A 56,056-nucleotide genomic window follows, 5' to 3' on the forward strand; every position below is an offset into this window, starting at 1 on the left:
AAGCGCCAGCCCAGCTTCATGGACCAATACAAAATCAACCCCGACGGCAGCATCGACTTCACGCCGGAACAACTCCACGAAATCCTCGGCCCACCCCCACCGCCCGTGCCGCCCTGGCACCAGCCCTTCGTCCCCTCCTTCAATGTGAAAAAAATGTGGCGCAAAGGTCCATGATTTCGCACGCCCAAATCGTTACGATAACGTAACAAATATACCGAAAAACAAGAGAAGTCCCTCTTTTTTAAAAAAGAACGGTGTCTTTCTTGGTTTATTTGGTGACTGCATCGGATGCGCGTGCGTCCAATCGCGTTGCTTTGCGGCTGGATGCGCGCACGTTCGCTCACGGGATATCGGCGTGTTACGGAGAGATACATAAAAATGCCGCAATTCCAGGTGGTTATGGCGAAATAATCAGAAATATTGATTGATTTCTTAACCAAAGCTTCACGGTATAGTGTGCGCTGCAACGAAAGACAGGTTTGGGCCCGGGTTTGTGCGGGTCGGTGGTGGGTTTGGCATTTTTTGGAAGCTGGTTGGGTATGGATGGTGGTTTGAGCGGCATGATGGGGCGGTCGGCTAGTCCGTGGGATGGCGGGGCGGCTTGGTCCGGGCGGGGGGTGCGGCGCGGGTTGCGTTCGGCGATCGCTTGTCATGGCGTGGGGCTGCATAGCGGGGCGGCGGTGAGTTTGCAGCTGGTGCCGGTGGCGCCGGGCGCGGGCATTGCGGTGCGGCGGGTCGATTTGCCTGGGGCGCCGGTGGTGCCGGCTTTGTGGAATTATGTCGCGGATACGCGGATGTGTACGGTGCTGGCCGATCCGGCGCGGCCGGAGGTGCGGGTTGGCACGGTCGAGCATGTGATGGCGGCGCTGGCGGGGCTGGGCATCGATGATGCGATGATCGAGGTGGATGGGCCGGAGTGCCCGATTCTCGATGGCTCGGCGGCGGAGTTTGCGTTTCTGATCGGGTGTGCGGGGATTGCGGAGAGCGCGGTGGCGCGCGAGGCAATCGAGATTCTGCGGCCGGTGCGGGTGGTGGATGGTGCGGCGTATGCGGCGCTGGAGCCGGCAGGGCCGCGCGCGGGGGCGTTTGCGATGGCGCTGGAGATCGAGTTCGCCGCCGCGGCGATCGGGCGGCAGCGTTATGCGTGTGATCTGACGCCGGGCGGGTTTATCGCGGAATTGTCGCGGGCGCGGACGTTCACGTTTGCCGATGAGGTCGAGGCATTGCAGGCGGCCGGGCTGGCGCGGGGCGGCAGCCTTGCGAATGCGGTGGTGGTGGATGACGCGCGGGTGATGAATCCGGAGGGGCTGCGGTTCGGCGATGAATTCGTGCGCCACAAGCTGCTCGATGTGGTGGGTGATCTGGCGTTGGCCGGGGCGCCGATGCTCGGGCGGTTCGAGGGGTCGCGGACGGGGCACCGGATCAATAACATGGTGCTGCGGGCGTTGTTCGCCGATGCGGCGAATTATCGGATGGTCGGGGCGGTGAGCGAGCTGGCGGCGGTGGCTTAGGCGGTTGCGCCGGTTCAGATAAACCGCCGGGGCATGCGGAACGGTAGCATCGCCTGCACCACGGGCATTGTGAAACGATCGAGATCGAGGGTTTCGTGCACGCCATCGAGGCGCTCGCCGTCAATGGTGGTGGCGATGCGGGCGCGGGCGTAGAAGGGCGTATCCTCGAAGGCGCGCAGCAGGCGGGGTTCGGCATCGGCGTCGCAGCGGGTTGCGCGGTTGATGCGCCACCAGGTGATGGGCAGCGGGGCTTCGGGCGGGGCGTGCAGCGGTGCGGCGCCGCCGGCGGCGGTGAAGCCGAGGGACAGGGCCGTGGTGCCGCCATCGCGGCGGTTGGCGTGGTAGAACACGCGGGCCCCCTGGCGGCTTGGCGCGCGGGACCAGTTCCAGGTGGAGAACGCGGTGTGCATCGGGGCGTCGCCCTCGTTGCGGTCGAAATAGGCGTCGCCTTCCCAGGACAGCGCGGGTTTTTCGAAGGTGACGCTGATGCGTGCGCAGGGCGCGATCGGCTGCCACCGGTGGGCGGCTGCGGCATCGAGTGGGTAGATGCTGGGTTCCAGCGCTTTGGGGTGCAGGGTGATGGTGCCGCGCATGGGTTGCGGGATGGGGGTGGTGAGTTCGGTGATGCGGGCGGTGAGGCGGTTGCCGTTCCAATCGAGCCGGCTGGGGCCGATGCCGAGCGTGCCGGGTTCGCGGATCAGGCTGCGGCGGCGGCGTTCGGTCATCGCCCAGAGGGTGCGGCGCGGGCCGTAGAGGGCGAGGTTGATCGCGACGTAATCCTCGGGGTCGGCGCCGCCCGGGGTGCGGCGGTTGGCGGCGGCGTAATAGGGCGAGAAGACCGAGCCGATGAAGGCGATCAGGGTGAGGGCGTGCAGGCCGTCATCGCTCAGGGCATCGACGTACCACCAGGCGTAGCCGCCGCGGGGGATGGGGTGATCGAACCGGATCATCGGCGGTCCGCGGTGAGGGCGGTGGCGGCGAAATGGCCCGACAGGGCGGCCATCGGCAGGCCTGGTCCGGGATGGGCGGAGCCGCCGGCGAGGTAGAGGCCGGGCAGCGATGTGCGGGCGGCGGGGCGTTGGAACGGGTCGCGCCAGCCGGCAAGGTCGCGGCCGTAGAGCGCGCCGCCGGCGCCGGGGAATTTTTCGTGGAACTCGACCGGGCCGGTCATGCCGGCATCGATGTCGGTGAGGGTGAGGCCGGCGGCGGCGAGGCGGGCGGTGACGCGCTGCCAGAGGGCGGCGATGGCGGCGGCATCCGGCGTGCCGCGATCGCCGGTGGCGGGGGCGTTGACCAGGATGAGCAGGCGTTCGGGCGTGGTGGGCGGCGATTCGGTGCGGTCGCCGGTGCGGTCTTGCGCGCAGAGGTAAATGGTGGGGTCGGTGGGCAGGCGGGCGCGGGCGATTTCGGCGAATTCGGCGGCGTAGTCGGCCGAGAAGAAGACGTTGTGATGGCTGAGCGGAAAGCCGCTGACCCGGGCGGTGACCTGCCAGGTGACGGCGGAGAGCGAGCGTTTGGCGTCGCGCAGCCTGGGCGGGATGGCGGCGCGTGCGGCAGCGCCGAGGGCGCCTGCGCTGATCGCGCCGAGTTCGGTGTTCGCGATGACGGCGGAGGCGGCGAGGGTGGTGCCGTCTTGCAGGCGGATGCCGCTGACGCGGCCGTGTTCGACCAGAATTTCAGCCACCTTGGTGTTGTAGTGGAAGACCGCGCCGAGGCTGGTGGCGCGGCCGGCGATCGCCTCGGCGAGGCGGCGCATACCGCCCGCGATGCGCCAGACGCCGGCCTGTTCGGCATGGGCGATCAGCATGAGTGTGGCCGGGGCGGCGAAGGGTGAGGCGCCGGAATAGGTGGCATAGCGGGCGAAGAGCTGGTGCAGATGCGGGTCGGCAAAGCAGGTGCCGAGGGCATCCCACAGCGAGGCGAAGGGCGAGGCCGCGCGGAAGGCGGCGAGGCCGGTGAGGCCGGCATTGCGCGTCACGCCGATCAGGCTGGGGGCGGGGTTGTGCATGAAACTGGCATCGAGCGTGCGGTAGATGGCTTCGCTGCGGGCGCGGAAACGGCGGAATGCGGCAGCGGCGGGCGCGCCGATGGCGTGGCTGATGGCGGCTTCGCTCGCGGCGGGATCGGCCAGCAGATCGAGTTGTGTGCCATCGCGCCAGTGATGCCGGGCGAGGATGGCGAGCGGGATGAGGGTGACGTGATCGTCGAGCCTGGTGCCGGCGCGGGTGAACAGAGCGTCGAAGATTTCGCGCATGGTGATGACGGTGGGCCCGGCGTCGATCTCGGCGGCACCGATGCTGACGGTGCGCAATTTGCCGCCGGGGGCGGCGGCTTGTTCCAGCACGACGACGCGATGGCCGGAGGCGGCGAGTTCGAGCGCGGCGGCGAGCCCGCCGATGCCGGCGCCGATGATGATGACCGGGTGGTTTGGGGTGGTGGGAATCGGGCGCGGCCTTCTGCGGGGGATCGGGAGCGAAATTGCTTGACGAACTGTCAATCAAATAGCACAGTCGCGAGTGACAATCAAAGTTGACACATGCGGCTCGGTCCGCATGAGCGCCGGGAGGCTTCTGATGGATGCCGTAGCACTAATCGAGTCCACCCTTACCACCGCGATGCTCCGCGCTGAAGCGGGTGACGCGCCGCCGAAACTGGCGGCCGCGATGCGCCATGCGGTGTTTCCGCGCGGGGCGCGGGTGCGGCCGCGGCTGTGCCTGGCGGTGGCTACGGCATGCGGGGCGCGGGATTTCGATGCGGCGGCGGCGGCGGGTGCGGCGCTCGAATTTCTGCACTGTGCTTCGCTGGTGCACGATGATCTGCCCTGTTTCGATGATGCGCCGATCCGGCGTGGCAAAGCCTCGGTCCATGCCGCGTTCGGCGCGCCGCTGGCGGTGCTGGCGGGTGATGCGTTGATCGTGCTGGCGTTTCAGACCCTGGCGCTCGGCTGTGCCGGGCAGCCGGGGGCGCTGGCCGGGTTGGTCGGCATTGTCGCGCAATCGGTCGGCATGCCGGGCGGCATTGTCGCCGGGCAGGCGTGGGAGAGCGAGGATGATGTCGATCTGGCGCGGTATCAGCGCGCCAAGACCAGCGCCTTGTTTGCTGCTGCCGCGATGGCGGGGGCGGTGAGTGCGGGTTACGCGCCGGCGGCGTGGCGGGCGCTGGGCGAGAATTTGGGCGATGCGTATCAGATTGCGGATGATCTGTGCGATGCGGCCGGCGATGCGGCGGTGTGCGGCAAGCCGATCGGCCAGGACAATGCGTTGCACCGGCCCAGCGCGGTCGCGCAATACGGGATCGACGGGGCGCTCGATCGGCTCGATGCGATCGCCGAGGCGGCGGCGGCATCGATTCCGGATTGTCCCGGGGCGGTGCCGTTGCGCGCGTTGATCGTGCAGGAAGCCAAGCGCCTGGTGCCGAAGGCGCTGGTGCGCGTGGCGGCATGACCGTCGCCGCCGTGGTCGGTGCGGCCCCGCTGGGTTGGCGCGACCGGTTGCACGCGATGCGTAACCGGTTGTTGGCGAGCCCGCGGTTTCAGCACTGGGCGGCGGCGTTTCCGCTGACCCGGCCGATCGCGCGGCGCGAGGCGGCGGCGCTGTTCGATCTATGCGCCGGATTTGTCTATGCGCAGACGCTTTCGGCCTGCGTGAGCCTCGATCTGTTCGAGCGACTCGCGGCGGCACCGGTTGCGATCGGCACGCTGGCGGGTGAGGCCGGCATGGCGCCGGAAGCGATGCTGCGGCTGGTCCGCGCGGGTGCGGCGCTGCGCCTGCTCGAGACCGATGGCAGCAGCGCGCAGCTGGGGCCGCTGGGCGCGGCGCTGCGGGGCAACCCTGGCGTTGCCGCCATGGTGCGGCATCATGCGCTGTTGTATCGCGACCTTGCCGATCCGGTGGCGCTGCTGCGCGGCGAAGCGAGCGCGAGTCTTGCCGCGTTCTGGCCGTATGAGCAGGCAACTGACGAGCGCGCGCTTGCGTATTCGGCATTGATGGCGGCGACGCAGCCGATGATCGCCGGCGAGATTCTGGCGGCCTATGATTTCCGGCGGCACCGGCGGCTGCTCGATCTGGGTGGCGGCGATGGTAGTTTTATCGGCGCGGTCGCCAAGGCGGCGCCGTTGCTGGATGTGATGTTGTTCGACGTGCCGGCGGTTGCCGCACTGGCGGAGCAGCGACTCGCGGCGGCGGGGTTGGCGGCGCGCAGCCGGGTGCTGGCGGGCGACATGCGTTGTGATGTTTTGCCGCGCGATGCCGATATCATCACGCTGGTGCGCGTGCTGCACGATCATGACGATGCGCAGGCGATGGCGATTTTGCGCAATGCGCGGGCGAGTCTGGCATCGGGTGCGACCGTGATGGTTGCTGAGCCGATGGCCGGGACCAAGGGCGCGCAATCGATGGGCGATGCCTATTTCGGCCTGTATCTGTTCGCGATGGGCAGCGGCCGGCCGCGCCGCCCGGCCGAGCTGGTTGCGATGTTTGAAGCTGCTGGCTTCATCGGTACGAAACTGCACGCCACCCGCCAGCCGATGCTGGCGAGCGTGATGACGGCGGTGGTGCCGTGATGCCGCTCGGTTTCTTTGCGGACGAGTGTAAGTTTAGGTTGACAATCAAGACTGTCACGGTATTCTTACACTTGTGTCCCGGCAATCCTCGGGCACAGCACTCCACTGGGAGGACGTGCATTGCTCGATAGTCTCGCCGTCATCATCGAAGAACCGAAACATGTCGCCGTCCGCCGCATCGCGCTCGATGCACCGGGAGCGGGCGATGTGCTGGTCGAGATCGATTACAGCGGTGTGAGCTCCGGTACCGAGAAACTCATCTGGTCGGGCGCGATGCCGCATTTTCCCGGCATGGGCTATCCGCTGGTGCCGGGCTACGAGGCGGTGGGCCGGATCATCGATGCCGGGGCTGAGGCGTCATCGCGGATCGGCGAGCACGTGTTCGTGCCCGGTGCACGCTGTTTTGGTGAGGTGCGCGGCTTGTTCGGCGCCAATGCGAAGCATCTGGTGGTCGGCGCCGATCGGGTTGTGACGGTAGCGCCGGATCTGGGTGATCGCGGCGCGCTGATCGCGCTGGCGGCGACTGCGCAACACGCGCTGGCGGTGGCAGGCGGGGCGCCTGAACTGATCATCGGGCATGGCGTGCTCGGCCGGTTGATCGCGCGGCTCGCGGTGATCGCGGGTGGTGAACCCACCGTGTGGGAGACCAACCCGAATCGGATGGACGCTGGTAATGGCTACAGAATTTGCCATGCGGACGATGATGCGCGGCGCGATTATCGCCGGGTGATCGATGTCAGCGGCGATGCTGCGATTCTCGATACGCTGATCTCGCGCCTGGCACCGCAGGGTTTGATCACGCTGGCCGGGTTCTATGCCGCACCGATGCAGTTTTCCTTCGCACCGGCCTTCATGCGCGAAGCCCGCATCGCCATCGCCGCGCAATGGCAGAAGGCCGACCTTGCCCATGTGACCGATCTGATCGCGACGCGGCGGCTCGACCTCGATGGTCTGATCACGCATCGGGTACCGGCGCATGAGGCGGGCGGTGCTTATCATACCGCTTTCGGAACGGATACTTGCTTGAAACTGCTCATCGATTGGAGAGACGCATCATGAATGCAACCACTGGCCGCATCGCCCCCGATATCGAGGTGGGTGCCAGCGTGGCATCGCCCAAAAAGACCCAGATCATCGCGATCTATGGCAAGGGCGGCATCGGCAAGAGTTTCACGCTTGCCAATCTTTCATACATGATGTCGCAACTTGGCAAGCGGGTGCTGCTGATCGGGTGTGATCCGAAGAGCGACACCACCTCGCTGCTGTTCGGCGGGCGGTCCTGCCCAACTATTATCGAGACCTCGTCGCGCAAGAAGGCGGCGGGTGAGCCCGTGCTGATCGGCGATGTGTGCTTCAAGCGCGATGGCGTGTTCGCGATGGAACTCGGCGGACCGGAGGTCGGTCGCGGCTGCGGCGGGCGGGGCATCATTCACGGGTTCGAACTGCTCGACAAGCTCGGCTTTCATCAATGGGATTTCGACTACGTGCTGCTCGATTTCCTGGGCGATGTGGTGTGCGGCGGGTTCGGTCTGCCGATCGCGCGTGACCTGTGTCAGAAAGTCATCGTGGTCGGTTCGAACGATCTGCAATCGCTCTATGTTGCCAATAACGTTTGCTCAGCGGTCGATTACTTCCGGAATCTGGGTGGTAATGTCGGCGTCGCGGGCCTGGTGATCAACAAGGACGATGGCACCGGCGAGGCGCAGGCGTTTGCCGAAGCCGTCGGTATTCCGGTGCTCGCCGCGATCCCGGCCGATGAGGACATCCGGCGTAAATCGGCGAATTATGAAATCGTCGGCCAGTTGGGCGGTCAATGGGCGCCGCTGTTCGAGGCGCTCGGCGTGCAGGTGGCCGAGGCGCCGCCGATCCGTCCGAAGCCGTTGAGCCATGATGCTCTGCTCGGCCTGTTCAAGGGCGATGCGGTCGGTCGCGGCGTGACGCTCAACCCCGCCAGCCTTGAGGATATGTGCGGCTCGACCGTGTTGAACAAACCTTCGCTCGAAATCGTCTACGAGGGCGCGTGAGCATGAGCCCGCCCGATGGCATCGCAATGCCTGCCAAGCCTGCTGCAACCGGCTGTCACGGTGGTGCGGAAACCATGCAGGATGCGGCGCGTGCGGCCGGGAAATCGGCAATGCTGGATCGGCTTGCGGCCGATTATCCAAAAGGGCCGCATGATCAGCCGCAATCGATGTGTCCGGCGTTCGGCAGCCTGCGCGTTGGCCTGCGGATGCGCCGGGTGGCGACGATTCTGTCAGGCTCGGCCTGCTGCGTTTATGGCTTGACCTTCACCTCGCATTTCTACGGTGCGCGCCGCAGCGTGGGCTATGTGCCGTTCGATTCGGAAACGCTGGTGACCGGGCAGTTGTTCGAGGACATCCGCAAGGCGGTGCGCGAGACCGCACGCCCGGCCGAATATGATGCTGTGGTGGTCATCAATCTTTGCGTGCCCACCGCTTCGGGCGTGCCGCTCGATTTGTTGCCGAAAGAGATCGATGGCGTGCGCATCATCGGCATCGATGTGCCGGGATTCGGTGTGCCGACCCATGCCGAGGCGAAGGATGTGTTGGCCGGCACGATGCTGCGCTACGCCCGCACCGAAGCCGAGGCCGGGGCGGTGGCCAGCCCGCGCACCAAACTCGCCGATGGTCAACGCGTGACCCTGATCGGCGAGTTGTTTCCGGCCGATCCGCCGGTCGTTGCAGCGATGCTGGCGCCGATGGGACTGGCGATCGGGCCGCAGATTCCCGCGCGTGAATGGCGCGATCTGTATGGCGCGCTCGATTGCAGCATCGCGGCCGCGGTGCACCCGTTCTATACCGCCAGCATTCGCGAATTCGCCGCGGCCGGACGGGCCATCGTCGGCTCGGCACCGGTGGGTGAGTCCGCCACCGCCGACTGGCTCGATGCGATCGGCAAGGCGGCCAATATCAGTGCAAAAACCATCGATATCGCCAAGGCGCAGGCGCTCGCGCCGATCCGCGCGGCGATGGCGGCGAACCCGACGACCGCGCGACTGATCGTGTCCGGTTACGAAGGTTCGGAGTTGCTGGTGGCGCGCTTGTTGATGGAAGCCGGTGCGACGGTGCCTTATGTCGGCACCGCGCTGCCGCGCACGGAATGGAGCGAGCCTGATCGCGCCTGGCTCGAAGCGCAGGGAACGCATGTGCAGTACCGCGCCTCGCTCGAACAGGATATTGCCGCGATGCGTGATGTGAAGCCGGATCTGGCGATCGGCACCACGCCGCTGGTACAGGCGGCGAAGGAGCAGGGCACGCCGGCGGTGTATTTCACCAACATGGTCTCGGCCCGGCCGGTGTTTGGCACCGCGGGGGTTGCGGCCTTGCCGGGGATCGTGGCGACGCAATGCAAGGGCCGCGAACGGTTCAGCCGCATGGTCGGGTTTTTCGAAGCGCCGGGTTCGACGAAACCCGCCAAGGCGGAGGTCGTCTGATGCTGGTGCAGGACCACGACCGGGCGGGCGGCTACTGGGGTGCGGTTTACGTGTTCTCGGCGATCAAGGGATTGCGCGTCGTGATCGACGGGCCGGTGGGCTGCGAGAATCTGCCGGTGACCGCGGTGTTGCACTATACCGATGCGCTGCCACCGCATGAATTGCCAATTGTGGTGACCGGGCTTGATGAAGATTCGCTCTCGATGACCGGCACCGAAGGGCCGATGAAGCGCGCCGCCGCGATCGGGGACCAGAAAATTCCGGCCGTGGTGGTGACCGGCAGTATTGCCGAGATGATCGGCGGCGGCGTGACACCCGAGGGCTCGAACCTGCGCCGGTTTCTGCCGCGCACGATCGATGAGGATCAGTGGCAGAGTGCCGATCGTGCGCTGGTCTGGCTGCATAGCGAATTCGGCAATCTCAAGGCGAAGCGCCCTGAGTTGAAGGCTGAAAAACCGCGCGTTAATCTTATCGGGGCGATTTACGGTACGTTCAACATGCCGTCCGATCTGGCGGAAGTGCGGCGCCTGGTCGAAGGGATTGGCTGCGAGGTCAATCTGTCGTTTCCGCTCGGGTCGCATTTGAAGGATACGCCGAGACTCGCCGATGCCAGCGTCAATATCTGTCTGTATCGCGAATTCGGCCGTAAATTATGCGAGGAACTCGGCAAGCCGTACTTGATGGCGCCGTTCGGCATTCACGCCACCACAAATTTCCTGCGAAAGCTCGGCGAACTCACCGGGCTCGATCCGGAACCGTTCATCGCGCGTGAGAAGGAGACCACGATCAAGCCGATCTGGGATCTGTGGCGCAGCGTGACGCAGGATTTTTTCGCGACCGCGAGTTTTGCGGTGGTCGCGACGGAAACCTACACCCGCGGGCTGAAGCGGCTGCTTGAGGAAGATTTAGGCATACCCTGCACATTTTCCTTCGCGCGCAAGCCGGGCGTGAAGCCCGACAACGATGCGGTTCGCGCGGCGATCGCCAAGACGCCGCCGCTGGTTTTGTTCGGCTCGTTCAACGAACGGATGTACGCCGCCGAGCGCGGTGGCCGTTCGATGTATATTCCGGCCTCGTTTCCGGGTGCGATCATCAGGCGCGCCACGGGCACGCCATTCATGGGATATGCAGGGGCAACCTACGTTGTTCAGGAATATTGCAACGCCTTGTTCGACGCGCTGTTCACCATTTTGCCGCTGGGCACCGAGCTCGACAAGATCGATGCGACGCCGGCGAAAGCCGATACCGCCGATCTGTGGGATGCCGGCGCGCTCGCCGCACTCGATCGTCATCTGGCGGATGAGCCTTATCTGATCCGCATTTCTGCGGCCAAGCGCCTGCGCGATCGTGCCGAGCGCTGCGCGCAGCATGATGGATCGCCGCGGGTGACCGAAGCCCATGTTGTCACCGCCTTGCGTGAGAGGGAGCTCGCATGAGCCCCGCGCGCCAACAGATGCCCGCCGTTCTGGCCGGGCCACCCCATCGTTCGCAGTCCCATGGGCTGCGGCCGTCCCCCCGCGCGGGGTCCGCGCGGAACTGGTCTGACCCGGCAACGTGCCAGTCCATATCGAGGATACCTCTATCATGTCCATGACCACACAAGATCGGGAGGGCTCGCTATCGGGTCTGACCGAGCGCGAAGCCAAGGAGTTTCACTCCATCTTCGTGATGAGTTTTATCGGCTTCGTTATCATCGCTGTGATCGCCCACTTCCTGGTATGGCAGTGGCGCCCGTGGATCCCGGGTCCGCATGGCTATGTCACCGGGTTCCTTACCAACGCTCACATCGGGGTGAAAATGCTCACCTCGCATATCGGTTGAGGGAGGACATACCATGTGGCGCATGTGGCTTCTGTTCGATCCGCGCAGGGTTCTCACCGCACTCGGGGTTTTCCTGTTTGCGCTGGCCATCCTGATTCACTTCATCCTGCTCAGCACGCCACGGTTCGACTGGCTCGGCGGAGCACCGGCGATGACGATGCAACAGCAATCGTCGATGCCTGCAAACAAGTAACGGGGGCGACAGCCCTTCGCCAACCCCGGTGACCGCCAGACGATCGGGCGGCGCCGGGGGAAGGGCCCCCAACTGCGAGTTCAAGAGCGACAAGGAACAGCCCGATGGCAATGCTCAGTTTTGAAAGAAAATACCGCGTCCGCGGCGGCACACTGCTCGGCGGCGATCTGTTCGATTTCTGGGTAGGGCCGTTCTACGTCGGTTTCTTCGGGGTCATCGGCGGATTCTTTACCCTGCTCGGGACCGCCCTGATCATCTGGGGTGCCGCGATCGGCCCCACCTGGAATATCTGGCAGATCAATATCGCCCCGCCCGATCTCTCCTACGGGCTCGGCTTCGCCCCACTTGCCCACGGTGGCCTCTGGCAGATCATCACCATCTGCGCGGTCGGCTCCTTTAGCTCCTGGGCGCTGCGCGAGGTCGAGATATCGCGCAAGCTCGGCATCGGTCTGCACGTGCCTGCCGCGTTCAGCGTTGCCATTTTCGCCTATGTCACGCTCGAAGTCATCCGCCCGCTCCTGATGGGCGCCTGGGGTGTCGGGTTTCCCTACGGCATCATGTCGCATCTAGATTGGGTGTCGAACACCGGCTACAACTACATCAATTTCGAATACAACCCGATGCACATGGTCGCGGTGACACTGTTCTTCACCACCACCTTCGCGCTCGCGCTGCACGGCTCGCTCGTGCTGGCCGCGATCAACCCGGCCAAGGGCGAAGTGGTGAAATTCACCGAACATGAAGACACGTTTTTCCGCGATTTCATCGGCTATTCCATCGGCACGCTGGGCATCCACCGGCTCGGCCTGTTCCTGGCCCTCGGCGCGGGGTTTGCCAGCGCCGCCTGCATCCTGATTTCCGGACCGTTCTGGACCCAGGGCTGGCCTTCATGGTGGGGTTGGTGGTTGCATCTGCCGATCTGGCAATTCGGCGGTCACTGAGCACCGTGATGAAAACGCCGTCATCCAATAACATCCCGTCAGTAGGGAGGCTGTAATGCCCGAATACCAGAACATCTTCACCCGGGTGCAAATCCGCGGACCTCTGCACGATGGCGTGCCCGCCCCCAGCGGCATCTGGGGCCGGCAGGGCAAGCCGTTCTTCAGCTACTTCATGGGCCAGATCGGCAATGCCCAGATCGGGCCGATCTACCTCGGAACCCTCGGCATCGCCTCGATCGCGACGTTCGTGATCGCGTTCGAGATCATCGGCCTCAACATGCTGGCCTCGGTGAACTGGAACCCGATCCGCTTCGTGCGCGATCTGCCGTGGCTTGCGCTCGAACCGCCGGCACCTTCCTACGGGCTGCGCCTGCCGCCGCTGCAGCATGGCGGCTGGTGGCTGATGGCCGGGTTTTTCCTGACCACCTCACTTATTCTCTGGTGGGCGCGCATCTATCGCCGCTCGCGCCAGCTTGGCATCGGCACGCATACTGCCTGGGCGTTCGCCTCCGCGATCTGGCTCTATCTGGTGCTCGGCTTCATCCGCCCGCTGCTGATGGGCAGCTGGGGTGAGGCACCGCCGTTCGGCATCTTTCCGCACCTGGACTGGACGGTTTCGTTCTCGCTTCGTTATGGAAATTTGTACTACGACCCGTTCCATATGCTCTCGATCGTGTTTCTGTACGGTTCGGTCCTGCTGTTTGCGATGCACGGTGCGACCATTCTGGCGGTGAGCCGGTTCGGCGGTGAACGTGAAGTGGAACAGACGGTCGATCGTGGCACCGCCTCGGAGCGCGCCGCTCTGTTCTGGCGCTGGACGATGGGGTTCAACGCCACGATGGAATCGATCCATCGCTGGGCCTGGTGGTTCGCGGTGCTGACCACGCTGACCGGCGGCATCGGCATTCTGCTCACCGGCACGGTGGTCGATAACTGGTTCCTCTGGGCCGTGAAGCATCACGTCGCACCGCCCTATCCGCATGTTTACGGCCATGTCGCCAATCCGATCACCTCGGGCACGGGAGCGCAACAATGAGACTGACAATCCCGCTCGTCGCCCTGATCGGCGGCCTGGCGCTCGCCGTCCTCGCGGTGCTCACCCTGCAACGCCCGCCCATCCACGTCGAACAGGATGGCTATCGCGGCACCGGCATTCAGTTGATCTCGAGCCCGGCCGCAACGGCGGCCGCCTTCGCGATCAACCAGGCGCCGGAAGCGCTGCCGCAGAACAACGCGGGTCCGCCGGCCGGCAGCATCTACAAGAACGTGCAGGTGCTGAAAAACGTGCCCGCCGGCGCCTTTGCCCGCATCATGGTGTCGATGACGCAATGGGTCGCCCCGAAGCAGGGCTGCGGCTACTGCCACGTCAGCGGCAACTTCGCCTCCGATGCGAAATATACCAAGCGCGTCGCCCGCCGCATGATCCAGATGACGATCTATACCAACGCCGTCTGGAAATCCCACGTCAAGAACGTGGGCGTGACCTGCTACACCTGCCATCGCGGTAACAACAACCCGCAATATGTCTGGTTCAAATCGGTCGAGCCGCCGCACGCGACCGGGCTGATGGCAACCGAAACCGGCGAGGCGCGGCCCTCACTCGCGGCCGATGGCTCGGCGCTGCCCTATGATCCGTTCACGCCCTTCCTGGTCGGCAAGCCCAAAGGCGGCGTGAATGCCATGATCAACACCGCCGGCACCACCGCCCTGCCGGATGGCAACCGCATGTCGATCCAGCAGACCAACTGGACCTACGCGCTGATGATGAACTTCGCTACCTCACTCGGCGTCAATTGCGAATTCTGCCACGAATCACGCAACTTCGGCTCGTGGTCGGAAAGCACGCCGAAACGCGTGACCGCCTATTACGGGCTGCACATGGTGCGCGGGCTGAACAACAACTACATGGTTCCGTTGACGGCCACCTTCGCGCACAATCTTCTTGGTCCGTCCGGCGATGTCGCCAAGGTGGATTGCTCGACCTGCCACCAGGGGCTCGCCAAGCCGCTGTATGGCGCACAGATGGCCAAAGCCTTCCCCTACCTGCAAGGCCCGGCCACGCTGGCCGATGCCTCGCCGACCTCGCCGGCTGCCAGCGGTGAAGCTGACCCGGCCATGATCACCATGACGAGCGCACCGGCCGCCGCAGCGCCGGCCACCGCTGCTCCCGCACCGGCTCCCGCGGGGCAAGCGGGCAAATAACGCCCAACGCATGGTGTCGAAAAGGCGCGGGCCGCTGGGTCCGCGCCTTTTTTTGTGGCTGATGCCGGGGGGTGGGGAAAGTAAGCAAGGCCAGGGGCTCTCCCTCCGGAGCCATTCCAGCGATGAAGAGCATCGCTGGAACCTTCGGCTCCTCCGCCCCTGGACCCCCTTAAAGGCGGAGCCTTTAAAATCCATTCGTTTTAGGCAAGGGGAGGGCGCTGCCTCGGTGGTTCAACTGATCTGGCCTGGGTCGCCCTCCCCTCGCCTAAAACTAGCGGGTTCTAAGGGCTAAGCCCTTAGTGGGGGTCGAGGGGGCAAAGCCCCCCGCCTTGCTTACTTTCCCCCCCCCCCCCCCCGCATCAGCCGCGTAAGCGCTGCACCGTGGCGGTGGTTGAGTGGCCGGCCAGCAGGTTGGCGAGCATGACTTTGCCGCCCCAGGATTCGACTTCGCGCGCGCCGACCACGGTGTCGTGTGTGTAGTCGGCGCCTTTTACCAGCACGTCTGGCCGGATGACATCCAGGACTTCCAGCGGCGTATCTTCCTCGTAGATGACCACGAGATCGACGCTGGCGAGCGAGGCGAGCACTGCGGCGCGGGCGGCTTCGGGCTGCACCGGGCGGCTTGCCCCTTTGAGGCGGCGCACCGAGTTGTCGGCGTTGATCCCGACGATCAACCGGTCGCACGCGGCGCGGCATTGTTCGAGCAGATGGATATGGCCGGGATGCAGCAGGTCGAAGCAGCCGTTGGTGAAGCCCACGCGCCAGCCGCGTTGCCGCCAGCGTTCCGCGGCTTCGGCCGCGACCTGGCGCGTCACCACCTTGCGCAGCGCGCCGGATGCTGGCTTGACCGCATCGATCAGATCGTTCGGCCGTGCGACCGCGGTGCCGACCTTGCCGACCACCAGCCCGCCCGCGATGTTCGACAACCGGGCCGCGACTTCGAGCGACAGGCCTGCCGCCAGCCCGGCGGCGAGCACGGCGACCACTGTGTCCCCCGCGCCGGAGACGTCGTACACTTCGGACGCCTCGGCCGGATAATGCCGCTCGGTGGTTGCGGTGATCAGGCTCATGCCATCTTCGGCACGGGTGCACAGCACCGCGCCGAACCCGAATTTCGCGATCAGCCCGCGCGCCGCCGCGACGATCGAGGGTTCGTCATCGAGGTCGAGGCCGGTGGCCGCGGCCAGTTCCCGCCGGTTCGGGGTGATCACGTCCGCACCGGCGTAATGCGACCAGTCCGATCCCTTGGGATCGACCACGACTTTTCGCCCGATCGCGGCGGCATTGGCGATCAGCGCGCGTGCCAAATCGGGTGCCAGCACCCCTTTGCGATAATCCGACAGCACCGTGACCGAGGTGGCCGCCATCGCATCCGAGGCGATTTTCAGCAGCCGCTCGCCGAGCTTGGCCGGCAGGGCGGTGATCAGTTCACGATCGGCGCGGATCAGATGCTGGCCGGCGGCGATATAGCGGGTCTTGACGGTGGTGGCCCGGCCGTTTTCCACCAGCAGCCACGGCTCGACATTCGGTTGCCCGCCGATCAGCGCGGTCAGATCGGAGCCTTCCTGATCATCGCCCACCACCGAGACGAAGGCGGTGGCCGCCTCCAGCGCTGTCAGGTTGCGCACCACATTGCCCGCGCCGCCGGGCATCGAAATTTCGCGCGTCACCGAGAGAATCGGCACCGGCGCCTCCGGGCTGACCCGCTCGACCCGGCCATAAACGTAACGATCCAGCATCAGATCACCGACCACCAGCACGCTCGCGCGCGCCAGAGAGTGAATCGCCGCGATCAGATCGCCATCGTCATGCTCCGTCATGGCGCATCGCTACCGTGCAGCGGCACGCGGGGCAAGCGGTTTGATCGATGGTTGCGCCCACATGCGGTTTTGGGCTTGGGGTGTGTGCGCACGGCATCGGGAAGGGCAGGAAGCACTTCTTTTTTTGTAAAAAAAGAAGCAAAAAAACTTTTTTGATCTGGGACTGGGATGGTGACATGGCTCGTGCCTTGAGTCGGAAAGTTTTTTGCTTCTTTTTTTCAAAAAAGAAGACCTTTCTTCCTGCTCGACGCGGGCAATGGCAAAATGCCGCGCGTGCCTCTATCTATGGGCCATGAGCACGCTGCCCCATTTTCTCGACCGTAACCGCCCCGATGTGCCCGACCTTGCGGTGCCGCGCGGTGTCACGCCGTTTTTCCTGCCGAAACAGCCGGTTCGCGGCCGACTGGTCCGGCTTGGACCGCTGGCGGATGCGCTGCTGACCCGGCACGACCATCCGGACGCGTTGCGCACCATGCTGGGCGAAGCCTTGGCGCTGGTCGCCGGGTTGGCTACCGCGCTGAAATTCAGCGGTACGTTTTCGCTCCAAGCAAAGGGCGACGGACCGGTGCCGATGCTCCTGGCCGATTGTACCGATGCCGGCGCCCTGCGCGGCTACGCCCGCCTTGGCGAGGATGCCGCCATGCCCGAAGCGCCCACCGCGCGCGCGTTGATGGGCGATGGCTACCTTGCCTTCACCGTCGATCAGGGGCCGGACACCGAGCGCCACCAGGGCATCGTCAGCCTTGAAGGCGATACGCTGGCCGATATGGCGCTGCATTATTTCGCAACCTCCGAACAGCTCGCCTGCGCCATCCATCTCGCCTGCGCCGAAACACCGGCCGGGTGGCGGGCTTCCGCGCTGATCATTGAACGCATCGCGGGCGCCGGCGGCATCGACCCGGAATTGTCGGAAGAGGCACAGGAAGAATCCTGGCGCACGGCCAAAATCCTCGCCGCGACCATCACCGAGGCGGAATTGCTCGACGACGCGCTGCCGCCCGACCGGCTGCTGTACCGCCTGTTTCATGGTGAGGGTGTCGCGGTCGATCGGCCGCGCCCGCTCGCCTATGGCTGCCGCTGCTCGCGCGCCCGGCTTTCCGACGTGCTGCACGGGTTTTCCGAAGACGACCTCGATCACATGACGATCGATGGCGACATCACCATGACATGCGAATTCTGCAACGTCGATTTCCGCTTCCCGCGGGCCGATATCGCGCCCGCCGAACCAGCCGAACGCCGGGAGGACCACCCATGAAGCCGATCAGTCTCGCCGTATTTCTTGCCCTGGCAGCCCCACTCGGCCTGGCGGCATGTTCGAGCGGCCCACCGGTGCAGACCAGTTTTCCCGAACTGCAATACACCTATTTGCCGCAGATCACCCTGAAGGTTGCCAGCGTTTCGGTGCGCGATGAATATCTGCCGGGCCCCAACGCCGCGCAGATGATCGCGGCGGCGCCCGAGGCGCCGGCCGCCGTGCTCGAGCGCATGGCCCGCGAACGATTGATCGGCGATGGCAGCCCGGGTGCGGCGACGTTCACCATCAAGCGCGCGGCGCTCGAACAGGTGGGCGATAATCTCGAAGGCACCATGACGGTGGAACTCAGCGTCAATACCAGCAACGGCCAGCGGGTCGGCTATGCCGATGCCACGGTGTCGCGCAGCGAAACCGCGCCTTCCAACGAAACGCCCGATCGGATGCGCGCCGCGCTCTATGCGCTGACCAAGCGCATGATGGCGGATATGAACGTCGAACTCCAATACCAGATCCAGAAGAGCCTGCCCGACTGGCTCGCCTATAGCCCCACGCCCGGCATGGCCCCCGCCGCGTCCACCCTGCCGCCCACCTACAACGCCAATAACGGCATCGTGGCACAACCGCTCGGCGGCTCGGCCCCGGCCACCGGCGCCAGCCCCGCGCTGGTCGGCCCACCGGCCGTGCCCGGCCAGACCCTTGGCACCATGCCACTGCCCAGCCCGCAGGTGCAGTGATGCTGGCGTGGATGCCCCCCATCCATCGACAGCGTCAGGCGAGCAATTGTTTGCGGATCTCGAGCAGGGCGGCGCGCCGTGCGTGGTCGGTGCGCGGGTAGTTCATATCGAGCGCGGTCAGCGTGTCGAGAATGATCTGTGACACGATGAGGCGGGCGTTGTGCTTGTCATCGGCCGGCACGACGTACCATGGTGCCTCGGCGGTGCTGGTCGCATCGAGGCAGGCTTCGTAGGCGGCCTGATACTGGTCCCAGAAGCCGCGTTCCTCGATGTCGGCGGTGCTGAATTTCCAGTTCTTTGCCGGATCGTCGATCCGTGCGAGGAAGCGCTTGCGCTGTTCATCTTTCGACAGGTGCAGGAAGAATTTGATGATTCTGGTGCCGTTCAGCGTCAGGTGATGCTCCAGATCGTTGATCGAGCGATAGCGGGTATCCCAGAACGCGCCCATGTCGTGCGGATTGTCCGGCGGCGGGTCGGGCAGGGCCTCGCTGGTCAGAATGTCGGGATGCACCCGCGTGATCAGCACTTCCTCGTAATAGGAGCGGTTGAATATGCCGATCCGGCCGCGTTCGGGCAGGTTGCGGGTGGTGCGCCACAGAAAATCATGCTGCTGTTCCAGCGCGCTCGGGTGCTTGAAGCTGAACACCTGGCAGCCCTGCGGATTGACGCCCGACATCACGTGCTTGATCACGCCGTCCTTGCCGGCCGCGTCCATCGCCTGAAAGATCAGCAGGATCGCGTGGCGGTTCGAGGCGTAGAGGAGCTGTTGCAAGGCGCTCAACTGATCGACATGGTCGGACAGCAGTTTTTTGTAGCTCTTCTTCGAATCGAAAAACGGCTCGATTTCGGTTGGCAGCTTGTGCAGCCGGACGGTGTCGCCGGGTTTGATGCGGAAGCGGTGCGGATCGATTTTCAAGCCAGTCTCCTCGCTCAGCCGAGTGCCGGATACCCCCGCGCCGCGGCGGCTTCGCCCATCGTGCGGATCGGCGCGTAATCGGCGGCGGTGAGCCGCGCGATCCCTTTGATATGCAGGATCGCGCGGACACTGGCCAGTGACGGATCGTCCATCACAGCCTCCAGCGCCGCGATCATGCGCTGCACCACCTCATCTTGCGTCGCGGCGGCGGTGACCAGCGGCAGGCCGGGCGTGGTGGGGGAGCGGCACAGCACGCGGGTGCCGGCGCATTCGCCGGGTGCGTGATCAGCCAAAAGCCCGTGCGTCACGCAATCGATCGCGGCGATATCGGCCGCACCGGTGCGGACCGCGCGCAGGCTGTCGCGATGCGCGCCGGTCACCAGCACGCGCCGGAAAAACGATGGGCCACCGGCGACCGGTGCCACCACCGCGCGCAACGCGCTCATGCCGGATTGGCTGTTCCAGCCGTTGATCGCGGCGATGCCGCCGCGCAGATCGGCAATGCGCTGGGCCGGATGATCGGACCGCACGATGATGAGGCTGCAATAATCCGCCCCATCGCAGCCGGGCAGATCGTAGCACGGGGTTGCCACCAGACGGACGGTTTCGCGCAGCGTGGTCATGAACGGCAGGCCGCAGGTCTGCGCCAGTACCAGGGCCGGATCACGCCAGATCGTCTCCAGCGGTCGGTCATGCGCCAGCGCGTCCGGCACCTGTGCGATGCCGTCTGCCCGCATCCGGTCGCGGATCGCCTGCCACAGCCGATCGATCGCCGGGCGCAATTGCGGCAGATCGTACATCGCAAGGCTGGCAACCGGCGCGGCGCTCATGACGCGGCGATAACAATGGCGCGCGCCGCACTCAGGTCGAAAATTGCCTCGCCTTCCACGCCGATCGGCAGCAGCGGCCGCAGGGCGGTGAACAGCGGTCCGGTGCGGGCACCCAGCGTCGCGGGAGCGATGCCGCGCCGCGCGATCGCCCAGGCGGCACAGACCGCCTCGATCGTGGCGAGGTTCCACGCCGGTGCGAGCATCTGTTCGAGCTGATCGACCGCGACCGGCGCGTTGCCCGCCACATCCTCGACCCCGTCGCCCAGCTGGCCGCGAAAATTCAGCACCGCCGGGTTCGCCGCCTGCCGCACCGATGCGAGGCAACCGGCGGCGATGTGACCGAGGTTGAGAAACTGTACCCCGCCATCCGCCGCGTCGTGCCCGGCCAGCCCGGTGGGCAAGCCGCTGAACTGCGCCCATTGGATTTTATGGATGCGCTCGCCCGCGGCATCGCACAGCCTGGCCAAAGCGAGCCGCAGCGTATCGAGCGTCAAGGCCAGCAGCGTGGTGTCCATGTTGCCGTGCGAGATGAACGGGGCCGGCGCGTCATCGCCCCACAGCACCAACGGATTATCGGGGATCGCGTTCAACTCCCGCTCCCAGGCGTCCCACGCGAAATCGAGCGCCGCCGCCGCCGCGCCGTGGATTTGCGGCACGCAGCGAAAGCTCAACGGGTCCTGCAACAAGCGGTTCACCCCGCCGGCCAGCAGCGCGCCACCGGCCAGCGCCGCGCGCAGGCGCTGGCCCACCGCACTCTGCCCCGGCTGGCCGCGCGCCTGATCGACCGCCTCGCTCCATGACGCCGCATTGCCCTGAAACCCTTCGAGCGACAGGCAGGCGACGAGGTTTTGCACCGCGAACAGCCGCCGCGCCTCGGCCAGCGCCAGGCTGCCGAGGCCGAGGGTGAAAGCGTTGCTGTTGAGCAGCGACAGCGCCTCCTTCGCGGCCAGCCCATCGAGCGATGCCGCGCCGCGCCCGCCGGCGCCGACGCCAGCGCGGCCGATGATGCCGAGCGATAATTGGCTCATCGCAACGATATCCGACATGCCCGACGATGAGCCGAGTACCGCATCCGGCAAGTCATCCGCCTGCAACCGCGCCAGCAGCGCATCGACCAGCACCGGCCGCACGCCGGTACGCCCTGACGCCATGATGTGCAGCTGGATCGCCAGCGCCGCCCGCACCCCGGCGCGGCTGGCGCGCGGAGCCGGCGCGATCGTGGCATGGGCGGTGATCAACCGGTCGTTGAAGGCGGCGATGGTGGCGGGATCGACCGCGAAATCCTTCTGGCTGCCCACCCCCGTCGTCACGCCATAGGCGGGGATGCCGGCGGCGACGATGCGCTCGACCACGGCGCGTCCGGCGGCGATGCGGGGCACGGCGGGCGATGCGAGCGCGGGCGTGGCACCGCCGTGGGCGAGCGCTTCGAGGTCATCGATGCTGAGGCGCGCGCCGAGCTCGACGATCGGCGCCTTGGCGGTCTGGCTCAATCCGGGGGTACTTTCAGGTTAGAGAAAAACGCCGCGATGTCGGGCGGTTGCACCACCGCGCCGCGCACCAGCTGGTCGAACCGGCGGATCAGGGCGCGGATATGCTCGGTCCAGGTGAACACGAAATAAAATCCGCCGACGAACACGGCCGCGCGCGTGGTGCCGAACACGGTGAACGGCACGGAATACAAATCGCGCCGGTCGAACAGGAACAGCCGGAAACTCGGGTACAGCTCGCGGCTGAGGGTCTGGATGCGCGCGATCTGTTCGGCCCGGTCAACCGCCGCCAGACCGGCCCAGACACCCCGGCCAGCGGCGAATTCCTCGATCGCCTGGACCGCGGCGCAGGCTTCGATTTCGGTTTCCGGGCGTTGCAGATATTCCAGCCGGCTGGTCACGCTGTCCCAGCGGGGCGGCGCATCGCCGCTCGCGTGGCGATATTCATGCATCAGCACGGCTTCGGTCTTCAACAGATCGGGGAAGCCGACCGGCACGGTGCGGATCTTGTTGCCGGCGGTCTCGACCATCCATTGAAACATCCGGTCATCGATCGGCAGACCCTCATGCGGTTCGATCTGCATGATCTCGCCGAAACTCGCCTGGGTCACCTGTTCGCGCAGATTGAGCCCGAGCAGCCAGTCGGTCGAGACGCCGCAGGCGGTGGCGATCGCCACCAGCGTTTCCGCGCGCGGCAGGCGAGGGGTCTGGTCGCTGAGCAATTGCGTCAAGGTCGATCGATCGAGCCCGGTGGCGCGGGCAAACGCCGCCTGCGTCATGCCGCGCTGGGCAATCACGTCGAGCAGGCGGTCGCGAAACGCGGGCGCGGCGATCCGGCGATCAGGAACCATGGTGGATCATCATCATCGTGATGTGTGAATTATCATCACATGACGCGTTCTGTCTACAACTCGCACGTTTCCATCAGTTCATTCTGATTTTAAACCGACCCCATGCTCCCGATCGATTCGAAACCGCATGCAAAACCCCACGCAACCCAGATCGTTCCGGCCATCGAATGGCCGACGCTGGGACTGACGATCGTGATTTACGGGCTCTGGCTTGGCCTGACCTGGTTTCATGCGGCAATTCCCTGGCCGCTACTGCTGATCGGTGGGGCGTGGATCATCGCCTGGCATGGCTCGTTGCAGCATGAGTTGATCCACGGTCATCCGACCCGCGTCGCCGCGGTCAATCGGGCGCTCGGCCTGCCCGCGCTCGCGCTGTTCCTGCCGTTCGATCGGTACCGCGCCTTGCACATCGCGCATCATCGCAACGAATATCTGACCGATCCGCTGGAAGATCCCGAAACCTATTACTGGACGGCGATCGGTTGGCACCGCCTGCATCCGGCGGCGCGGATCATCGTGCATGGCTCGGCGCGGCTGGCCGGGCGGCTGCTGATCGGGCCGCCCTGGATGATCACGCGGTTTTTATTGCATGAGTCTGGTCGCCTGTGGCGCAATGAGCCCGGCGTGCGCGCCGCCTGGGCGGTGCATCTGCCGATCGCAGCGCTCATCGTGGTCTGGGTCGTCGCGGTGTGCGGCATCAGCCCGCTGCACTACGCGCTGCTGTTCATTCTGCCCGGCACCGCGCTGCTGCTGATCCGCTCCTTCGCTGAGCACCGCGCCGCACCCGATGCGGCGCACCGGACCGCCGTGGTCGAAAACGCCCGGCTGCTCGGCTGGCTGTTCCTGTTCAACAATCTGCACAGCGCGCATCACGAGCGGCCCGGCCTGCCATGGTACCGGCTGCCGCGCTGGTATCGCCAGGAGCGCAGCCGGCTGCTGCGCGATAACGGCGGGCTGGTCTACCAGGGCTACGGCGATGTCATCCGCCGCTACCTGATCCACCCGCATGATCAGCCGGTTCACCCGTTCGATCGCGAGGTGAACCGGCCCTGATCAGGCCGCTTGCAGCGCCATCGTTCAAGCCGCTTGCAGCGCGGGCATCATCAGCGCTTCGGCGCGGGTGAACAGCGCCGGATCGACCTTCGCGTCCGACGCCTTGATGTTCTCGTCGATCTGCGCGGGGCGCGATGCCCCGATGATCGCGGCGGCGACATTGGGCTCGCGCAGCACCCAGGCGAGGGCGAACTGCGCGAGCGTCAGCCCGGCCTGCTGGGCCAGCGGCTGCATGGCCTGCACCGCTTCGAGCACCGCGCGCCGCTCGGTCAAATCCTGCAGGAAATGGCCCATGCTGGCGCTGGTCGCGCGCGACCCGGCCGGCGGCTTGGCGCCGGGGTGGTATTTTCCGGTCAGAATACCCTGGCCGAGCGGGGACCAGACGATCTGCGAAATGCCGTGGGCGGCGCAATAGGGGATCACCGCGTCTTCCGGCTTGCGCCAGATCATCGAATATTGCGGCTGGCTGGAGACGAATTTCGCAACCCCCATCATCTCGGTTGCTTCGCGGATTTTCTCGACCGGCCATTCGGAAAACCCGACATAGCGGGTCTTGCCGGATTTCACCGCTGCGGTCAGCGCTTCCATGGTTTCATGCAGCGGCGTTTCGGGATCGTAGCGGTGGCATTGGTAGAGATCGACATGATCGACGCGGAGCCGTTTGAGCGACGCATCGAGCTGTTTTTCGATCTGCGCGCGCGACAGGCCCTTGTCGGTCTCGGTCATCGGAAAGAACAGCTTGGTCGCCAGCACGTAGCTATCACGCCGCACCCCGGCGAGCGCCTCGCCCAGCACGGTTTCGGCGGCACCCTTGCCGTAGATATTGGCGGTGTCGATCAGTGTGATGCCAAGTTCCAGCGCGCGTTTGACGCAGGCGATCGACTGGTCCTTTTCGACGCCGCCGGAATAGGTCAGCCACGAGCCGAGCGCGATGTCCGATACGGTCAGGTCGCTGTCGCCGAGTTTACGGTATTGCATGAATGTCTCCTCAAATGTCCGCACGACAGATTGCGTCGCAACCGGCCGGGCGCAACCCTTTACCGCCGTACCGCCGCTCGATAAGCACGCGGGCATGACCACACTCGACCCTGACGATTGGAGCGGCCTGCGCGCGCTCGGCCATCGGATGATGGACGACATGATCGACCGGCTGGCGGGATTATCGGCCTCTCCGGTCTGGCGCCCGATGCCACCATCGATCCGGTCGGGCTTTACCGCCGCACTGCCGGTCGCAGGCACCGGGCCGGAGGCGGCCTACGCGCGGTTCACCGAAACCATCGCACCCTATGCATCGGGCAACACCCATCCGCGCTTCATGGGCTGGGTGCAGGGCGGCGGCAATCCGGTCGGGATGCTGGCGGAATTGCTCGCGGCCGGGCTGAACGAGAATTGCGGCGGGCGCGATCACGTCGGCCTCGCGGTCGAACGCCAGGTGATCGCCTGGTCCGCCGCCATGCTCGGCCTGCCGGAGACCACCGGCGGTCTGATGGTGACCGGATCATCGATCGCCAATTTCATCGCGTTGCTCTGCGCGCGGCGGCGCTTCTGCGGCCCCGCTGTCCGGCGGGACGGCGTGGAAGGTGCCCCGCTGGTGGGCTACGCACAGGAGGGCGTGCACCGCTGCGTGCCCGGCGCGTTCGACATGGCGGGGTTGGGCAGCGCCGCGCTGCGCCGGATCGGCACGGATGATTCGGGGCGGATCGACCTCGCAGCACTGGAGGCGCGGATTATCGCCGATCGCGCGGCCGGGTGTGCGCCGTTTCTGCTGGTCGGCACGGCCGGCAGCGTCGATATCGGCGCGATCGATGATCTGGCCGCACTGGCCGCGGTCGCGGCGCGGCACGGGCTGTGGTTTCATGTCGATGCCGCGTTCGGCGCGCTGCTCGCGTTGTCACCCAGCCGCGCGGCGCTGCTCGATGGCATCGGGCAGGCGGATTCGGTCGCGTTCGATTTTCACAAATGGGCGCAGGTGCAATATGATTCCGGCTGCATCCTGGTGCGCGAGCAACAATGGATGCTCGACAGTTTCGCGCAATCCGCCTCGTATTTGACCAACACGGCGCGCGGCCTGGCGGGCGGCGCGCCCTGGCCGTGCGACCTCGGGCCCGATCTGTCGCGCGGGTTTCGCGCCCTGAAAGTGTGGATGACGCTCGAGGCCTATGGCACCGCGCGGCTGGGTGCCATCGTCGATCATGGCTGCGACCTCGCGCAACGCCTCGCGGCAACGCTTGCGGCGAGCCCGATGCTGGTCCTCGCCGCCCCGGTCGCACTGAACATCGTGTGTTTTCGCTATGACGACGGCGGGCCGGACCTCGATGGGCTGAACAGCGATCTCGCGGCCGATCTGCAGGAGGCGGGGCAATTCGTCGTCTCGACCACGCTGATCGGTGGCAAGCGTGTGCTGCGCGCCGCCATCGTCAATCACCGCACTACCGAAGCCGATGTCGATGCCCTGGTCGCGGCGATCTGCGAAGCCGCGCAAAACCGGCGGCATCGATCGGCCTGACCGATCGGTTCGATCACGCCGGACGGATGGTTGAGCCCGATCATCCCCGCCATAAAGGGGCCAGAGGTGTCCCATGCCCAAAGATAATATCGACTATTCAGCACCGGTCGGCGATGCGGTTGCCTATACCACGTGCTATATGTGCGCCTGCCGCTGCGGCATCAAAGTCCATCTGAAGGACGGCAAGCTCCGCTATATCGAGGGTAACCGCGATCATCCGGTGAACCGCGGCGTGCTGTGCGGCAAGGGCTCGGCCGGCATCATGACGGCGATTTCGCCATCGCGGCTGCGCAAGCCGCTCAAGCGCGCGGGGCCGCGCGGGGCGGGCGAATTCGTCGAAATCGAGTGGGACGAGGCGATGGCCATCGCGACCGACCGGCTCGCGCACATCCGCGCCGATGATCCGCATAAACTCGCCCTGTTCACCGGGCGCGATCAGTCGCAGGCGCTCACCGGCCTGTTCGCGCGCATGTTCGGCACGCGCAATTTCGCGGCCCATGGCGGGTTCTGCTCGGTCAACATGGCGGCCGGGGGGTTGTATTCGGTCGGCGGCGCGTTCTGGGAATTCGGCGAGCCGGACTGGGAGCACGCCAAATTGTTCCTGCTGTTCGGCGTCGCGGAGGACCATGATTCCAACCCGATCAAGCTGGGTCTGGCCAAGCTCAAGGAGCGCGGCGCCAAGATCGTTTCGATCAATCCGATCCGCACCGGCTATTCGGCGATCGCCGATGAATTCATCGCGATCACGCCGGGCACCGATGGCCTGTTCGTGCTGGCGCTGATCCATTGCCTGCTCGAAACCGGGTCGATCGATACCGAATTTCTGATCCGCTACACCAATGCGCATTATCTGGTGATCGATGATCCCGGCGCACCCGATCACGGCCTGTTCCTGCGCGATGCGGCGGGCAAGCCGCTCGCCTTCGATCGTGCGACGCAGAGCGTGACGGATGCGATGGCTACTGCCACCGACCCCGCCCTGCTCGGCCGCTTCACAACGAGCGATGGCCGCAGCGCCCGCCCGGCGTTCGACATTCTGGCGGCGCGCTACACCGCGCCCGATTACGCACCGGAAGCGGTCGCCGCGCGCTGCGGCATCGATGCGGCCGATATCCGCCGCATCGCCGCCGAAATCGCCGAAATCGCGTTCAACCAGGCGATCAGCCTCGATCAGCCCTGGACCGATACCGAAGGGCGCACCCATCCGACCATGACGGGGCGGCCCGTCGCGATGCACGCCATGCGCGGTATTTCCGCCCATTCCAACGGGTTTCATTCGTGCCGCGCGATCCACGTGTTGCAAATGCTGATCGGCGCGGTCGATACGCCGGGTTCATGGCGCTATAAATCGCCCTATCCGAAACCGATCCCCGGCGGCCCGGCACCGGGCGGCGACCGGCACGATCCGGATGGCGCGCTGAGCGCCGCGGTGCTGGGCTTCCCGTCTAGTCCCGCGGATCTGCTGGTCGATGACGAGGGCGAACCGCTGCGGCTGGACCGGGCGTTTTCATGGGAGGCACCGCTCGGCATTCATGGCCTGATGCACATGGCGATCGCCGAGGCCCATGCCGGCGGCGGCGATAAAATCGATACGCTGTTCCTGTACATGTCAAACATGGCCTGGAACTCGGCGATGAATCCCGGCGAGACGATGCGCATGCTGACCGACCATGATCAGGACGGCAATTACCGCATCCCCTTCGTGATCTACGCCGACGCCTTCGCCTCGGAAACCGTCGCCTACGCCGATCTGGTCCTGCCCGACACCACCTACCTCGAACGCTACGACTGTATTTCCCTGCTCGACCGGCCGATCGGCTCGGCGCACGGGCCGGCCGATGCCATCCGGGTGCCGGTGCTCAAGCCGGACCGCGATGTGCGGCCGTTTCAGGATGTGCTGATCGATCTGGCCGGCCGGCTCGGCCTGCCGCAATTCGTCGATGAACAGGGCGAAAAACGCTACCAATCCTACGCCGACTACATGGTCCGCCACGAGCGCAAACCCGGCGTCGGCCCGCTCGCCGGGTTTCGCGGCGCCGATGGCACCGCGATCGGCAAGGGCGCGGTCAACCCGGACCAGCTGCGCCGCTATGTCGAGAATCACGGCTTCTGGCAGCACCATCTGCCGGCCGAGCAGCTCTACTACAAACACGCGAATCGCGCCTATCTGAGCGGGGCGAAAGCGATGGGGCTGATCGAGACCGATGATCAGATCGTTCTGCATCTCTACAGCGAAATCCTCCAGACGTTCCGCCTCGCCGCCGAAGGTCACGGCAGCCGTATCCCGCCCGCCCGGCTGCGCGCGCGGATCGCCAGCATGATGGACCCCTTGCCGATCTGGTATCCGCCGATCGAGCAGAGCATGACCGACCCCGATCGCTTTCCCCTGCACGCGATCACCCAGCGGCCGATGGCGATGTATCATTCATGGGGCTCGCAGAACGCGTGGCTCCGCCAGATATTATCGGAAAACCGGCTCTACCTGCACCGCGATCTGGCCGCAGCGCATGATCTGGCCGATGACGACTGGATCGAGCTTGTCTCGCGCAACGGCCGGGTGAAATGCCAGGTGCGGATCATGGACGGCGTGAACCCGAACACGGTATGGACCTGGAACGCCATCGGCAAGCGCACCGGCGCCTGGGCGCTCGCCAAGGAGGCACCGGAATCCCGCCGCGCCTTCCTGCTCAACCACATCATCTCCGAATATCTGCCCGAGGATGGCGCGGGTCACCGCGCCTCGAACTCCGACCCGGTCACCGGTCAGGCCGCCTGGTTCGACGTGACGGTGCGGATCGAAAAATGCGCGCCCGACACGCAGGAAGTCACAGAACCGATGTTCGCGCCATCCGCCTACACGCCACGGAGGGCCGCGGAATGACCTCGCTCCCGCAACCGATCGAGGGTGCCAAAAAACTCGGCCTGGTGATCGACCTCGATACCTGCGTCGGCTGCCATGCCTGCGCGGTGAACTGCAAGGAATGGAACACCGGCGGCCATTCCGCACCGCTGCCCGATTACGACAAATACGGCGCCGACCCCGATGGCGTGTGGTTCAACCGCATCCACTCCTACGAGGCCACCGGCAAAGACGATGGCTGCGGCGGCCGCACCGTCAATTTTCCCCGCTCCTGCCTGCATTGCGAGACGCCGCAATGCGTCACCGTCTGCCCCACCGGTGCCTCGTACAAACGCGCCGAAGACGGCATCGTGCTGGTCAACACCGATATCTGCATCGGCTGCAAACTCTGCTCCTGGGCCTGCCCGTACGGGGCGCGCGAGTTCGATGAGGATGCGGGCGTGATGAAAAAATGCACGCTCTGCATCGACCGGATCTACAACACCAGCCTGCCGGAGGCCGAGCGCGAACCGGCCTGCGTCGCAACCTGCCCCTCGCGCGCGCGGCATTTCGGCGATCTGGGCGATCCTTCGAGCGATGTCTCGAAACTGGTCGCAGCCCGCGGCGGTGTCGATCTGATGCCCGAGCTCGGCTACAACCCGGTCAATAAATACCTGCCGCCGCGCCGCGCCATGATCCCGACCCGCGCAACCGAAACGCCGGTGCGCAGCGGCACCGGACTCGGTGCTGCCCTGCTCACCCTGGTCGACCGGGTGCTGTCGCGATGACCCCGGCAAGCTCCGTCCTCCTGCTGACCACCCTGACCGGCTTCGGCTACGGTCTGCTCGCCTGGCTCGGGCTGTTCTGCGCGCTCGGACTGCTGCCGCACGCGCTCTGGTTTCTGCCGGTCGGCGTCATGATCGCGCTGGCTTTCGCGAGCGGCGGCCTGCTCGCCTCGACGCTGCATCTCGGCCGGCCGGAACGGGCGTGGCGCGCGTTCAGCCAATGGCGATCGTCATGGCTGTCGCGTGAAGGCGTCGCCTCGGTCCTGACCTATCCGCCGGCGCTCGGCTTCGCGGCGCTGTGGTATTTTGCCGGCGCCGGCGCGCCGGCCACCCGCGCGCTCGGCCTGCTGGCGGCGTTCATGGCGCTCGCAACGGTGTATTGCACCGCCATGATCTATGCCAGCCTCAAGCCGATCCGGCAGTGGCACAACCGGCATACCGCGCCCGATTATCTGATCTTCGCCGCGTTGTCCGGCGCCACGCTGCTCGCCGCCCTTACCGGCATCTGGACCGGCCATGCGCGCCTCACTGGCGCACTGGCGGCCCTCGCCGCACTGGTCGCGGCGGTCGCCAAACTCGGATACTGGCGCTTCATCGACCGGCAGGCACCGCTCACCACCCTCGCATCCGCGACCGGCCTGGCCGCGTTCGGCAGCGTGACACCGCTCGATCAGCCGCATTTCACCGAAAACTATATCCTGCGCGAAATGGGCTATCAGATCGCGCGCAAGCACGCGGCCAAGCTCCGCCGGATCGCCCTGGTCGTCGCCTTCGGCCTGCCCGGCCTGTTCGCGCTACTGGCGGCGATCGGCATCGCACCAATGATCGCCGCCCCGCTCGCAGCAATTTGCACCGGCGCCGGCCTGTTCATCGAGCGCTGGCTCTTCTTCGCCGAGGCCACCCATGTCGCCGCGATCTATTACGGTCGCGCCGTCTGAGCGATGCCCTGGCGCATGAAATCGGCCAGTTCCGGTTCCGCCGGCAATGCTGCCGGGGTGGCATAACGCACCGCCAGCAGCCCGCGGCACAGCGCGCCGTTGAACTCCGCATTCAACCCGACCCGGCTGATATGGCGCAGATAGACCGGTAAGGTTTCGTGCATGATCGGCTCACCCCCGCTGGTCACCAGTGCGCGCGGCAAGCCCCCGGCAAGGTCGCGCCGTTCGAGATAGCGCCGCCTGAGCGCCGCACCCGCGGCATCGAGCGCCAGCGCCTCCAACCCCGCGATATCGAGCGACAGAAAGGCGACCGGATCATGCCCGGCCGCCAGCAGATGCCGCAGCAACGCCTCCTGCCGCCGCTCCATCGCCTTCAGGCCGAATTGCAGACGGATGCTGGCCAGATCATTACCGGCCTCGGTCGGAAACGCATCGACGAAATCCTTGTCCTGCGCGATACCGTCGTTGATCGCATCGATGAACATATGCTCATCGAGCGTCACCGCGACCGACGCCACCCACGGCAGCGCCCGCACCGCATCGCGCATGTCGGCCGCCATCAGATACGAAAAATTCGCGGCACACCAATAGGTCGGCAGCCGGAACCTGATGTCGACGGCACCGGTTTCGGCGATGTCGATGCCGGTGATGAAGCCGAGTTCGACCACGCTCTCATCGAGTTCCGGATCGGTCACCTGATCGAGAGCGGCGCGCACCGCACGGGTGCGCGCCTCAAGGCTGAGGTTCACGCCGCGACCTGTTCCATCCGGTCGAGCTTGGCCCGCTGGCTCGCGATATCGACGCCATAGATCCGGGCCGCATTTTCGCCGAGAATCTTGCGCTTCGCCGTCATCGTCAGCTCCTTGCCGGTCTCCTTCATCACTTCGTCCGGCAGGTCGAAGTTCATGAATTTCTCGACCAGCCATTGCGGCGTCCAGATGCCGTAATCCGAACCGAACAGGATCTTGTCCTCGCCGATCCAGAACAGCAATTCCGAAATCACCTTCGCGAAATACCCCGGCCGCGTGTGAATGAACGGCAACACCACGGCGAGCCCGCCATAGACGTTGGATTCCTGCGTCGCGATCCAGCAGAAATCATCGAGGCGCGGCAGACCGCAATGCTCGACGATGAAGTTCAGGTTCGGAAAATCGGTGGCGCAATGATCGATATCGGCGACATCGAACGCATCGCGGTCGAGCGGCAGAATCGTCGGGCCCTTGTGAACATGAATGTTCTTGATGCCGAGCTTCTCGCATTTCTCCAAATATTTATAGGCCGCCGGATCAGAGAGTTTGTACCCGCGGCTGTCGCCGTTCCACTCCGCGGTGTAGAGCTTCACGCCCCTGAGCTTGTAGGTTTCCGCCTGCGCCTCCAGCGCCTCAAGCCCGCCCTCGCCATCCCGGGGATCGAACGCACCGTTCAGGATGAAGCGATTGGGGTAGCGCTGGCCCAGAATGGCGTTCTGCTCGAGCGTGTTGAAGCCGTTCTTGTAGAAATCCTTGAGATAGGTCGGCTGAAAGATCGCCATGTCGTCCGGCCCGTCGATGAACAGATCCTTGACCATCTGCTCGGCGCCATATTTGGCGAATTTTTCCGCGGTCCACAGCTGTTCCGGCGGCGACAGCGACGCGTGATAACCGTAGAAACAGTCGATGAACTGCTTGCCGTGAATATTGCGGATATTCTCCGGGCTCGCATCCCACAGATGCACATGCCCATCGATGATGAAAATCTCCGATCCGTCTTTTGCCTTGTACATATCTTGTCCGTTTCCTTTTTGTTGAATGGAGCTTCAGGGAACCAACACGGCGCGGCCACGGACTTTGCCGTGGTGCAGGTCATGCAGCGCAGTATTGGCGTCTTCAAGCCGGTATTCGCGCGTCGCAAGGGTGACTTTGCCCTGGTCGGCCAGCGCCATCAGTTCGATCAACTCGGGATAGGTGCCCACCAGATTGCCGACGATGGTCTTCTCCGAAGTGATCATGTCGATCGTGGGAATATCGATCTTACCGCCATACCCCACGATATAGTAAAACCCGGCGTTGCGGGTCATTGCAAGACCTTTCGCAACCGCATCGCCCTCGCCCACGAAGTCGATCACCGCCTCCGCACCCTTGCCCTTGGTCAGGCGCAGAACCTCGTCCACCTCCGACCCGTCCGCCTTCACCGCGAAATCGGCGCCGCACTCCTGCGCCAGTTTCAGCGCCATGTCCGCCCGATCAACAATAATGATCTGCGCCGCGCACAACGCCCGCAACACCTGAATGCCGATATGGCCAAGCCCGCCCGCGCCGATCACCACAGCGAACTCGCCCGGCAGCAGATGCCGCGAGGCCTTCTTCGCCGCGCGATACGCGGTCAATCCCGCGTCGGTGTGCGGCGCGACATCCTTGGGCGACAGGGTCTCCGGCAGCTTGATGATCGACCGCGCGCCGGTCCGCAAATACTGCGCATAGCCGCCATTGACGTTGATGCCCGGAAACTCGCTCTCATCGGCATGCATGTCCTCGCCCCGCCGGCACGCCAGGCAATGACCCGAGGTGATCAACGGATGACATATCACCGGGTCCCCCACCTTCAGATGCGTGACACCCTTGCCCAGCGCCTCGATCCAGCCGGCATTCTCGTGACCCAGAATATGCGGCAGTGCCAGGTCAACCTTGCTGCGCCAGATCCCCTCGATCACATGCAGATCCGTCCGGCACACACCCGCGCCGCCAATCCGCACGATCACGTCGTTCGGCCCCTTGATCGCCGGATCGGGGACATCCTCATAGGTGACGAACACCGGATTGCTCAGCGCTTCGTCATAGTCGTGCAGCACGGCTGCTTTCATTGTCGTTTCCTCGTTTGGTCGATCCGCCCGCAATCCTTGCATCCTTCGTGCCAAACCGGCCCGATCCCGCAAACCCAACGCTGCCACCCCGCACAACCCGCGCGGGCTGTTCCACTTCGCAACAGAAATCCGCAACACCTGTTGCGTTGCGGGTCGCCATGGCCTTGCTTCCGTCGTCGTCACTCCAAGATACCAACCGCCCATCCCGGAGTGACCCGCATGGCTGGTGTGGCTGATCATCTCGACAGCGCGGCGTCGTTCACGCACAATGGGTCGATCTATTTGCAGGAGTAACGGATGACGAACGCATATCGGAACTGGATCGCCCCGCGGGCTGACGAGGAGGATGCTCCGGAGGCGGATCCGAAGGACGCCGACAAAAAGGAGCCGAAGGCGCCGGGTGCCGAGTTGGAGAGCCGCCTGTTCAAGCAGCGCAAGGTTCTGATTTTCGGCGAAATTCACGACCGGATCGCCCGCGCGGTAACAGGTCAGTTGCTGGCGTTGTCGGGCGCGGCGGACGAGCCGATCGATGTCTATGTCAATTCGCCGGGCGGCCATGTCGAGAGTGGCGATACGATTCACGACGTGATCCGCTATGTCGATGCAACCTCGCCGGTGCGCATGATCGGCACGGGATGGGTGGCGAGTGCCGGGGCGCTGATTTTCCTGGCCGGCCACAAGGACCGCCGGTTCTGCCTGCCGAACACGCGCTTTCTGCTGCATCAACCGATGGGCGGGGTACGTGGCCCTGCGACCGATATCGAGATCGAGGCGCGCGAGATCATCAAGATGCGCGAGCGGATCAACCGCATCATCGCGCGTGAAACCGGCCAGAGTCTTGAGCGCGTCGAGAAGGACACCGACCGGAATTACTGGATGGGTGCCGACGAGGCGATCAAATACGGCATGGTTGCCAAGGTGGTGCACAGCGCCAAGGAACTCGACGCCGGCTGAACGCGTGCCACCCCGCCGCGCCATCGGCGTTGCGGGGTGACAACCGGCCACTGGCCGGTGCGCCGACAGAAAGCTGCGCGTCCTGATAGTTTGAGTTCCAGTTAGTTACTGGTCGGGCAGCACGGAATTGTGTACAGAGCGATGTCCCATGAAAAAGGGACACCTCACTGACGAGAAAATTAACAGGAGAAACGTCTTGGATCACTTAATGTCACGGCGCACCGCAATGGGCGCGCTGCCGATCGCGGCCCTTGGGCTCGCTATCGCCGGAATCGGCACTGCACAGGCGGCGCCGGTCCTGCACGTCACCAAAACCGTGGTGATCGCAGCGCCCGCAGCCAAGGTTTGGAGCATCATCGACCAGTTCGGCACGCTCACCTGGGTGCCGGCCGTCAAATCCAGCAGTGCGACCATGGGCAACCAGCCCGGATCTGTCCGCACGCTCAATCTCGGTGGCCCGGTCGTCACCGAGCAGCTGAAGCACTACAGCGCGGCGCGGATGCGCTACAGCTACATTATCCAGCCGACCGCCTCCAACATGAAGGTGTTGCCGGTCAGCCATTACTACTCGACCATTTCGGTGACCAAGCTCGGCGCCGACAAGACCCGCGTCACCTGGACCGGCAGCTTCAAGCGCGCCGATCTTTCGGCGCACCCCAAGCCCGGCATGGACAACAAGGCGGCGATCACCGCAATCACCGGCGTCTATACGACCGGTCTTGCCAATCTGACGCCGCTCGCCGCAAAGTGATGATCGTTCAATCCGGCGGGCTCGCCGCCGGATTGTGTCCATCACTTCGATAGGCATCCGCCACCATGGCCAAGCCGAATACGCTGCTGAAACGCACGAGCAATGCCCTGCTTGACCATGTGGCAACGCTGGGTGGCGGCATGCTGGGGTCGGACAGTGCACTGGCCCGGCAGTTCGACGTCAGCCGCACCACGGTGCGCGCCGCGCTCGAACGGTTGATCGCGCTGGGTGTGCTGCGGCGTGAAGACGACGGTGTGGCGATCGCCCGCGCCCCGGTCACCGCCGATTATTTCGACGATGCCGAAACCAGCGGCCCACAGGATCAGATCGAGCTGATCTTCATGCAGCGCGTCCTGCTGGGCGATTGGCGGCCCGGCCACGTGTTTTCCGAGGCCGAGCTGGCACGCGACAGCAACGCCAGCACGGTATCGGTGCGGGAATTCCTGATCGGGTTTTCCCGTTTCGGGCTGATCGCCAAACAGCCGCGCGGCGGCTGGGTGTTGCAGGAATTCCACGACGGTTTCGCAGCCGAAGTGGCCGACATGCGCGAGCTGATCGAAATGGCGGCGATCAACCGCATCCCTTCCGGTCAGGACCCCGATTTCGCCACCGCCGCCGATGTCATGATCGCGCGCCACCGCGCGATCGAGGCGGCGCTGGCCGAGCGCTACGCCGAGTTTCCCACGCTGGACCGCGATTTTCACCTCTGGCTGATCGGCCATCTGCAAAACCGGTTCGCACGCGACTTTTTCGATATCGTCTCGTTCCTGTTCCACTACCATTACCAATGGGACAAGCAGCAGGAGACCGAACGCAGCCGCATCGCGATCGCTGAACATCTGGCCATTCTACTGGCATTGCGCGCCGGCAAGCGCGATGCCGCGGCCCGGGCGATGGCGGCGCATCTCGCAACCTCCCGTCGTTCGCTGCAAGCCGGATTACGCCGCGAAGCCGCCTGAGGCCGATCGCTGCACCACCCTCACTTAAGGCTGATGACCCCGTAGGCCAGGGTCTTGAACTGATGCACCTTCGGGTGGCCCAGCACATCGATGCGGCCTTCGCCGTACATCGTCACGTCCGCCACCTGGCTTGCGAACACGCGCAGATTGCCCTGGCCGCGCACCAGCATCGTCACCGTCTTGGCATGCAGCCCGCCGGCGTCGATCGAGCTGACCCCGCGCGAAATCAGCGTGAACCGCCCCACTGCACCGGTCAATGTGGCGGCGGCGGCGCCGTTGTTGGTCAGCGCGAACGCTGGTCCCGCGAGGCCGGTGACACTCGCATGCACCAGCCCCCGCAGCCCAACCGCGGTGAGCTCGGGCGCGGTGATGGTAATCGTGACGGTCTGGTGTTTCGGCAGGTCGAACCCGTGCGGCCGGTCGATGCTCAACACGCCTTTGGCAACACCGATCTGGAGGTTGTTGATCAGGTAGGGATCCCCGGCCAGCTGCACCGACTGGGTGGTGCCCTGGCTGACGTGCAGGATGAAATGACCATCGACCCGCAATGAAGTGAACGGTGCGACGGCGCGTGTGACGGTGGTGTCAGCCGCCGGGGCTGACACCGTTGCGATGAACACGGCAACGACCGCCATCGCGAACCGAACCAGCCCTCTCATGAAATCATCGATCTTGTCTCCGCCGCCTCACCCAGGGTTCCGGCCGGTCAGTTGAACTCGACCAGACCGATCCCGCTTTTCGACACGTCCCGCACCGGCGGATCACCCGCGACATGGGCGGTCCCAACCCCGCTGACACTGACATGCACAACCTTGCTGGCATAGCCCCGGACCACCCCGGTGCCGTCGATTTTCAGCGTCAGATCATCCGCGACCAGTCGTTTTGCATCGACCTGCCCAGCACCGCTCACGGTCAGCATCGCCCGCTGCACCGCCCCGCTCATGGTCAGGCGCGCGGTGCCCGACACGTCCAGGGTGAACGCCGGCCCGGTCAGCCCGCGCAGATCGCCGCTCGCCATGCCGCTGACCGTGACGTGGTCGAGCAGCGGCGCCGTGAGCGCCAGCCTGACCGTATCATCGCCACTGGATGACGCCCCACTCTTCATCCGCATCACCAGCACGCCGTTTTCAACGGTCAGGCGGAGCCGTTTCAGCGTGGCCGTTCGGCCCGTCGCGGTCACCGATTGATCGGGCGCCTCGGTAAAGACAACGTGCGCCACGCCATCGATCCGGATCGCATGGAACGGCGCCAGCGCCGGATGCACTGTCGCCGCCTCGGCCCCGGGCATCAGCCCCAACGCGGCCGCGAGAACCATGAACATCGTGCGCTTCACAGGACGAACACCGCCATCCGCGCTTTGCCGTGATCGTGGGTGCTGCCCAGTGCGGCCTGTCCGGCACCGCCGGCCAGCGCCAGAGCAAACGAAATAGCCAGGCTGGCGGCCAGCGCGAACCCGATCGCCGGCCCGATGATCAGGGCAGCGCGCCCCGTGGTGCGCTCCCGCCGTGGCGGCGCGCTGATCAATCCTGGCAGGGCCGGTGCCGACGGCGGTTCCGCTGGCTTGCGCTGCTTGATGAGTTTTTCGGTCATGGCGCGTGTCCTCACGAGACGATGAATATTACAGCCGGTCGAACCGGCGGCGCAACAGGCGATCGGGGTCGGCCGCGCGGGCTTCCAGCCGGGCGAGCCGCAGATCCAGATTGGCGAAGCGCGACGCCAGCCCATCGATCGGCAAGATCGGCCGCGGCGCTGACCCTGGCCCGGGCATGTCCGGCGCGCGCGGCGGGGCAACCCGGTCGCGCAAGCTGGACAGCCGCTGCGAGAACCGCCCGCGCCCGTGGCGGATGAAGGCGGCAAGCGCCAGATAGACCAGGATCGCTGCAATCGGGTGCCACATCAGTAACAGCACGGCGACCGCGCGGATGATCCAGCACGGTACCTCGATGAAGGCCGCCAGGGCGGCGCACACGCCGGCCAGCGCGCCGCGGCGCGCGGAGACGGCGATGGTGAAATCCGAACGGTTCATGGTCGTGCTCATGGTTCAATGACCTGATTTTAAACGCGGGTGCGATAGGCGTGTTCGGCATCGAGCAGCGCGGTCTCGAGTGGAATGACGCGCTGTTCCAACCGTTGGGCATTGTTCGAAAGCGCGGAGATCGCCGCTTCCAGCCGTTGCAACTCGGCCTGCCTGCCGCCGCCGCGCCGGTAGTGCAGCCACAGCCACACCGGTGCGACGAACAGCATGAACCCCAACCCCAGCGGCACCAGCGTGTTCGGCAATTCGGCGAGTATGACCGCGCCCATAACTATACCTCCGTGCTGCGGGAATAGGGTGTCTCGGCGTCGAGCAGGGCACGCTCCAGTGTCGCCACCCGCTGTTCCAGCCGCTGTGCGGCGGCCGACAGGCTTTCGATCAACTGACGATCCGCGCTCGACACGCTGGTGCCGCGGTATTGGAGGTGCATCTTATAGGCCTTGAACCCGTAGACGCAGATGATCGAGATAATCGGGATCAGAAATGGCATGTAATCCAACATGAAACCTCTCCTGTCGTTGCAGCGCGTTTATGCGGCTTTTTCTTCTGCCTTGATCCGCGATTTCAGCTCGGCCAGTTCGCGCTCGACCTGATCATTGGCCTCCAGCGCCGCGAACTCCTCGGCCACCGTCGGCGCCGCCGGCCGCCGGCCCAGATCATACGCCTCGGCGCGGCCTTCCATCAGGTCCAGATTGCGCTCCACCTGCTCGAACCGGGCGAACGCATCGGTCACCCGCTCGTCATACAGCGTCTGCTTCACCTTCAACCGCGTCGTCGCACTCTGCTGGCGCAGCACGATCGATTTCTCGCGCGCCTTCGCATCATCGAGCTTGGCCTGCAGCTTGCCGACATCCTCGTTCTGCTGCGCAATCGCCGCCTGCACCGCCTCGATCTGGCCCTGCGCCTCGGCAATCGCCTGGCTCGCCCGGCTTTTCGCGAGCAGCGCCGCTTTCGCCAGATCCTCGCGCCCACGCTGCACGGCGAATGCCGCCTTGCGATGCCACTCGTCCTGATCGCGCGTCAGCGCCGCCATCCGCCGCTCGACCTCGCGCCGCTCGGCGATCAGCCGCACCGCGGCCGAGCGCACTTCGACCAGCGTATCCTCCATCTCCTGGATCACCAGGCGGATCACTTTCTGCGGGTCTTCCGCCCGGTCGAGCAGTGCGTTCAGGTTGGAATTAACGATATCGGACAGGCGCGAGAAAATCCCCATGGGATCCTCCTTTTGTGTGAGAGAGGCAGATGGCAAACCATAAGCATGGATCGTGCCAAACCGCCCGAAACCCACCGGCATCCGCTAACCCCTTGATCCAAAACAACCACGCCGATTTCGCTTCCTACGAACAACCATAAAATGCTAAATAATAGCACCAAATATCAGGACAACTCCCATTTCCGTCACCACCAGCGCCAGCGAAACCACTCTGATCGGCCAAAGCGCCGCCTTCCGCGCCATGCTCGCCCATGTCTCCGACCTCGCCCCGATCGATCGCCCCGTCCTCGTCATCGGCGAACGCGGCACCGGCAAGGAACTCATCGCCAGCCGCCTCGCGCTGCTCTCAACCCGCTGGAACCAGCCTTTGCTGCAACTCAACTGCGGCGCCCTGTCGGAATCCCTGCTCGATTCCGAATTGTTCGGCCACGAAGCCGGCGCCTTCACCGGCGCCACCCGCCGCCGCGCCTCGCGCTTCGAACTCGCCGACCACGGCACCATCTTTCTCGATGAAATCGCCAACGCCTCGCTCGCCGTGCAGGAAAAACTGCTCCGCGTCATCGAATACGGCGTGTTCGAACGCGTCGGCGGCAACGACCTCATCGCCGTCGACGTCCGCGTCATCGCCGCCACCCACGAAGACCTGCAAGCCAATGTCGCCGCCAAAAAATTCCGCGCCGACCTGCTCGACCGCCTCGCGTTCGACGTCATCCGCATCCCGCCCCTGCGCGACCGGGGCGAAGACATCCTCCTCCTCGCCGAACACTTCGCCCAACGCATGACCGCCGAACTCGGCCGCAGCTTCTTCGCCGGCTTCACCCAAGCCGCCCAGGCCCAACTCCTGGCGCACCACTGGCCCGGCAACGTCCGCGAACTCCGCAACACCGTCGAACGCAGCCTCTACCGCGAAACCGACTGGCAAGCCCCGCTCAACCACATCCGCCTCGACCCCTTCGGCACCCCCACACCGCCACCCACCGACACCGCCACCCTCGCCGCCATCCTCGCCGAACACCGCCACAACCAACGCCGCACCGCCGCCGCGCTGGGTATTACCTATGATCAGTTGCGGCACCGGATGCGGAAGGCGGGATTGCTGTGGGCGAGAAACAAGTAAGGCTGGGGCTTTGCCCCAGGCCCCAGCAAAGGCTTGCCTTTGCAAACCATGAGCAAGGTTGGCACTCTCGTTCCATGATGGGGATTGTGACGATGCTGGAAGGTCGGTGATGGATTTGAATGCTGAAATAGCGGCCACAGTCGATTATCTCGGCTCCCCCACAGCAATGGACTGCCTGGCAGCCAGCCCCTATTGGCCGAAATGGCATTCGCCCTGGTGGCATATGTTGTTGCTGCACGAAATGGGCGAAACGCACCTGATCCCCGCGCCCACAATACGCGCCTTCATCGCCGCCATGAACGCAACCCCGATCAAGATCTTCCCAATCCACCCCAGCGAGTTTCCCGACGGCGGCGACCCCTATCGCGACACCGCCTGCCACTGCCAGCTCGGCAATGTCTACCGCGTGCTCGACGCCTGGGGCATCGATGTCGAGGCGGAATTGCCATGGGTCAAACCATGGTTCACGACCTACCAGATGGCGGATGGCGGGCTGAATTGCGATGATTCCGCCTATCTGGTGCACGACGAATGCCCGAGCTCAATGGTCGGCACGATCGCCGCGTTCGAAGCGCTGACCCTGAAATCCCACGCACCGCGGCGCGATGACGAACGCCGCTTTCTCGACCGCGCGGCTGATTTCATGATCGGGCGCCAACTCATCGCCGGCTCGACATCCCAACACAACGCAGCCGAACGCGACGCCGCCCCGCACTGGAGGCTGCCCTGCTTTCCACGATTTTACCACTACGATGTCATCAGAGGTTTGACCGCCCTAACCCTTTGGGCCGAACGCACGGGCCAGAAGCTGCCCGCAGCCGCCGTCGCGCCGGCGGTTGAACACATCAACCAAGCCTTTCCGGACGGCACAATACGGCTCGGGCGCCGGTGCTGCGAAGGCCACGGCACGATCCTGCGCTTACCCGATGGCAGCTGGGACCACCAACACCATCAGGCCGAAAGCTTCCCCCTGCTCGATGCCGTCAGCGCGGTCGGCACCACATCGCCATTCCTGTCGCGCGAATGGGCGGCGACACAGCGCCGGCTCATGGATTTGATTTTGTAGCCTCACGCGACGAACGTGAGGCTGGGGAAGCGGGCAGCGGTGCGGCGGCAGCCGCTAAGCAAGTCTGGCGATGTGTCCCGAAGTTCGGCACGGCAGACGATCGATGGACTTAACGTCACTTGTCGTGCAGTCAATGGCCCGTTAATTTGGAATCATAAGAAATTTGAGGCATTAATGATGGCAAAAGCGGCCCCTGCGATGATAAACAAAGCCGATTTTCCAATATTCTGAATTGCCGACAAGGTTTGGCGAAAATATCCACATTTGCGTGGCGATTGCAGTGGTTATCTGAGGCAGGTAGCGCGTGACGCCGGAGTCGAATTACCCGCATTATTGGCAAATAATTTAGTCGCCTATTTCGCAAAAGCGCCCGGCTGGATTAACCTCGGAAGGGACCCGGCAAGAGCCGCAAAACTATCGGCCGAGGAGTATTTCGTCGTCGGCGGTGAAACCGAGGCCGGCCACGGCCATGTCGTCGTCGTAGTGCCTGGCTGGTCGACAACCGGGCATCCTATGGGATACTGGGGGCGCCTAAATGGTATTGGCCGGACAGATGCAAGCCTCAGTACGGCATGGGTTGCGAGCGGTATGTGGAACAACCCAATCACGATGAGAACACATCCCCACTTGGCGGGTGCGCCGTCCCCGTTGAGCCAAGTTCTTTATTTCGCTTACCCGGTTAAGGCGTTATCGAAAGGTCACGTGAAATGAATAGAAAGCATCTTGCGCTTTTGGCCACATTGGTCGGAACCCTCGGATACGCCCAGGCCGCCGCCATTTGCCCAATCAAACCGATTCACAATCACGGTCCGTTCATAAAATTCGGGATGTTTAAAGGTCATCTGATCAGCCCCGACGACCCAGCCAGCGCCGCGGCTTGGGAAGGCCCGCTGGTCATCACCCAACCGTCTGGCACGACCTGCTCTGTCAAGACCGGCATTTTCGATGCATCGTTCTTTCAAGCGGGTTCGCATTTTCTCTACGCGACAATATACAGCGGCTCGGAAGCCAACCAAATCCTGATCGATGCCCGTGATTGCAGCGTACCTTGGGTCAGCCCGCAATTTACCGGCGACCCGCACCTGACCAACCACAATAGTTTCCAATACCACGAAGCAGCGCCGGTCAAGATTGGGGCGAATTGTATGCCGGTGTCGTTTGCACAGGGTGGGCGAAATCGGTAGGCGGGATCAAGGCATTAACACGGACCTGGCCATCACGAGTCAATCATTGGCACGCGCATCACGCGGGCCCTCAACCGTCGGACATACGGATGGCGTTAAACTCAAGTCGCCTGCCTGAACGTGAGATTATAGCGCAGCCCGCCGGTCAGCGCGTGGGTACTGGCGGCCAAAGTATTAATGCCGTGAAACACCAGCCGCGCCGGCCCGCCCCAGACCACGACATCGCCATGATGCAGCGCAATCCGGCGCGTGCGATCGCTGCGCGCCAACCCGCCCCATAAAAACCGCGCGTCAACACCGAGCGACACCGACACGATCGGCTGGTCGAGATTGCGCTCGTCACGGTCCTGATGCAGCGTCAACCGCGCACCCGGTTCATAACGGTTGATCAAACACGCCTCCGGCGCGAACCCATCATAACCCGCCGCCGCGGCGGCATTCCGTGCCAGTGCGGCAAACAGCGCCGGCATCACCGGCCACGCCTGGCCGGTGAGCGGATCGGTGGGGTCGTAACGATACCCAAGCCGGTCGGACACCCAACCGAGCCGCCCGGCATTGGTCATCGCCACCGACATCCGCCGCCCACCCGGCGTTTCGAGATGACGGAACGGTGCGGCGGCGGCAATCGTCGCGATCGCATCGAGCAGCGCATGTTCGATTGGCAACGCAAAGCCGCCAAGCAGTTCCGCACCGGGGTCGAGGTTCAGGCGCGCCCGATCTTCGGGGAAGAGATCGTTCATCGACGTGCGGCTTGGCCCAAGGGCAGCTGGAACATCCGAATGGGCATTGGCAAGTATTGCGCTAACGTGGGGGGGTGGGCAATCCCGGAAAGCGGTTCGCGCGATGATCGGTTGGGTTCTGTTGTTGGCGGCATGTCTGGTCGGCGGTCCGGCGCAGGCTGCGAGGCTGCGTTGGCATCGGGTTTGGACGGTGAAACGGGTTGTTAGCGTGGCGTGTGATGCGGCTGATCGAAGGGCGTTTCACAAACATGTCGGGATGAAACTGACGATCGGTCCTGATCGGTTTATCAGTCCGGCTGATGAGAGTTGCCGGACGGGCGTGGTTTATACCGACGTTCGTCGGCGAAGGGCGGCTTATGCGTACAAGACGATACCGGGGATGCCGAAGATCGGACAGCGGTACGTTATGGCTGGCGTTGTGGGATGCGCGATGGCGAGCGGGCCTCCCAATGCCATCGCGCGGGTCGCGTTCGATGAGGCAACAGGATATTATCTATTCGAGGGCGGAGCAGTTTTTTGTTTTGCGTTAGGGGCTGCTGCATAGGCGATGGCGAATTTGGGGTCGGTTGAGTAGGGGGCGCAATGGCGGACGCTATGTAGGTCCGTTGGGTCGCGCAATGAGACTAGAGGCGGATTACGCCTGCGCTCTTCCGCCCCAAGCTTGCTCATTGTCTCAGGCGATTTTGACCGAATTTTGCTTCTTTGAGGTCGGTTCATTTTCGGCGACTCTCTTCGCGAAGATGGCAGACAACGGAGAATCGATCTCGAGCAGATTGTCTGTAGATGTCTCGCCGCCAGCGCCTGTCCCGAAGTCGAACGAATATTTCTTTGTCTTGCTCTCGTATAGGTCGAATAGGCGACCAGCCCGTTCGCGCTTGTGAAACACTACAAATTTGCCTTTATATTTTCGGAACTCTATGTTCTCGATCTCTTCAAACATATTGTTTTCTTTAACTAGAAAAGCAAGCCGGCGCTTGACGTAATTAAATACTTCCAACTCTGATGCTGTCGGCAATGAAGCTTCATCGGTCTTGACGGTTATCTCACTGACGGGACTTTCAGTTGGGGACAACGATTTTTCCAGTTCTTTGTCTTTTGCGGGTATGTCAAGTCGCTGGAGAATTCGGAGATTTATAAACTCGCGAAAGGCGCTGCGGGTTATCTCTCGGAATTCAGTTAAAGCCTTTGTGCGGATATGGCTCAAGCCTGCGTTTTGTAGAAGCATGCGAACAAATGGCTCGCTTGGGTCTTCTGCAAGCTTCGCTATCTGCTGAATCACGTTCTGGAAAATGAGTTTCCGCTTTGCCTCAGCGCCGATATTTTCCGGGTCAAAATTGCTTTTTTGAAGGCTCTTTAAACCTTCCTCGACAGAATCTTCGATCTTACCTTTGGCGACCTCACGTAGATCGATCGCCAAAAAGGCGGTTTGATCCATCATATTCGGTTCGTCGGAATCCGCGTAAAATTCGTAAACCAATCCGTCGGCGATCACACCCATTTTGACGGTGGGGGCTGCGTTGAAATAGGAACGAAGCTGGCCGCGGTCGTCTTTCAACGGTGAGCCAAGCGTTTTGCACTCGATGGCAATGACCGGAGACGTACCCTTGAGGATCGCGAAATCTACACGATTTTTGTATTTCTCGGAGAAGTCAGCGCCGTGTTCGGGGCAGACTTCGTCGGGGTTCCGGTCGTCATAGCCAAGAAAATTCAGGAACGGCAGGATAAGGAAAAGCTTCGTGCTTTCTTCATTGGTGCAACGGGGCGCGAGGGCCACCATACGAGATGCGAAAACCTTAAGTTTTTGACGAAAATCGTCTGACATCATAGTTCCCTGTAAAACTTAAATTCTGCCGGCTGTTTTAACGCATAGTGTCACCGAACGCTATCTTTTTTCTGGTGGGTAATTTTAAGGTGTTATTTACAAAAATTCGACAATATTTATTGGACGCCATGCTTACCTGACTGGGCACGCACGAATTGCGATGGGCAGTGACGTCTCACGATCCGGGACGTTAGGCTACGGTAGTAAGCCAATAAAATAGAATTGATACAAGCCGGATTCGCCCAAAGCGCTACAGGCGTTTACTCTTCTGCAGGGGAATGAAGACAAGGATATGCCAGTTTACGGCTGGCCAATACCTCCTTTGCTGAAATATCCTTCGGTCTAATAAACTGAGCAGTTTCCAATTTCAATCGCTGGTGTATCTGTGTCCACGTCACTTGGGGCAGTGTAACCCCCGTAATAAACGGCTTCGAATCTTAGGTTCTGGGTATTTACTCTGAGTGTAAAACCATTGAACCCTACGCATGATATTGAGTCTGAACTCGCCAAACTTGGAAAACTCTCGTCAGCGCAGGCGGCATCCCAGAATTTGTTGCCAACTAATTTTTCAGCATACATGTAGTGGCCACTTAATATTTCTTTTCTGCCGCCTACCAATGCAGAAAGACCAGGGTCATTAGATATATTGTATCTAGTTATGATATATGCGCGTTTATCTTTAAAGTTTCCAGGTCGCCATTTTTTCTGTACAAAAGTGTAGCCGACCCCGAAATTTGTCGTGCATATGTACCCATTGATCCTTACATCGGCCTTTGAGAGCGGGGTCGTTATAAAGAACGCACAAAAAAATAAAAAATGCTTCCTTCTCACTTTTGATTGCCACAACATCTGGCTCGATGACCTAAATTCATCCGATTCACTTCAATTTGCTCTTCTGCCGCTATCTTGTCTTCAACTATTCTTCGCCTTAAATCGTTCGAACCCCCCGCGCAATCGCAGCAACGCCCGTCCTTGAAACCTCCGCCAACCCCAATGGCCGCATCAAATCCAGAAATGCGTCCAACTTATCTGTCGCCCCGGTCAATTCAAACACGAAACTCTCAGTGGTTGCATCAATAACTCGTGCGCGGAAGGCGTCGGCTAGGCGGAGGGCTTCGGCGCGGTTTTGGTTTTGGCCTATTACTTTGATCAGGGCGAGTTCGCGGGCCAAATGTGGGCCTTCGCGGGAGAGGTCGGAGACGCGGTAGACGGGGACGAGGCGGTCTAGTTGGGCTTTGATCTGGTCGATGACGAGTTCGGTGCCGGTGGTGACGATGGTGATGCGGCTTTTGCGGCGGTCGTCTTCGACGGGGGCGACGGTGAGGCTGTCGATGTTGTAGCCGCGGCCGGAGAAGAGGCCGATGACGCGGGCGAGGACGCCGGATTCGTTTTCGACGAGGACGGAGATGGTGGCGGAGCGGAGGGTTTGTTCGACGATGGCGTTCATGGTCTGGGGCTTTACTCAAGGGTAGGTTATGGTGGCGGGGCTGGATTGCCGCGCTTCGCTCGCAATGACGAGTGAGGTGCTGCAGTACTCAGAGGCGAGGACCCAAAGGACTAAAAGTTTTTTGCTGCTTTTTTACAAAAAAGCAGTACTTAACTTTGCTTCCCTTCAGACGAGCACCAACCCCTCATCGGTGATATCGCGCGCTTCCTGTTCGTGTTCCGGCCCGAGGATCATGTCGTTATGCGCGGCGCCGGAGGGGATCATGGGGAAGCAGTTTTCGAAGCGGTCGACGTGGATATCGGCGATAACGGGTTGGTCCGAGGCGATCATGTCCATGATCACGCGGTCGAGGTCATCGATTGTGTTGGCGCGGAGGCCGACGGCGTGGAAGCTTTCGGCGAGTTTAACGAAATCGGGCAATGCTGCGGAGTAGCTTTCGGAGTAGCGGCTACCGTGCAGGAGTTCCTGCCATTGGCGGACCATGCCCATGTATTCGTTGTTGAGGATGAAGATTTTCACCGGCAGGCGGTATTGTGCGAGGGTGCCCATTTCCTGGATGTTCATCAGGATGCTCGCCTCACCGGCGATATCTATCACCAGCGCGTCGGGGTGGGCAAGCTGGGTTCCCATGGCCGCCGGCAGGCCGTAGCCCATGGTGCCGAGGCCGCCGGAGGTCATCCAGCGGTTGGGGTGTTCGAAGCGGTAGTGTTGGGCGGCCCACATCTGGTGCTGGCCGACTTCGGTGGTGATGTAGGTTTCACGATCGCGCGTGAGTTCCCAGAGGCGCTGGATCGCGTGCTGGGGTTTGATGGTGGCGCCGGGTTCGAAGCTCTGGGTGAATTTCAGGCAGTCCTTGGCGCGCCAGGTTTCGATGCGCGCCCACCAATCGGCCAGTGCGCCGCGGTCCTGGCGGGTGGCGTCGGATTTCCAGGCGTCGATCAGCGCGCGCAGGGCCAGGGTGGCGTCCGCGATGATCGGCACGTCGACCACGACGTTCTTGTTGATGTTGGCGGGGTCGATATCGACATGGATTTTTTTCGAGCCCGGCGAGAAGGCGTTGAGCCGGCCGGTCACCCGATCGTCGAACCGTGCGCCGAGGTTCACCATCACGTCGCAGCCGTGCATGGCGAGGTTGGCCTCGTAGGTGCCATGCATGCCCAGCATGCCGAGGAAGGCGGGGTTGGCGGCGGGGAAGGCGCCGAGGCCCATCAGGGTCGAGGTGACCGGTGCGCCGGTGAGGCGGGCGAATTCGCGCAGCAGTTCGGAGGCTTCGGGGCCGGCGTTGATGATGCCGCCGCCGGTGTAGAGAATGGGCCGGCGTGCCGCTTTGATCAGGCGGATCGCTTCGGCTATGCGGGCGGGGTCGGGTTCGGTCTGCGGCCGATAGCTGCGGTGTGGTCCGGTCGCGGGTTCGTCGTAGGGGGCGGGGTTGATCAAAATGTCCTTGGGCAGATCGACCAGCACGGGTCCGGGCCGGCCGGTGCGCGCGACGTAGAAGGCTTCGTGCACGATGCGCGAGAGGTCTTCCGAGCGTTTGACCAGGTAGTTATGCTTGGTCGCCTGGCGGGTGATGCCGGTGGTGTCGGCTTCCTGAAATGCGTCGTTGCCGATCAGATGGGTGGGGACCTGGCCGGTCAGGCAGACCAGCGGAATACTGTCCATCAGCGCATCGAGCAGGCCGGTGACCGCGTTGGTCGCACCGGGGCCGGAGGTGACCAGCACCACGCCGGTCTTGCCGGTCGAGCGGGCGTAGCCTTCCGCGGCGTGGACCGCGGCCTGTTCGTGGCGGACCAGGATGTGGCGAATGGCGTTCTGCTGGAACAGCGCATCATAGATCGGTAGCACGGCGCCGCCGGGATAGCCGAAAATAACATCTACGCCCTGGGCGCGCAGGGCGCGGAGCAGGGTTTCGGCGCCGGAGACGGCGGTGGTGTTGAGCGCGTTCATCAATTGGTCCTGTATCAGCAAGGCTTACGGGTAGCGCGGGGTGACCCTATGCGTCAACCGTTATCGTTAATAAGTGAAATAAAATAACGGTCAAGACTTTCCGAATATTGCGTTGCATGGCTGAATCGCGCATGGATCATCTGCGTTGCGTCCGCGTCGACCAACCTCTGGTGGCGAAACCAGGTGCCCTGGCGCTTGGTATAGGCGAGCGTCGCGGCAATCGCGCGGTCTGCCGCCGCCGCGAGCGTCAATTCGCCGGCCAGATGCGCGCGCAACTCCGGCACGCCATGCGCCCGCAGCCCCGGCAGCGCGGGATCGGGGTTGCGCGCGTGCACCTGCCGCACTTCATCCAGCGCGCCAGCATCGAGCATGGCGGCGAACCGCGCGGTGATCGCGCCGCGCAGTTCATCGCGCGGCGGATCGAGCAACACCACGCCCAACCGGTAGCCGATCAGGCGTGCGCGCGGCAGCGCGTGCCAATGCGCAAGCCCGTGGCCGGTGCCGAGCCAGACCTCCGCCGCGCGGGCCAGGCGCTGCGGGTCGGACGGGCGGAGCCGGCTCGCCGTCGCCGGGTCGCGTGCCGCGAGCCAGTCGTGCAGCCAGGCAGGGCCGTGCCGGTCGAGCAGCGCGCGTGCCTCGGCGCGTGCCGCGCTGCCGGGGTCGGGGATGGCGGAGATGCCGTTGATCAGCGCGCTGAGATACATCCCGGTGCCGCCGCACAGGATCGGCAGGGATACGGTTTCCAGCACGCGCAGCGCCGCCGCCCGCCACCACGCCGCATCGACCGGTTGATCGAGCGCGCGCACGCCGTAGAGCGCGTGGGGTGCGACCGCTTCATCGGCCGCACTCGGCCGCGCGGTGATGATCCGCCAATCGGCGTAGCACTGCATCGCGTCGGCATTGATGATGGTGCCGCCAAACCTGGTCGCGACTTGGAGCGCCAGCGCGGACTTGCCCGAGGCGGTCGGCCCGGCGATGACGATCATCGGACGGGCGTTTGGCGCGCTTGTCGAACCGGGGCTGATTGCTTTAGGCGATGTCTCCATGAAATTCGTTCTGGTGCTGGTCGCTCCGCGCGGCAAGGTTTCGCTCACCGATGCCATGGTCGAGCGCGTGCGCCGATCGATCGCGGGCGGCGAGGCGGCGTGGCTTTCGCCGGGCGAGGCGGCGGAAATTCCCTGCATGATGGAGCCTGAGCGCGACATCATCGCCGAGGCGCTGGAAGGCGCGCCGATCGATGCGCTGTGCGTCAAGGCGCGCGGCCGGCGCAAGGCGGTGCTGATCGCGGATATGGACAGTACGATCGTCACCTCCGAAACGCTCGATGAACTGGCCGGCGAAGCCGGGGTCGGCGCACAGGTCGCGGCGATCACCCAGCGGTCGATGGCCGGCGAGATCGATTTCGCCGAAGCTTTGCGTGAGCGGGTAGCACTGCTGCGCGGCCTGGATATCACGGCCCTGGAACGCACCTGGCGCAAAACCGAACTGATGCCGGGCGCGCGCGAACTGGTTGCCACCATGCGCGCGCATGGCGCGGTGACCGCGCTGGTTTCGGGCGGGTTCACGTATTTTACCGGCCGCGTGGCGGCTGAATTAGGATTCGAATCTCATCGGGCCAATAACCTGCTCGACGATGGCTCGCGCCTGACCGGGGCGGTGGGCGAGCCGATCCTGGATCGCGACGCCAAGCGCGCCGCGCTGCACGAGATTGCGGCGCTGCGCGGCGTCAAACTCGGGGCGACGATGGCGGTGGGCGATGGGGCCAATGATCTGGCGATGATCACCGATGCGGGCATGGGGATCGCCTATCATGCCAGGCCGGTGCTGCGGCAACAGACCAGGCTGCATGTCGATCACGCCGATCTGCGGGCCCTGCTGTTCGTGCAGGGGTATCCCGCTTCGGTGTTTCGCGCCTAGTTAGCGCCAGACCCAGTGGCCCGGCACCCAGGCACCGGCCCAGTTGCGATGCGGCGGAATCCAGACGCGCGGGGGCGGGCGGTAATAAGCCGGCGGCGGGCCGTAATAGGCATAGGCCGGCGGCGGCGGGTAATAAACGCGCGGTGCCGGCACCACCAGCGGGATCGAGATGCCGATGCCGAAGCGCGGTCCGCCCCACCAGGCGTAGGCGGATTGCGGGATCGCCATGGTGGCTCCGACCAGCGCGGCAGTCGCCGCGGCGAGCATCGTGCGGTTGAACTTCGCAGGCAAAACGCGGGATAGCATGAGCGTTCTCCATTCAATGGGGCACCGATGATGCGATGCCGATGCATGGCATATAGGTCGATGCTGTGTAACGAACCGATGCATTTTGTGACTCAAGTCCGGGACCGTGGCGCTACTCGGCGGCGATGCCGAACGGTTGCGGGGCTTGGGCCGGGGCCGTTGGGGTGAATGCGGCATCGAGGCTGGCCCAGAGCGGTTCGACCGCGGCGAGATTGTGCGCCTTGATATGGCCGTAGCCGCGAATCTGTGCCGGCAGGCCTGCGAGTTCGACGGCGCGGCCGAAATTGGCCTGGCTCAACCGGGGCAGCACCGCGCGCAGCGAGGTTTCGTAGCGCGCGATCAGGGCGCGTTCGCTGCGGCGTTCCGCAGTATGGCCGAACGGATCGAGGGCGGTGCCGCGCAGGATTTTGAAATGATGCAGCACGCCGAACACGCGCAGCATCCAGGCGCCGTATTCGCGCTTTTGCTGATGGCCGGTGCGCTTGTCGCGCTTGGCCAGCAACGGCGGGGCGAGGTTGAATTTGATCGTTGCGCCGTCTTCGAATTGGGCCGCGATCGCGGCGCGGAAGGCGGGGGCGGCGTAGAGGCGGGCGACTTCGTATTCGTCCTTGTAGGCCATCAGTTTGTAGAAATTGCGGGCGACGGCTTCGGTCAATGCGGTCGAGCCCGGGCGGATGCGCTGCTCGGCGTGGCGCACTTCAGCCAGTAGGGCCATGTAGCGCCCGGCGTAGGCGGTGTTCTGGTAGTCGATCAGCTCGTCGCGGAAGCGGGCGATCACGCTGTCGAGATCGGCCGGGGCGGCGTTGCTGGTGCGGCCGGGCAGTTTGGCGGTGACCGCTTCGAGATCGAGTGCTGCGGCGCGGCCCCAGGCGAAGGCGGCGAGGTTGAGGGCGACCGCCTGGTTGTTGAGGTTGATGGCCTGCTCGATCGAGGTGCGGGCGACCGGGATTTTGCCGGCCTGCCAGGCGTAGCCGAGGACGAAGAGGTTGGTGGCAATGGCGTCGCCCATCAGGGCGGTCGCGATTTTGGTGGCTTCGATGGTGGCCAGGTTCGGTTCGCCGATGCGCTGCGCGATGGTGGTGCGCAGGCGGCGCATCGGCAGGGAAAAATCGGGGTCGCGGGTGAAATCGCCGGTGATGGTTTCGTGCAGATTGACCACGGCCGTGGTGGTGTCGCCCAGGCAGTCGAGGGTTTCGTGTTCGGCGGCGACCAGGGCGTCGCAGCCGAGGAGGAGATCGGCCTGGCCTTGCGGGATGCGCAGCGACTGGCCGGTGCCGGCGGCGCCGCCGAAGCGGACGTGCGAGACCACGGCGCCGCCTTTCTGGGCGAGGCCGAGCACATCGAGCACCGAGACCTTGTTGCCGTCGAGATGGGCGGCCATGCCGAGCAGGGCGCCGATGGTGACGACGCCGGTGCCGCCGATGCCGGCGATGACGACGTTCCACGGGCGGTCGAGGCTCGGGAGCGTGGGTTCGGGGAGGTTTTCGGGGGCGTTGGCCAAGGTGATTTCGGGTTTTCTGACGCCTGCGCCGTGGATCGTGACGAAGCTGGGGCAGAAGCCTTCGACGCAGGAGAAATCCTTGTTGCAGGAGGATTGGTCGATCGCGCGTTTGCGGCCGAATGCGGTTTCGACCGGGACGACGGAGACGCAGTTGGAGGTTTTCGAGCAGTCGCCGCAGCCTTCGCAGACGCGCTCGTTGATGAAGGCGCGTTTGGCGGGGTCGACCATGGTGCCGCGTTTGCGGCGGCGGCGTTTTTCGGTGGCACAGGTCTGATCGTAGATCAGGATGGTCACACCTTGGGTTTCGCGCAGGGTGCGCTGGAGCGCGTCGAGCGTGCGGCGGTGGTGGATGGTGACGCCGGCGGCGAGGTCGGTGACGCCCAGGTATTTTTCCGGCTCGTCGGTGACAATGTCGATTCTTGACGCGCCTTCGGCGGCCATCTGGCGGGTGATTTGGGGCACGCTGAGCGGGCCATCGACGTGTTGGCCGCCGGTCATCGCCACGGCGTCGTTGAACAGGATGCGGTAGGTGATGTTGGCTTTTGCCGCGATCGCGGCGCGGATCGCGAGGCTGCCGGAGTGGTGGTAGGTGCCGTCGCCAAGATTGGCGAAGACGTGTTGTTCGGTGGTGAAGGGGGCCTGGCCGATCCAGGCGACGCCTTCGCCGCCCATCTGGCTGAACACGTCGGTTTCGCGGTCCATCCAGGTGACCATGTAATGGCAGCCGATGCCGGCCATGGCGCGGGAGCCCTCGGGCACCACGGTCGAGGTGGAATGGGGGCAGCCGGAGCAGAAATGCGGGGTGCGGTGGGCGCCGAAATCAAGTTTCCGGGCGATGTCGATATTGGCGCGGAGGTTGGCGAGGCTGGTCGCGCGGGCTTCGGTGGGGTGGATGCGTTGGACGCGGTCACCCAGGGCCAGGGTGATTTCGGCGGCGGAGAGATCGGATTCGGCTTTGAGCAGGGTGAGCCCCCGATCGTCGGTCTTGCCAAGGACCCTGGGGGCGTTGGCGGTGCCGTAGAGGATGGTCTTGATCTGGGTTTCGATGAGGGGCTGTTTTTCCTCGACGACGATGATTTCTTCGAGGCCGTGGGCGAAGGCGCGGATGATGTCGGGTTCGAGCGGCCAGGTCATGCCGAGTTTGAGGATCCGGATGCCGGCGAGGGCGAGATCGGTGCGGGATTGTTCGACATCGAGGAAGGATTTGCCGGCGGTGACGATGCCGATGCGGGCGCCGGGGGCGGGATCGATGATGCGGTTGACCGGATTGGCGCGGACGAAGTCGAGCAGGGCGGGGTGGCGGACGCGGAGGACCCTTGATTCTTGGACCAGGATTGGTTCGTGTAGGCGCATGGCGACGGTAGCCGGGTCGATGTCCGGCATGATGATCGGGATGGCGGGATCGATGATGATCGAGGCGGTGCAGTCGATGATTTCCTCGACGGTCTTGAAGCCGAGGTAGAGGCCGGAGTGGCGCGAGGCGGCCCAGCCGTAGAGGCCGAGGGTGAGAATATCGGGGATCGAACTGGGGGCGAGGATGGGGATTCCGGCGGCGATCAGGGCCTGTTCGGATTGGTTGGCGATCGAGGAGGATTTGGCGGCGTGGTCGTCGCCGGTGACGACCAGGACACCGCCGAGGCGGGTGGTGCCGGCGTAGTTGGCGTGTTTCATCGCATCGCCCGAACGATCGACGCCGGGGCCCTTGCCGTACCACATGGCGAAGACGCCGTCGGCGGTGTGGCCGGGGAACAGCGGGGTCATCTGCGAGCCCCAGACCGCGGTCATGGCGAGGTCTTCGTTGAGGCCGGGTTTGAAGACGATGTTTTCGGCTTCGAGCGCCTTGGCGGCGGCGAAGGCCTGGATATCGAGCCCGCCGAGGGGGGAGCCGCGGTAGCCGGAGAGGAAGCCGGCGGTGTTGAGGCTGGCCGCACGGTCGCGCCGGCGCTGGGTGAGCAGCAGGCGGATCAGCGCCTGGGTGCCGGTGAGGATCATCGGCCCGGCTTCGGCGGTGTAGCGCGCGTCGCGCGCGTGTTCAGCGGTTTTCATAACGCGGTTCGCTCCTGCACCTGAGCGGTGCGTTCGAATTGCGACCACCGTGAACGGCGTGTCTTCCCTGCGTTGAATATGTGCAGAATGCGGGCGATTGGCGAGATAAATCAGCGGTTTGCGGCGGGCAGCGGCGGCGGGGGCGGATGTTTTGGTTTGCTGCTTGGGGGTGGCGAGCCGGGATCGGGCGGGGCGGGGGATGCTGGTTTTTCACGAAATAATATTTCGCGGCGGCGGATCGGCGGGGGAAAGACGGGGCGCGGCGGCGTCATAGGTCGGGGATTATCACGCGATTGTGATGGAATTGGGTGGTGGATTGGGGCTGGGACGGGGTGAGGGCATGGGTTCGCGGGCCGCTGATCGTCTATTTTATTACGATAACGTAACTAAACGGGCGCAGCAAAGTGCCGGAGTCAGGCGGGTCGTTTTTTGAACTCCGGGTGTGCGAGTTGGGGTGCGTCGGGTTCGGGTGCAACGGGTTCGGGCGCATCGGGTTTGGGCGCGCCGAAGATGATGTGGCGGCGGGATTCCGTGACGGGCGGTTGGTCGGGGAAGAACGGCGGTTCGGTTGGCAGGTCGACGCCCATCGCGTTGTAGAGCGGGGTGAGGATGCGGATGAGTTTTGGGTTGGCTTGCAGGAGACCCGCGAACGTGGGGTCGCCAAGGAGGTGCTGCAGGGTGAAGCGGGCGAAGCCGGTCTCGGGGAGCAGGCGGTAGAGCCAGGCTTCGCTGCGCGGCAGGGTAAGGCGTTTGCGGCGCGGTTGGTGGGTCTGTGCGGTGTCCGGTTCGGTGGTCGCCGCGGCTTGGGGTTTGGGCGCGGGGCGCTTTGGCCTTGTTGGTTGGGCGCCGCGCGCGAGGGCGGCGAGGAAGCGGGCGGTGAGGTTGCGCAGGCGGATCCAGATCAGGTGGACCATGGGGGCGGGGATATGGGCGGCGCGGCCTTTTTCGGCGACGATCGCGCAAAGCGCGTCCATCACGGTGGCGAAGCAGACGATCGTGAAAGGGGGTTGCGCGCTTGTTTCTGACACGCGGGCTTTATAGGGCAGGAGGGTAGGGGGTGCGAAAGCGGAATCGGCGGTGGCGCCTGTCGCGCGATGATCCGCGGTTGAGGGATGGGTCTCTGATTGGTTCGATGCTGCTCAAAAGTGCCGGTAGATTTTACGCCGGCCCCGATTTCTGGCGCCAAAATCCCTCGGTTGCTTGGTGGAATACCCGACCGCGCGTGTTCACCGGCCTTTTCGCCCCGCAGTTTCCCAATGTTGCCCGCGTCGTGAGCTGGACCATTCCCCGGCCGGCGCGCAATGGCACAACCTACACCAACACCTACTATGGTCGCGGCTATGTTCAGCTCACCTGGGGTGAGAATTACCTGAAACTCGGCAAAGCGATCGGCATGGATGAGGCCTTGGCCGAGCATCCTGATGATGCGCTGAAACCCGGGATCGCCTACAAGATCATCTCCTATGGCATGCGCAAGGGAAGCTTCACAGGCCGCAAGCTGAGCGACTTCATCCA

Annotated in this window: 53 protein-coding genes (1 of these 53 cut by a window edge); 27 read left to right on the forward strand and 26 right to left on the reverse strand. The window is 64.2% G+C overall.

The annotated features are described in order from the left end of the window. Positions 1-560: 560 nt before the first annotated feature. Positions 561-1,511 carry a UDP-3-O-acyl-N-acetylglucosamine deacetylase gene (lpxC, locus tag BW994_RS00790; protein ID WP_245594151.1) on the forward strand — a complete coding sequence of 317 codons (951 nt, stop codon included), beginning with the start codon at positions 561-563 and terminating at the stop codon, positions 1,509-1,511. 14 nt (positions 1,512-1,525) lie between these two features. Here lpxC and BW994_RS00795 read toward each other — a convergent pair whose 3' ends face one another. Together BW994_RS00795 and crtD are read right to left on the reverse strand one after the other, a co-directional pair. Continuing rightward, complete coding sequence (locus BW994_RS00795) at positions 1,526-2,461, reverse strand: carotenoid 1,2-hydratase (RefSeq protein WP_029312388.1); 936 nt, start codon at positions 2,459-2,461, stop codon at positions 1,526-1,528. Then, on the reverse strand, positions 2,458-4,008 hold the full coding sequence (crtD, locus tag BW994_RS00800; protein ID WP_245594148.1) for a 1-hydroxycarotenoid 3,4-desaturase CrtD: 1,551 nt from the start codon (positions 4,006-4,008) through the stop codon (positions 2,458-2,460). The genes BW994_RS00795 and crtD overlap by 4 nt, the downstream gene beginning before the upstream one ends. 76 nt (positions 4,009-4,084) lie before the next feature. Between crtD and BW994_RS00805 the strand changes: the two genes are divergently transcribed. The 11 genes from BW994_RS00805 (at position 4,085) to pufC (ending at position 14,683) form a co-directional block, all read left to right on the forward strand. Further along, positions 4,085-4,954: a polyprenyl synthetase family protein gene (locus BW994_RS00805; RefSeq protein WP_029312390.1), complete on the forward strand. Its 870-nt coding sequence runs from the start codon at positions 4,085-4,087 to the stop codon at positions 4,952-4,954. Beyond that, the gene (locus tag BW994_RS00810; RefSeq protein WP_029312391.1) at positions 4,951-6,072 is read left to right on the forward strand and encodes a methyltransferase; all 1,122 of its coding nucleotides are present in this window, start codon (positions 4,951-4,953) and stop codon (positions 6,070-6,072) included. Before BW994_RS00805 ends, BW994_RS00810 begins: the two co-directional genes overlap by 4 nt. A 120-nt stretch (positions 6,073-6,192) precedes the next feature. Beyond that, positions 6,193-7,131 (forward strand): chlorophyll synthesis pathway protein BchC, encoded by a 939-nt coding sequence (bchC, locus tag BW994_RS00815; RefSeq protein WP_029312392.1) that lies wholly within the window; start codon positions 6,193-6,195, stop codon positions 7,129-7,131. After that, on the forward strand, positions 7,128-8,096 hold the full coding sequence (locus BW994_RS00820) for a chlorophyllide a reductase iron protein subunit X (RefSeq protein WP_029312393.1): 969 nt from the start codon (positions 7,128-7,130) through the stop codon (positions 8,094-8,096). Before bchC ends, BW994_RS00820 begins: the two co-directional genes overlap by 4 nt. A gap of 2 nt (positions 8,097-8,098) precedes the next feature. Next, complete coding sequence (gene bchY, locus BW994_RS00825; protein WP_051657421.1) at positions 8,099-9,526, forward strand: chlorophyllide a reductase subunit Y; 1,428 nt, start codon at positions 8,099-8,101, stop codon at positions 9,524-9,526. Then, positions 9,526-10,962: a chlorophyllide a reductase subunit Z gene (bchZ, locus tag BW994_RS00830; protein WP_029312395.1), complete on the forward strand. Its 1,437-nt coding sequence runs from the start codon at positions 9,526-9,528 to the stop codon at positions 10,960-10,962. The genes bchY and bchZ overlap by 1 nt, the downstream gene beginning before the upstream one ends. A 148-nt stretch (positions 10,963-11,110) precedes the next feature. Next, positions 11,111-11,347 (forward strand): light-harvesting antenna LH1, beta subunit, encoded by a 237-nt coding sequence (gene pufB / locus BW994_RS00835; RefSeq protein WP_029312396.1) that lies wholly within the window; start codon positions 11,111-11,113, stop codon positions 11,345-11,347. 13 nt (positions 11,348-11,360) lie between these two features. After that, on the forward strand, positions 11,361-11,540 hold the full coding sequence (pufA, locus tag BW994_RS00840; RefSeq protein WP_029312397.1) for a light-harvesting antenna LH1, alpha subunit: 180 nt from the start codon (positions 11,361-11,363) through the stop codon (positions 11,538-11,540). A 104-nt stretch (positions 11,541-11,644) separates the two neighbouring features. Further along, positions 11,645-12,481, forward strand: a complete 837-nt coding sequence (pufL, locus tag BW994_RS00845) for a photosynthetic reaction center subunit L (protein WP_029312398.1) — start codon at positions 11,645-11,647, stop codon at positions 12,479-12,481. Positions 12,482-12,536: 55 nt separating this feature from the next. Beyond that, positions 12,537-13,517, forward strand: coding sequence for a photosynthetic reaction center subunit M (gene pufM, locus BW994_RS00850; protein ID WP_029312399.1), 981 nt, complete (start codon positions 12,537-12,539; stop codon positions 13,515-13,517). Beyond that, complete coding sequence (pufC, locus tag BW994_RS00855) at positions 13,514-14,683, forward strand: photosynthetic reaction center cytochrome PufC (protein WP_029312400.1); 1,170 nt, start codon at positions 13,514-13,516, stop codon at positions 14,681-14,683. Before pufM ends, pufC begins: the two co-directional genes overlap by 4 nt. A 359-nt stretch (positions 14,684-15,042) precedes the next feature. Here the strand turns inward: pufC and rfaE1 are convergent, their stop codons facing one another. Then, on the reverse strand, positions 15,043-16,503 hold the full coding sequence (gene rfaE1 / locus BW994_RS00860) for a D-glycero-beta-D-manno-heptose-7-phosphate kinase (protein ID WP_029312401.1): 1,461 nt from the start codon (positions 16,501-16,503) through the stop codon (positions 15,043-15,045). Positions 16,504-16,795: 292 nt separating this feature from the next. On the opposite strand from rfaE1, the gene hslO reads away from it, so the two are divergent. Both hslO and BW994_RS00870 read left to right on the forward strand, forming a co-directional pair. Further along, entirely contained in the window at positions 16,796-17,758 is a 963-nt protein-coding gene (gene hslO, locus BW994_RS00865; RefSeq protein WP_029312402.1) for an Hsp33 family molecular chaperone HslO, read from the forward strand. After that, the gene (locus BW994_RS00870; RefSeq protein ID WP_139333930.1) at positions 17,755-18,492 is read left to right on the forward strand and encodes a hypothetical protein; all 738 of its coding nucleotides are present in this window, start codon (positions 17,755-17,757) and stop codon (positions 18,490-18,492) included. Before hslO ends, BW994_RS00870 begins: the two co-directional genes overlap by 4 nt. A gap of 34 nt (positions 18,493-18,526) precedes the next feature. Here the strand turns inward: BW994_RS00870 and BW994_RS00875 are convergent, their stop codons facing one another. Genes BW994_RS00875 through BW994_RS00890 form a run of 4 tightly spaced genes read right to left on the reverse strand, consistent with a single transcriptional unit; the run spans position 18,527 to position 22,576 of the window. Then, positions 18,527-19,408 (reverse strand): ADP-polyphosphate phosphotransferase, encoded by an 882-nt coding sequence (locus tag BW994_RS00875; RefSeq protein ID WP_029312404.1) that lies wholly within the window; start codon positions 19,406-19,408, stop codon positions 18,527-18,529. A gap of 14 nt (positions 19,409-19,422) precedes the next feature. Continuing rightward, positions 19,423-20,238 (reverse strand): phosphate/phosphite/phosphonate ABC transporter substrate-binding protein, encoded by an 816-nt coding sequence (locus BW994_RS00880; protein WP_029312405.1) that lies wholly within the window; start codon positions 20,236-20,238, stop codon positions 19,423-19,425. Continuing rightward, the gene (locus BW994_RS00885) at positions 20,235-21,728 is read right to left on the reverse strand and encodes an aromatic amino acid lyase (protein ID WP_029312406.1); all 1,494 of its coding nucleotides are present in this window, start codon (positions 21,726-21,728) and stop codon (positions 20,235-20,237) included. Before BW994_RS00885 ends, BW994_RS00880 begins: the two co-directional genes overlap by 4 nt. Beyond that, on the reverse strand, positions 21,725-22,576 hold the full coding sequence (locus BW994_RS00890; protein WP_029312407.1) for a helix-turn-helix domain-containing protein: 852 nt from the start codon (positions 22,574-22,576) through the stop codon (positions 21,725-21,727). The genes BW994_RS00885 and BW994_RS00890 overlap by 4 nt, the downstream gene beginning before the upstream one ends. A 102-nt stretch (positions 22,577-22,678) precedes the next feature. Here BW994_RS00890 and BW994_RS00895 point away from each other — a divergent pair, with 102 nt between their 5' ends. Continuing rightward, positions 22,679-23,629, forward strand: coding sequence for a fatty acid desaturase (locus BW994_RS00895; RefSeq protein WP_051657422.1), 951 nt, complete (start codon positions 22,679-22,681; stop codon positions 23,627-23,629). Positions 23,630-23,653: 24 nt separating this feature from the next. Here BW994_RS00895 and BW994_RS00900 read toward each other — a convergent pair whose 3' ends face one another. After that, the gene (locus BW994_RS00900; protein ID WP_029312409.1) at positions 23,654-24,607 is read right to left on the reverse strand and encodes an aldo/keto reductase family protein; all 954 of its coding nucleotides are present in this window, start codon (positions 24,605-24,607) and stop codon (positions 23,654-23,656) included. 94 nt (positions 24,608-24,701) lie between these two features. Between BW994_RS00900 and BW994_RS00905 the strand changes: the two genes are divergently transcribed. The 4 genes from BW994_RS00905 to BW994_RS00920 all read left to right on the forward strand — a co-directional run bounded on the left by BW994_RS00905 (position 24,702) and on the right by BW994_RS00920 (position 30,697). Next, on the forward strand, positions 24,702-26,135 hold the full coding sequence (locus tag BW994_RS00905; protein WP_029312410.1) for a pyridoxal phosphate-dependent decarboxylase family protein: 1,434 nt from the start codon (positions 24,702-24,704) through the stop codon (positions 26,133-26,135). A 73-nt stretch (positions 26,136-26,208) separates the two neighbouring features. Next, positions 26,209-29,016 (forward strand): molybdopterin oxidoreductase family protein, encoded by a 2,808-nt coding sequence (locus tag BW994_RS00910; RefSeq protein WP_029312411.1) that lies wholly within the window; start codon positions 26,209-26,211, stop codon positions 29,014-29,016. Beyond that, positions 29,013-29,762, forward strand: a complete 750-nt coding sequence (locus tag BW994_RS00915) for a 4Fe-4S dicluster domain-containing protein (protein ID WP_029312412.1) — start codon at positions 29,013-29,015, stop codon at positions 29,760-29,762. The genes BW994_RS00910 and BW994_RS00915 overlap by 4 nt, the downstream gene beginning before the upstream one ends. Continuing rightward, entirely contained in the window at positions 29,759-30,697 is a 939-nt protein-coding gene (locus BW994_RS00920) for a dimethyl sulfoxide reductase anchor subunit family protein (protein ID WP_029312413.1), read from the forward strand. The genes BW994_RS00915 and BW994_RS00920 overlap by 4 nt, the downstream gene beginning before the upstream one ends. Here BW994_RS00920 and BW994_RS00925 read toward each other — a convergent pair. The 3 genes from BW994_RS00925 to BW994_RS00935 are packed head-to-tail and all read right to left on the reverse strand — an operon-like array spanning position 30,679 to position 33,536. Then, positions 30,679-31,446 (reverse strand): metal-sulfur cluster assembly factor, encoded by a 768-nt coding sequence (locus BW994_RS00925; protein WP_029312414.1) that lies wholly within the window; start codon positions 31,444-31,446, stop codon positions 30,679-30,681. The two genes, BW994_RS00920 and BW994_RS00925, sit on opposite strands and share 19 nt — an antisense overlap. Further along, on the reverse strand, positions 31,443-32,459 hold the full coding sequence (locus BW994_RS00930; protein WP_029312415.1) for an amidohydrolase family protein: 1,017 nt from the start codon (positions 32,457-32,459) through the stop codon (positions 31,443-31,445). Before BW994_RS00930 ends, BW994_RS00925 begins: the two co-directional genes overlap by 4 nt. 33 nt (positions 32,460-32,492) lie before the next feature. Further along, a complete protein-coding gene (locus tag BW994_RS00935; RefSeq protein WP_029312416.1) occupies positions 32,493-33,536 on the reverse strand; it encodes an NAD(P)-dependent alcohol dehydrogenase in 1,044 nt (347 codons plus the stop codon). 297 nt (positions 33,537-33,833) lie between these two features. On the opposite strand from BW994_RS00935, the gene BW994_RS00940 reads away from it, so the two are divergent. From BW994_RS00940 to BW994_RS00950, 3 genes are all read left to right on the forward strand, one after another. After that, positions 33,834-34,490 (forward strand): ATP-dependent Clp protease proteolytic subunit, encoded by a 657-nt coding sequence (locus tag BW994_RS00940; RefSeq protein ID WP_029312417.1) that lies wholly within the window; start codon positions 33,834-33,836, stop codon positions 34,488-34,490. Between the two features lie 208 nt (positions 34,491-34,698). Then, positions 34,699-35,241 carry an SRPBCC family protein gene (locus BW994_RS00945; RefSeq protein WP_035229236.1) on the forward strand — a complete coding sequence of 181 codons (543 nt, stop codon included), beginning with the start codon at positions 34,699-34,701 and terminating at the stop codon, positions 35,239-35,241. A gap of 65 nt (positions 35,242-35,306) precedes the next feature. Next, positions 35,307-36,200 carry a GntR family transcriptional regulator gene (locus tag BW994_RS00950; protein ID WP_029312419.1) on the forward strand — a complete coding sequence of 298 codons (894 nt, stop codon included), beginning with the start codon at positions 35,307-35,309 and terminating at the stop codon, positions 36,198-36,200. Positions 36,201-36,220: 20 nt separating this feature from the next. Here the strand turns inward: BW994_RS00950 and BW994_RS00955 are convergent, their stop codons facing one another. Genes BW994_RS00955 through pspA form a run of 7 tightly spaced genes read right to left on the reverse strand, consistent with a single transcriptional unit; the run spans position 36,221 to position 39,448 of the window. Beyond that, positions 36,221-36,859 carry a GIN domain-containing protein gene (locus BW994_RS00955; RefSeq protein WP_029312420.1) on the reverse strand — a complete coding sequence of 213 codons (639 nt, stop codon included), beginning with the start codon at positions 36,857-36,859 and terminating at the stop codon, positions 36,221-36,223. A gap of 47 nt (positions 36,860-36,906) precedes the next feature. Beyond that, positions 36,907-37,533 (reverse strand): GIN domain-containing protein, encoded by a 627-nt coding sequence (locus tag BW994_RS00960; protein ID WP_029312421.1) that lies wholly within the window; start codon positions 37,531-37,533, stop codon positions 36,907-36,909. Next, positions 37,530-37,790 carry a hypothetical protein gene (locus tag BW994_RS00965; protein WP_029312422.1) on the reverse strand — a complete coding sequence of 87 codons (261 nt, stop codon included), beginning with the start codon at positions 37,788-37,790 and terminating at the stop codon, positions 37,530-37,532. The genes BW994_RS00960 and BW994_RS00965 overlap by 4 nt, the downstream gene beginning before the upstream one ends. Before the next feature lie 28 nt (positions 37,791-37,818). Continuing rightward, on the reverse strand, positions 37,819-38,226 hold the full coding sequence (locus tag BW994_RS00970; RefSeq protein WP_162176804.1) for a PspC domain-containing protein: 408 nt from the start codon (positions 38,224-38,226) through the stop codon (positions 37,819-37,821). 29 nt (positions 38,227-38,255) lie between these two features. Next, positions 38,256-38,504: a hypothetical protein gene (locus BW994_RS00975; protein ID WP_029312424.1), complete on the reverse strand. Its 249-nt coding sequence runs from the start codon at positions 38,502-38,504 to the stop codon at positions 38,256-38,258. 2 nt (positions 38,505-38,506) lie between these two features. Further along, complete coding sequence (locus BW994_RS00980) at positions 38,507-38,737, reverse strand: hypothetical protein (RefSeq protein ID WP_076454296.1); 231 nt, start codon at positions 38,735-38,737, stop codon at positions 38,507-38,509. Positions 38,738-38,764: 27 nt separating this feature from the next. Continuing rightward, positions 38,765-39,448: a phage shock protein PspA gene (gene pspA / locus BW994_RS00985; RefSeq protein WP_029312426.1), complete on the reverse strand. Its 684-nt coding sequence runs from the start codon at positions 39,446-39,448 to the stop codon at positions 38,765-38,767. A gap of 214 nt (positions 39,449-39,662) precedes the next feature. On the opposite strand from pspA, the gene BW994_RS00990 reads away from it, so the two are divergent. The 3 genes from BW994_RS00990 to BW994_RS01000 all read left to right on the forward strand — a co-directional run bounded on the left by BW994_RS00990 (position 39,663) and on the right by BW994_RS01000 (position 42,815). Further along, positions 39,663-40,565 carry a sigma 54-interacting transcriptional regulator gene (locus tag BW994_RS00990; protein WP_456303715.1) on the forward strand — a complete coding sequence of 301 codons (903 nt, stop codon included), beginning with the start codon at positions 39,663-39,665 and terminating at the stop codon, positions 40,563-40,565. 109 nt (positions 40,566-40,674) lie between these two features. Beyond that, entirely contained in the window at positions 40,675-41,631 is a 957-nt protein-coding gene (locus BW994_RS00995) for a hypothetical protein (RefSeq protein WP_139333932.1), read from the forward strand. Positions 41,632-42,338: 707 nt separating this feature from the next. Beyond that, on the forward strand, positions 42,339-42,815 hold the full coding sequence (locus tag BW994_RS01000) for a hypothetical protein (protein WP_139333933.1): 477 nt from the start codon (positions 42,339-42,341) through the stop codon (positions 42,813-42,815). A 101-nt stretch (positions 42,816-42,916) separates the two neighbouring features. Here the strand turns inward: BW994_RS01000 and alkB are convergent, their stop codons facing one another. The 5 genes from alkB to miaA form a co-directional block, all read right to left on the reverse strand. Then, complete coding sequence (alkB, locus tag BW994_RS01005) at positions 42,917-43,555, reverse strand: DNA oxidative demethylase AlkB (RefSeq protein WP_029312430.1); 639 nt, start codon at positions 43,553-43,555, stop codon at positions 42,917-42,919. A gap of 673 nt (positions 43,556-44,228) precedes the next feature. Further along, positions 44,229-45,377 (reverse strand): type I restriction enzyme HsdR N-terminal domain-containing protein, encoded by a 1,149-nt coding sequence (locus BW994_RS01010; RefSeq protein WP_162176805.1) that lies wholly within the window; start codon positions 45,375-45,377, stop codon positions 44,229-44,231. Between the two features lie 928 nt (positions 45,378-46,305). Then, positions 46,306-46,824 carry an acetolactate synthase small subunit gene (gene ilvN / locus BW994_RS01015; protein ID WP_029312432.1) on the reverse strand — a complete coding sequence of 173 codons (519 nt, stop codon included), beginning with the start codon at positions 46,822-46,824 and terminating at the stop codon, positions 46,306-46,308. Positions 46,825-46,989: 165 nt separating this feature from the next. Then, on the reverse strand, positions 46,990-48,771 hold the full coding sequence (locus BW994_RS01020; protein WP_029312433.1) for an acetolactate synthase 3 large subunit: 1,782 nt from the start codon (positions 48,769-48,771) through the stop codon (positions 46,990-46,992). A gap of 53 nt (positions 48,772-48,824) precedes the next feature. Beyond that, positions 48,825-49,757, reverse strand: a complete 933-nt coding sequence (gene miaA / locus BW994_RS01025) for a tRNA (adenosine(37)-N6)-dimethylallyltransferase MiaA (protein ID WP_029312434.1) — start codon at positions 49,755-49,757, stop codon at positions 48,825-48,827. 58 nt (positions 49,758-49,815) lie between these two features. On the opposite strand from miaA, the gene serB reads away from it, so the two are divergent. Continuing rightward, positions 49,816-50,688 carry a phosphoserine phosphatase SerB gene (gene serB / locus BW994_RS01030; RefSeq protein WP_029312435.1) on the forward strand — a complete coding sequence of 291 codons (873 nt, stop codon included), beginning with the start codon at positions 49,816-49,818 and terminating at the stop codon, positions 50,686-50,688. On the opposite strand, the gene BW994_RS01035 is transcribed toward serB, so the two are convergent. The 3 genes from BW994_RS01035 to BW994_RS01045 all read right to left on the reverse strand — a co-directional run bounded on the left by BW994_RS01035 (position 50,689) and on the right by BW994_RS01045 (position 55,569). Then, positions 50,689-50,994, reverse strand: coding sequence for a hypothetical protein (locus BW994_RS01035; RefSeq protein WP_051657424.1), 306 nt, complete (start codon positions 50,992-50,994; stop codon positions 50,689-50,691). Positions 50,995-51,106: 112 nt separating this feature from the next. Further along, entirely contained in the window at positions 51,107-54,541 is a 3,435-nt protein-coding gene (locus tag BW994_RS01040) for an indolepyruvate ferredoxin oxidoreductase family protein (RefSeq protein ID WP_029312437.1), read from the reverse strand. A gap of 413 nt (positions 54,542-54,954) precedes the next feature. Continuing rightward, positions 54,955-55,569 carry a hypothetical protein gene (locus BW994_RS01045; protein WP_139333935.1) on the reverse strand — a complete coding sequence of 205 codons (615 nt, stop codon included), beginning with the start codon at positions 55,567-55,569 and terminating at the stop codon, positions 54,955-54,957. Between the two features lie 104 nt (positions 55,570-55,673). Between BW994_RS01045 and BW994_RS01050 the strand changes: the two genes are divergently transcribed. Continuing rightward, positions 55,674-56,056, forward strand: partial view of a lysozyme family protein gene (locus tag BW994_RS01050; RefSeq protein ID WP_051657425.1) — the 5' portion only. It continues 166 nt past the right edge of the window; 383 of the gene's 549 nt are visible here — the first part of the coding sequence; it begins with the start codon at positions 55,674-55,676; its stop codon lies beyond the right edge, outside the window.

The organism is Acidiphilium rubrum (assembly GCF_900156265.1).
Lineage (GTDB): Bacteria > Pseudomonadota > Alphaproteobacteria > Acetobacterales > Acetobacteraceae > Acidiphilium > Acidiphilium rubrum.

What these genes read in the sequence shown, in the direction of transcription:
- lpxC (WP_245594151.1), top strand. Translation starts at nt 561, where the DNA reads ATGATGGGGCGGTCGGCTAGTCCGTGGGATGGCGGGGCGGCTTGGTCC.
- BW994_RS00795 (WP_029312388.1), bottom strand. Translation starts at nt 2,461, where the DNA reads ATGATCCGGTTCGATCACCCCATCCCCCGCGGCGGCTACGCCTGGTGG.
- BW994_RS00805 (WP_029312390.1), top strand. Translation starts at nt 4,085, where the DNA reads ATGGATGCCGTAGCACTAATCGAGTCCACCCTTACCACCGCGATGCTC.
- BW994_RS00810 (WP_029312391.1), top strand. Translation starts at nt 4,951, where the DNA reads ATGACCGTCGCCGCCGTGGTCGGTGCGGCCCCGCTGGGTTGGCGCGAC.
- BW994_RS00820 (WP_029312393.1), top strand. Translation starts at nt 7,128, where the DNA reads ATGAATGCAACCACTGGCCGCATCGCCCCCGATATCGAGGTGGGTGCC.
- bchY (WP_051657421.1), top strand. Translation starts at nt 8,099, where the DNA reads ATGAGCCCGCCCGATGGCATCGCAATGCCTGCCAAGCCTGCTGCAACC.
- bchZ (WP_029312395.1), top strand. Translation starts at nt 9,526, where the DNA reads ATGCTGGTGCAGGACCACGACCGGGCGGGCGGCTACTGGGGTGCGGTT.
- pufB (WP_029312396.1), top strand. Translation starts at nt 11,111, where the DNA reads ATGTCCATGACCACACAAGATCGGGAGGGCTCGCTATCGGGTCTGACC.
- pufA (WP_029312397.1), top strand. Translation starts at nt 11,361, where the DNA reads ATGTGGCGCATGTGGCTTCTGTTCGATCCGCGCAGGGTTCTCACCGCA.
- pufL (WP_029312398.1), top strand. Translation starts at nt 11,645, where the DNA reads ATGGCAATGCTCAGTTTTGAAAGAAAATACCGCGTCCGCGGCGGCACA.
- pufM (WP_029312399.1), top strand. Translation starts at nt 12,537, where the DNA reads ATGCCCGAATACCAGAACATCTTCACCCGGGTGCAAATCCGCGGACCT.
- pufC (WP_029312400.1), top strand. Translation starts at nt 13,514, where the DNA reads ATGAGACTGACAATCCCGCTCGTCGCCCTGATCGGCGGCCTGGCGCTC.
- rfaE1 (WP_029312401.1), bottom strand. Translation starts at nt 16,503, where the DNA reads ATGACGGAGCATGACGATGGCGATCTGATCGCGGCGATTCACTCTCTG.
- hslO (WP_029312402.1), top strand. Translation starts at nt 16,796, where the DNA reads ATGAGCACGCTGCCCCATTTTCTCGACCGTAACCGCCCCGATGTGCCC.
- BW994_RS00870 (WP_139333930.1), top strand. Translation starts at nt 17,755, where the DNA reads ATGAAGCCGATCAGTCTCGCCGTATTTCTTGCCCTGGCAGCCCCACTC.
- BW994_RS00880 (WP_029312405.1), bottom strand. Translation starts at nt 20,238, where the DNA reads ATGAGCGCCGCGCCGGTTGCCAGCCTTGCGATGTACGATCTGCCGCAA.
- BW994_RS00890 (WP_029312407.1), bottom strand. Translation starts at nt 22,576, where the DNA reads ATGGTTCCTGATCGCCGGATCGCCGCGCCCGCGTTTCGCGACCGCCTG.
- BW994_RS00895 (WP_051657422.1), top strand. Translation starts at nt 22,679, where the DNA reads ATGCTCCCGATCGATTCGAAACCGCATGCAAAACCCCACGCAACCCAG.
- BW994_RS00900 (WP_029312409.1), bottom strand. Translation starts at nt 24,607, where the DNA reads ATGCAATACCGTAAACTCGGCGACAGCGACCTGACCGTATCGGACATC.
- BW994_RS00905 (WP_029312410.1), top strand. Translation starts at nt 24,702, where the DNA reads ATGACCACACTCGACCCTGACGATTGGAGCGGCCTGCGCGCGCTCGGC.
- BW994_RS00910 (WP_029312411.1), top strand. Translation starts at nt 26,209, where the DNA reads ATGCCCAAAGATAATATCGACTATTCAGCACCGGTCGGCGATGCGGTT.
- BW994_RS00915 (WP_029312412.1), top strand. Translation starts at nt 29,013, where the DNA reads ATGACCTCGCTCCCGCAACCGATCGAGGGTGCCAAAAAACTCGGCCTG.
- BW994_RS00920 (WP_029312413.1), top strand. Translation starts at nt 29,759, where the DNA reads ATGACCCCGGCAAGCTCCGTCCTCCTGCTGACCACCCTGACCGGCTTC.
- BW994_RS00930 (WP_029312415.1), bottom strand. Translation starts at nt 32,459, where the DNA reads ATGTACAAGGCAAAAGACGGATCGGAGATTTTCATCATCGATGGGCAT.
- BW994_RS00935 (WP_029312416.1), bottom strand. Translation starts at nt 33,536, where the DNA reads ATGAAAGCAGCCGTGCTGCACGACTATGACGAAGCGCTGAGCAATCCG.
- BW994_RS00940 (WP_029312417.1), top strand. Translation starts at nt 33,834, where the DNA reads ATGACGAACGCATATCGGAACTGGATCGCCCCGCGGGCTGACGAGGAG.
- BW994_RS00945 (WP_035229236.1), top strand. Translation starts at nt 34,699, where the DNA reads ATGTCACGGCGCACCGCAATGGGCGCGCTGCCGATCGCGGCCCTTGGG.
- BW994_RS00950 (WP_029312419.1), top strand. Translation starts at nt 35,307, where the DNA reads ATGGCCAAGCCGAATACGCTGCTGAAACGCACGAGCAATGCCCTGCTT.
- BW994_RS00955 (WP_029312420.1), bottom strand. Translation starts at nt 36,859, where the DNA reads ATGAGAGGGCTGGTTCGGTTCGCGATGGCGGTCGTTGCCGTGTTCATC.
- BW994_RS00965 (WP_029312422.1), bottom strand. Translation starts at nt 37,790, where the DNA reads ATGACCGAAAAACTCATCAAGCAGCGCAAGCCAGCGGAACCGCCGTCG.
- BW994_RS00970 (WP_162176804.1), bottom strand. Translation starts at nt 38,226, where the DNA reads ATGAACCGTTCGGATTTCACCATCGCCGTCTCCGCGCGCCGCGGCGCG.
- BW994_RS00975 (WP_029312424.1), bottom strand. Translation starts at nt 38,504, where the DNA reads ATGGGCGCGGTCATACTCGCCGAATTGCCGAACACGCTGGTGCCGCTG.
- BW994_RS00980 (WP_076454296.1), bottom strand. Translation starts at nt 38,737, where the DNA reads ATGTTGGATTACATGCCATTTCTGATCCCGATTATCTCGATCATCTGC.
- pspA (WP_029312426.1), bottom strand. Translation starts at nt 39,448, where the DNA reads ATGGGGATTTTCTCGCGCCTGTCCGATATCGTTAATTCCAACCTGAAC.
- BW994_RS00995 (WP_139333932.1), top strand. Translation starts at nt 40,675, where the DNA reads ATGGATTTGAATGCTGAAATAGCGGCCACAGTCGATTATCTCGGCTCC.
- BW994_RS01000 (WP_139333933.1), top strand. Translation starts at nt 42,339, where the DNA reads ATGAATAGAAAGCATCTTGCGCTTTTGGCCACATTGGTCGGAACCCTC.
- alkB (WP_029312430.1), bottom strand. Translation starts at nt 43,555, where the DNA reads ATGAACGATCTCTTCCCCGAAGATCGGGCGCGCCTGAACCTCGACCCC.
- BW994_RS01010 (WP_162176805.1), bottom strand. Translation starts at nt 45,377, where the DNA reads ATGTCAGACGATTTTCGTCAAAAACTTAAGGTTTTCGCATCTCGTATG.
- ilvN (WP_029312432.1), bottom strand. Translation starts at nt 46,824, where the DNA reads ATGAACGCCATCGTCGAACAAACCCTCCGCTCCGCCACCATCTCCGTC.
- BW994_RS01020 (WP_029312433.1), bottom strand. Translation starts at nt 48,771, where the DNA reads ATGAACGCGCTCAACACCACCGCCGTCTCCGGCGCCGAAACCCTGCTC.
- miaA (WP_029312434.1), bottom strand. Translation starts at nt 49,757, where the DNA reads ATGATCGTCATCGCCGGGCCGACCGCCTCGGGCAAGTCCGCGCTGGCG.
- serB (WP_029312435.1), top strand. Translation starts at nt 49,816, where the DNA reads ATGAAATTCGTTCTGGTGCTGGTCGCTCCGCGCGGCAAGGTTTCGCTC.
- BW994_RS01035 (WP_051657424.1), bottom strand. Translation starts at nt 50,994, where the DNA reads ATGCTATCCCGCGTTTTGCCTGCGAAGTTCAACCGCACGATGCTCGCC.
- BW994_RS01040 (WP_029312437.1), bottom strand. Translation starts at nt 54,541, where the DNA reads ATGAAAACCGCTGAACACGCGCGCGACGCGCGCTACACCGCCGAAGCC.